The organism is Amycolatopsis sp. NPDC051102 (assembly GCF_040682815.1).
Taxonomy (GTDB): Bacteria; Actinomycetota; Actinomycetes; order Mycobacteriales; family Pseudonocardiaceae; genus Amycolatopsis.
On the sequence record NZ_JBFBBT010000001.1, the window covers coordinates 525,752 to 583,422 of the forward strand.

The 57,671-nt window shown below is 73.7% G+C and carries 26 protein-coding genes (1 of these 26 cut by a window edge); 15 read left to right on the top strand and 11 right to left on the bottom strand.

Features of this window, described 5'->3' with window-relative positions:
- Positions 1 to 126: 126 nt before the first annotated feature.
- Both AB0M93_RS02380 and AB0M93_RS02385 read left to right on the top strand, forming a co-directional pair.
- Positions 127 to 342 (top strand): MbtH family protein, encoded by a 216-nt coding sequence (locus AB0M93_RS02380; protein ID WP_364267457.1) that lies wholly within the window; start codon positions 127 to 129, stop codon positions 340 to 342.
- A 17-nt stretch (positions 343 to 359) separates the two neighbouring features.
- Positions 360 to 617 carry a phosphopantetheine-binding protein gene (locus tag AB0M93_RS02385; RefSeq protein ID WP_364267460.1) on the top strand — a complete coding sequence of 86 codons (258 nt, stop codon included), beginning with the start codon at positions 360 to 362 and terminating at the stop codon, positions 615 to 617.
- A gap of 15 nt (positions 618 to 632) precedes the next feature.
- Here AB0M93_RS02385 and AB0M93_RS02390 read toward each other — a convergent pair whose 3' ends face one another.
- Positions 633 to 1,295, bottom strand: coding sequence for an LmbU family transcriptional regulator (locus AB0M93_RS02390; protein ID WP_364267463.1), 663 nt, complete (start codon positions 1,293 to 1,295; stop codon positions 633 to 635).
- A gap of 356 nt (positions 1,296 to 1,651) precedes the next feature.
- Here AB0M93_RS02390 and AB0M93_RS02395 point away from each other — a divergent pair, with 356 nt between their 5' ends.
- The 8 genes from AB0M93_RS02395 (at position 1,652) to AB0M93_RS02430 (ending at position 33,003) form a co-directional block, all read left to right on the top strand.
- Positions 1,652 to 4,900, top strand: a complete 3,249-nt coding sequence (locus AB0M93_RS02395; protein ID WP_364267466.1) for an amino acid adenylation domain-containing protein — start codon at positions 1,652 to 1,654, stop codon at positions 4,898 to 4,900.
- Positions 4,900 to 6,258: a fatty acid--CoA ligase family protein gene (locus tag AB0M93_RS02400; RefSeq protein ID WP_364267469.1), complete on the top strand. Its 1,359-nt coding sequence runs from the start codon at positions 4,900 to 4,902 to the stop codon at positions 6,256 to 6,258. The genes AB0M93_RS02395 and AB0M93_RS02400 overlap by 1 nt, the downstream gene beginning before the upstream one ends.
- Positions 6,255 to 6,986, top strand: a complete 732-nt coding sequence (locus AB0M93_RS02405; RefSeq protein WP_364267472.1) for an SDR family oxidoreductase — start codon at positions 6,255 to 6,257, stop codon at positions 6,984 to 6,986. The genes AB0M93_RS02400 and AB0M93_RS02405 overlap by 4 nt, the downstream gene beginning before the upstream one ends.
- A gap of 17 nt (positions 6,987 to 7,003) precedes the next feature.
- On the top strand, positions 7,004 to 7,279 hold the full coding sequence (locus AB0M93_RS02410) for a phosphopantetheine-binding protein (protein ID WP_364267475.1): 276 nt from the start codon (positions 7,004 to 7,006) through the stop codon (positions 7,277 to 7,279).
- A complete protein-coding gene (locus tag AB0M93_RS02415) occupies positions 7,276 to 12,543 on the top strand; it encodes a type I polyketide synthase (RefSeq protein ID WP_364267478.1) in 5,268 nt (1,755 codons plus the stop codon). Before AB0M93_RS02410 ends, AB0M93_RS02415 begins: the two co-directional genes overlap by 4 nt.
- Complete coding sequence (locus tag AB0M93_RS02420; protein ID WP_364267481.1) at positions 12,540 to 14,354, top strand: condensation domain-containing protein; 1,815 nt, start codon at positions 12,540 to 12,542, stop codon at positions 14,352 to 14,354. Before AB0M93_RS02415 ends, AB0M93_RS02420 begins: the two co-directional genes overlap by 4 nt.
- Positions 14,347 to 19,689 (top strand): aminotransferase class III-fold pyridoxal phosphate-dependent enzyme, encoded by a 5,343-nt coding sequence (locus tag AB0M93_RS02425; RefSeq protein WP_364267484.1) that lies wholly within the window; start codon positions 14,347 to 14,349, stop codon positions 19,687 to 19,689. Before AB0M93_RS02420 ends, AB0M93_RS02425 begins: the two co-directional genes overlap by 8 nt.
- 72 nt (positions 19,690 to 19,761) lie before the next feature.
- A complete protein-coding gene (locus AB0M93_RS02430; protein WP_364267487.1) occupies positions 19,762 to 33,003 on the top strand; it encodes an amino acid adenylation domain-containing protein in 13,242 nt (4,413 codons plus the stop codon).
- A 58-nt stretch (positions 33,004 to 33,061) separates the two neighbouring features.
- On the opposite strand, the gene AB0M93_RS02435 is transcribed toward AB0M93_RS02430, so the two are convergent.
- Positions 33,062 to 34,297 (bottom strand): MFS transporter, encoded by a 1,236-nt coding sequence (locus tag AB0M93_RS02435; protein ID WP_364267490.1) that lies wholly within the window; start codon positions 34,295 to 34,297, stop codon positions 33,062 to 33,064.
- 637 nt (positions 34,298 to 34,934) lie between these two features.
- On the opposite strand from AB0M93_RS02435, the gene AB0M93_RS02440 reads away from it, so the two are divergent.
- The 4 genes from AB0M93_RS02440 to AB0M93_RS02455 are packed head-to-tail and all read left to right on the top strand — an operon-like array spanning position 34,935 to position 37,938.
- Positions 34,935 to 35,168 (top strand): phosphopantetheine-binding protein, encoded by a 234-nt coding sequence (locus AB0M93_RS02440; protein ID WP_364267493.1) that lies wholly within the window; start codon positions 34,935 to 34,937, stop codon positions 35,166 to 35,168.
- A 20-nt stretch (positions 35,169 to 35,188) separates the two neighbouring features.
- Complete coding sequence (locus tag AB0M93_RS02445) at positions 35,189 to 36,400, top strand: beta-ketoacyl-[acyl-carrier-protein] synthase family protein (RefSeq protein ID WP_364267496.1); 1,212 nt, start codon at positions 35,189 to 35,191, stop codon at positions 36,398 to 36,400.
- Between the two features lie 27 nt (positions 36,401 to 36,427).
- Positions 36,428 to 37,318 carry an alpha/beta hydrolase gene (locus AB0M93_RS02450; protein ID WP_364267498.1) on the top strand — a complete coding sequence of 297 codons (891 nt, stop codon included), beginning with the start codon at positions 36,428 to 36,430 and terminating at the stop codon, positions 37,316 to 37,318.
- A gap of 53 nt (positions 37,319 to 37,371) precedes the next feature.
- On the top strand, positions 37,372 to 37,938 hold the full coding sequence (locus tag AB0M93_RS02455) for a hypothetical protein (RefSeq protein ID WP_364267501.1): 567 nt from the start codon (positions 37,372 to 37,374) through the stop codon (positions 37,936 to 37,938).
- Positions 37,939 to 38,009: 71 nt separating this feature from the next.
- On the opposite strand, the gene AB0M93_RS02460 is transcribed toward AB0M93_RS02455, so the two are convergent.
- From AB0M93_RS02460 to AB0M93_RS02470, 3 genes are read right to left on the bottom strand one after another with little or no spacing between them, the layout of a single operon-like run.
- Positions 38,010 to 39,536 carry a GMC oxidoreductase gene (locus tag AB0M93_RS02460; RefSeq protein ID WP_364267504.1) on the bottom strand — a complete coding sequence of 509 codons (1,527 nt, stop codon included), beginning with the start codon at positions 39,534 to 39,536 and terminating at the stop codon, positions 38,010 to 38,012.
- Complete coding sequence (locus AB0M93_RS02465) at positions 39,533 to 40,528, bottom strand: DUF6114 domain-containing protein (RefSeq protein WP_364267507.1); 996 nt, start codon at positions 40,526 to 40,528, stop codon at positions 39,533 to 39,535. The genes AB0M93_RS02460 and AB0M93_RS02465 overlap by 4 nt, the downstream gene beginning before the upstream one ends.
- Positions 40,515 to 41,123 (bottom strand): DUF6230 family protein, encoded by a 609-nt coding sequence (locus AB0M93_RS02470; RefSeq protein ID WP_364267510.1) that lies wholly within the window; start codon positions 41,121 to 41,123, stop codon positions 40,515 to 40,517. Before AB0M93_RS02470 ends, AB0M93_RS02465 begins: the two co-directional genes overlap by 14 nt.
- Before the next feature lie 356 nt (positions 41,124 to 41,479).
- On the opposite strand from AB0M93_RS02470, the gene AB0M93_RS02475 reads away from it, so the two are divergent.
- Positions 41,480 to 41,953: a response regulator transcription factor gene (locus AB0M93_RS02475; protein WP_364267513.1), complete on the top strand. Its 474-nt coding sequence runs from the start codon at positions 41,480 to 41,482 to the stop codon at positions 41,951 to 41,953.
- Here the strand turns inward: AB0M93_RS02475 and AB0M93_RS02480 are convergent.
- The 6 genes from AB0M93_RS02480 to AB0M93_RS02505 form a co-directional block, all read right to left on the bottom strand.
- Positions 41,937 to 43,763 (bottom strand): acyclic terpene utilization AtuA family protein, encoded by a 1,827-nt coding sequence (locus tag AB0M93_RS02480; RefSeq protein WP_364267516.1) that lies wholly within the window; start codon positions 43,761 to 43,763, stop codon positions 41,937 to 41,939. The genes AB0M93_RS02475 and AB0M93_RS02480 overlap by 17 nt on opposite strands.
- Before the next feature lie 64 nt (positions 43,764 to 43,827).
- Positions 43,828 to 45,339: an alpha/beta fold hydrolase gene (locus AB0M93_RS02485; protein WP_364267519.1), complete on the bottom strand. Its 1,512-nt coding sequence runs from the start codon at positions 45,337 to 45,339 to the stop codon at positions 43,828 to 43,830.
- Positions 45,336 to 46,226, bottom strand: a complete 891-nt coding sequence (locus AB0M93_RS02490) for an alpha/beta fold hydrolase (RefSeq protein WP_364267522.1) — start codon at positions 46,224 to 46,226, stop codon at positions 45,336 to 45,338. The genes AB0M93_RS02485 and AB0M93_RS02490 overlap by 4 nt, the downstream gene beginning before the upstream one ends.
- Complete coding sequence (locus AB0M93_RS02495; protein ID WP_364267525.1) at positions 46,223 to 52,405, bottom strand: beta-ketoacyl synthase N-terminal-like domain-containing protein; 6,183 nt, start codon at positions 52,403 to 52,405, stop codon at positions 46,223 to 46,225. Before AB0M93_RS02495 ends, AB0M93_RS02490 begins: the two co-directional genes overlap by 4 nt.
- A gap of 30 nt (positions 52,406 to 52,435) precedes the next feature.
- Complete coding sequence (locus AB0M93_RS02500) at positions 52,436 to 54,721, bottom strand: SDR family NAD(P)-dependent oxidoreductase (protein WP_364267528.1); 2,286 nt, start codon at positions 54,719 to 54,721, stop codon at positions 52,436 to 52,438.
- Positions 54,718 to 57,671, bottom strand: partial view of a beta-ketoacyl synthase N-terminal-like domain-containing protein gene (locus AB0M93_RS02505; protein WP_364267531.1) — the 3' portion only. It continues 601 nt past the right edge of the window; 2,954 of the gene's 3,555 nt are visible here — the last part of the coding sequence; its start codon lies beyond the right edge, outside the window — the gene reads right to left on this strand; it ends in the stop codon at positions 54,718 to 54,720. Before AB0M93_RS02505 ends, AB0M93_RS02500 begins: the two co-directional genes overlap by 4 nt.

Genomic DNA, 57,671 nt, shown 5'->3' on the forward strand with positions numbered 1-57,671 from the left:
GTGATAAACAAACACACCCCCACGACCCGCGTTCCCTCAGCCTCAAACCCACCAACCCCCGCGCGCGCGGTCCTCGCCCGCAAGAATTCTTGCGCCTGTCTCGCCGGCGGTCGTTAGACTGCGGCCGTGGCGAATCCTTTCGAAGACGAAGAAGGCGTTTACCTCGTCCTGGTCAACGACCAGAACCAGCATTCGCTGTGGCCCGCGTTCAATCCGGTACCGGCCGGCTGGAAAGCGGTGCACGGCGAGGACACGCGGGCGAACTGCCTCGAATACGTCTCCACACAGTGGACGGACATGCGGCCGGCCGGCCTGGTCGAAGCCATGGCCGCCGAACAGTGACGGAGAAGGGCCGGGACATGACGAGCGACAGCGAGTTCCGCAACCCCATGGACGCCCTGGTGGTCCGCAGCGTCCGTGAGCTCACGGGGAAGCCGGGCATCGGTCTCGAGGACGACTTCTTCGACATCGGCGGCAATTCCATCATCGCCATCCGGCTCGGCCGGGTGCTGAGCGAAGAGCTGGGGATCCCGCGCACCGTCCGCATCATCCTGAAGAATCCGGTGCTGGGTGAGCTCAGCGACGCGCTCAGTGCCCTGGCCGCCGAACCGGCGTGAGGCCGCCGGGCCAGGTCAGGAGCCGGCGGCCGCCCGGCGCAGCATCTCCGCCGCCCAGGTCTCGACCGGCTCGCTTTCCTTGCCGGCGGCCCGTTTGAACATCTCCAGGTCTTCCGCCGAAAGCTGCAGGGCGAGCAGCGGCGCTTCGGGTGCGGAGCCGGCGAGAACGGCGTCGGCCGGCGCCGGTTCGATGCTGTCCATTGGCCCACCGCTCCCGGTTTCTGCCTGCGTGATCTCACCCTCGCGGGCGAGTTTGCTGCTGCGGATCTGCCCGCGGAGCCGGTTGCGGCTCCAGTTCGCCTCTTCGGCCTTCCGCAGCCAGTAGTCCTGTTCGGGCCGGTCGAGTGCCACGACTTCGAGGTGGTGGCTGAAGCTCAGGCCCTGCCGGCGGCGGGGCAGCGGGAACCGGCGGGCGACCCAGGTGTAGTTGCGAAGCGTCTGGTAGCTGAGCGACGTCCGCTGCACGGCCTCGCGGTAGCGGTCGTGGAACGTGGATTCGCCGTAGACGAGCCAGTCGGCGATCCACCAGGTCGAGGAGTCCGCGAAGGAGAACAGGTTGCTGCCGACCTTCTCCCACATGCCGAGGCTGTGCTTGGCCGTGAACAGCAAGCCGGACTTGTGGAACTGGACCCCCGGTTCCGGCAGCCGCCCGGCGGTTTCCGCGGCCGGTCGCGGCACGGCCGCCTCCGGGCGTGCCGGGATGGAGCTTGTACGCATCGTTACCCCCAGGTACGCATCGTGCGTGTTGCGCCACCGACTATAACAGCGGGGACTCGGTCCGGAAGGCCCTTTATCGATCTTGGTCCGCCCGCCCGGGCGGCGCCTTCGGCGGCCCTGCAGGGGCCGGTGACCGGGGCGTGAAATCCGGGTCAAGCAACGAAGGGGCACTGCGCTCCACGGCCCGCCGTCGCTGTCTCGCCGGCGGGACAAGCGAGCGGGTCGTGATTTGTGTTCAGTGATCTTCGGCGTGGATTTCGGGTACGGTCGGGCTGTCTGTCCGCGCGTGGACATGGCTGATCGGTGGGAGGGCTTTCGTGTCACGAGCGCGTCAAGCGAATTTGCACGACACGCCGGATTCAGGGGGTGGCGGTATCGCCGCCGACGGCCATTCACGAATTGTTCCCGCCTCGTCCGCCCAGCGCCGGATGTATTTTTCCACGGTGCTGCGGCCCGGCAGTTCCGCCGATACCTGGGGAACCGTTCTCGCCGTCGAAGGAAATCTGGTATTAGACCGGCTGGAACGGGCGCTCACGGTGCTGGGCGAACGGCACGAAACACTGCGCACCACGTTTGCCGAACGTGGTGGGGAAGTGCTCCAGGTGGTGCACCCGGCCGGAACCGTCGCGGCCGGCTTCGCCGTGGCGGCAGGGGATTCACCGGACGAACGCCGGGCGTGGGCGGAAACCGAGGCGAGGAAGCTGATCGGGCGCCCGTTCGACCTCACAGCCGGGCCGCTCTGGCGAGCCGGCGTGCTCCGGGTGTCGGACGCGCTGCACCTGGTGGTCTTCGCGTTCCACCACATCATCATCGACGAGGTCTCCGCGCAGGTGTTCGCCGAGGACCTGCGGCTCGCCTACGCCGACCCGGACGCACCGGGCTTCCCGGCGCCGGCCGCGCAGTACGCCGACTTCTGCCTGCGGGAAAAGGCGATCGGCGTCGACCGCGCCGGCCTGGACCACTGGCGCAACCGGCTGGCCGGTGTCCAGCCGACGCGGTTGCCGGAGGACGCCGGCGAAACCGCGGGCGGGCTCGCCGGCGCCCGGTTGCCGATCGCCCTGCCGGAGCACGTCTCCGCGGAGTTCGAAGCGTTCTGCCGCGACCGCTCGGTCACCCCGTTCACCGGCCTGCTGGCCGTCTACTTCGTCCTGCTGCAGCGCTGGACCGGAACGGCCGACCTGGCGGTCGGGACACCGGTGCTGAACCGGTCGCACTCGGAGTTCTTCCGCACCATCGGGTTCTTCGCCAACACGGTCGTGCTGCGCTGCCGGGTGACGCCGTCGCTGACCTTCGACCGGTTCCTCGACACCGTGGCCGACACGGTGCACGACGCGCTGGAGTACCAGGACGTCCCGTTCGAGGTGGTGGTGGACGAGATCGCGCCGCACCGGGACGCCGACCGCAACCCGCTGTTCCAGGCGGCCATCGGCTACGGCTCGCTCGACCCGGGCGAGGTGTGGGCGCTCGACGGCCTCCGGGTCGCGCCCCTGCCGGACCCCGCGGAGGTGCCGGCGATCCAGTTCGACCTGACCCTGGACATCCAGCGGCTGGCCGGTGGCACCACCTGCACCGTCGAATACGACCGCGGCCGGTTCTCCGCCGGAGCCATGCGGCGGTTCGCCGCTGCCTACGCGGACCTGCTCGCCGCTCTCACCCGCTCGCCCGGCGTCCCGATCGGCAGCGTCCCGCTGCTCGGCGGACCGGCACTGGCCGAAACCCTGGCCCTCGGCGCAGGCAGCGAAGCGCAGGACGAGCCGCCCGCGGACCACGCCTCGGCGTGGGACCTGTTCGCGCGGACCGCCGCGGCGGCCCCCGATCGCGAGGCGGTCACCGCGGACGGCGAGGGGCTCACCTTCGGCGAACTGGCGGCCCGCGCCCGGACGATGGCCGCGGCCCTGCGGGCCCGGGGCGTGCGGACCGGCACGGTGGTGGGCATCGGCCTGCCCCGGCGCGGCGACCTGATCGCCGCGATGCTGGCCACCTGGTGCGCCGGCGGCGCGTTCCTGCTGCTGGACCCGCAGCAGCCGGTGGCCCGCCGGCGTCTGCTCCTCGAGGAGCCGGCCGTGTCCCTGGTGGTCGCCGAGGAACCCTTCGCGGACGTCGAGACGGTCTCGGTGGCCGTGCTCCTGGCGGACACGGCGAAGCCGGTCGACGAGTTCGCCGCCCGCCCCGGCGCCGCTCCGGCGTACGTCGTCTTCACCTCGGGCTCCACCGGGCAGCCGAAGGGCGTGCTCGTCGACCAGGCGAGCGTGGTCGCGCTCGCCACCACCCAGCTCGCGCCGATCTACGCCCGGCTCCCCGAAGGCCGCCAGGCGAACATCGGCGGGTTGAGCTCGGTGACGTTCGACGTGTTCGTCAACCAGTGCCTCGGGATGATCGCCTTCGGGCACCGGCTGCTGCTCATCGGCGAAGAAGAGCGGATGGATCCGGTGCGGCTGCTCGCCCGCGGGGCGGACCCCGCGTCGGCGATCGACCTGCTGGACTGCAACAGCAGCCAGCTGGAGGTGCTGGTCGACGCCGGCCTGCTGGCCGTGCCCCACCCGCCGAAGATCCTGGTGATGGGCGGCGAAAGCGCGTCCGACCGGCTGTGGCGGCGCCTGCACGAGCAGCCCGGGCTGGTCGCGTTCAACATGTACGGCATCACCGAGTGCACGGTCGATTCGGCCGTCGCGGAGCTCGGCGAGCACCCCCGCCAGGTCGCCGGCCGCGCGGCCGGGACGTCACGGCTCTACGTCGTCGACGACCAGCTCCAGCTGCTGCCGCCGCTGTTCGTCGGCGAGATCTGCATCGGCGGCCTCGGGGTGGCCCAGGGGTACGTGGGCCGCCCCGCGCAGACCAGCGAGCGGTTCATCGCCGACCCCTTCTCCCCGGTGCCCGGGCAGCGCATGTACCGCACCGGCGACCGGGGCCGGCTGCGGCCCGACGGGCAGCTGGAGTTCTGGGGCCGCGTCGACGACCAGGTCAAGGTGCGCGGCCTGCGCGTCGAGCCCGGCGAGGTGGAGGCCGCGCTGCTCGGGCACCCCGCCATCGCCCGCGCCGCCGTCTTCGCCACCGACCCCGGCACGCCGGCGGCCCGGCTGGTCGCCTACGTGCTGGCTGCCGAGGGCGGCCGGGCGGAGCTGACGCCGTCCGCGGTCCGGGAGTTCCTGCGGGGCCGGCTCCCGGCCGCGCTGCTGCCGGACCGGGTGACGCTCCTCGACGAGTTCCCGGTCACCCCCAACGGCAAGCTGGACCGCAAGGCGCTGGCGGCGATCGAGGTCCCGAGTGCCGAACCGGATCCGGCCCCGGCCGCGGCACCGCCGGCGGACCCCCGGGCCCGGCAGCTGTGCGAGATCGTGGCCGAAGTCGTCGGCGTGCCGCAGGCGCGCCTCGAGGACAACTTCTTCGACCTGGGCGGGAATTCGCTGCTCGCCATGACCGTCATCGGCCGGGTGCGCACGGCACTGGGCTGCTCGCTGCGGATCCGCGCGTTCTTCGAAGCGCAGTCGATCGGGGACATCGCGGCGCAGCTCGACGCCGGCGACAGCGCACCCCGGCCCGCTCTGCGCCGGCGAGGAGACGCCTGATGGACGGACTGCTTTCGCGGCTGGCGGAACACGGCGACGCCGAGGCGATGGCCGGCCACGGCGGCCAGGTCACCTACCGGGAGCTCGCCGCGCGCACCACCCGCTGGCTCAGCGAGCTCGACCGGCTCGGCGTGGCCGCGGGCGAGGCCGTCGCGGTCGTCGGGAACGCCTCGCCCGAGGTCGTCGCCCTCGTCACCGCCCTCGCCGTCCGCCGCGGTGTCGTGGTTCCCTTCGCGCCCACCGATCCGCCGGCCGAGGAGCGGGCGCGCCGGATCGCGACGGCGCACGTGACCAGGGTCGTCGAGTTCGGCGGCGACGGCGCCGAGTGGACCGCCACGGCCGTCGCGGCACCGGCCGAGCCGCGGCCCGACCTGCTGGTCAAGCTCGCCGAGTCCGGGGAAGCCGGCCTGCTGCTGTTCTCCTCGGGCTCGACGGGGGAGAGCAAGGCGGCCCTGCTTTCGCTGCCGCGGCTGCTCGGCGGGTTCGGGGCGGTCGCGCGACCGCGGCGGACGCTGCAGTTCATGGCCCTGGACCACATCGGCGGCGTCAACACGCTGTTCCGCACCCTCCTCGGTGGCGGCACGGTGATCACCGAGCCGCGGCGCACCCCCAAGCACGCGTGCGAGGCCATCGAACGCCACCGCGTGCAGGTGCTGCCGACCACGCCGACGTTCCTCAACATGCTGCTGCTCTCCGGCGCCCACGCCGACCACGACCTGTCCTCGCTCGAACTGGTCACCTACGGCACCGAGCCGATGCGCGAAGTCACCCTCGCGCACGCGGCGGAGGTGTTCCCGCACGTGCGGTTCAAGCAGACCTACGGCCTGACCGAGACCGGCATCCTGCCCACGCGGTCGGTCTCGTCGGACTCGCTGCGGATGGACGTCGGCGGGCACGGGTTCCGCACCGAGGTGCGCGACGGCGTGCTGTGGATCAAGTCGCCCAGCGCCATGCTCGGCTACCTCAACGCGCCCAGCCCGTTCGACGACGACGGGTGGCTGAACACCGGCGACGCGGTCGTGGTGGCCGAAGACGGCACGCTGCGCGTGCTCGGGCGGCTGTCGGCGCTGATCAACGTCGGTGGCGAAAAGGTGTCGCCGGCCGAGGTCGAAAACGTGCTGCTGCGCGCGGGCAACGTCGCCGACGTCGTCGTGTCCGGCCGCGCGAACGCCGTCACCGGCGCCATCGTGGTGGCCACGGTCGAGCTGGCCGAGCCGGAGGAGCGGAAGGCGCTGAACCGCCGGCTGCGGCAGTTCTGCGGCGAACACCTGCCGCCGCACAAGGTCCCGGCCGTCATCACGGTCTCGGACGGGCCGTTGCACGGCGAGCGGTTCAAGCGGAAGGGAAGCGCACTGTGACCGACGAGCGTCCGGTGGCGGTGGTCAGCGGCGGCAGCCGCGGGCTGGGACTGGCCCTGGTGACCGACTTCCTCGACCGCGGCTACCGGGTGGAGACCTTCAGCCGGCGCGAGTCCGCCGAACTGGCGGTGCTGCGCAAGGAAACCGACGCGCTCACCTGGTCCGAAGTGGACGGAACGGACGCGGCCGCGGTGGAAGGGTTCGCGCGGGCGGCCGTGCGCCGCCACCGCCGCGTCGACGTGCTGGTGAACAACGCCGCGATCGGGCTCGAGGGCCTGCTGACGATGACGTCCCCGGCCGCGATCGACGCCGCGCTGCGGACCAACCTGACGCTCCCGGTGCTGCTCGCCCGGGCCTGCCTCAAACCCATGCTCGCCCGCCGGGACGGCGTGGTGGTCAACATGTCGTCGATCAACGCGTTGCGCGGCCAGACCGGCGTCGCGGTGTACGGCGCGGCGAAGGCCGGGCTCGACGGGCTGACGCGCGGGCTCGCCCGCGAGGTCGGCCCGGCCGGCGTCCGCGTGGTCAGCGTCGCCCCCGGCTACTTCGAGAGCGAGATGACCGCGGGCATCGGCGACGACCAGCGACGGCGGATCGTGCGCCGGACGCCGCTGGGCCGGCTCGGCTCGGTCGAGGACGTGCTCGGCGTCATCCGGTTCCTCACCTCGCCCGCGGCGAGCTTCATCACCGGCCAGACCATCACGGTCGACGGCGGCTACACCTGCTGAACGGGAGTGTGAATCGCATGAACAGGCGCGAGACGGTCATGGCCGCTCTGCTCGAGGTCGTGACCGAGGTGGCCGGGCCGGTCGAGCACCTGGACGAAGACCAGCTGCTCGTCGACCAGCTCGGCCTGGAGTCGCTGCACCTGGCCCGGCTCGTCGCCGTGCTGGAGCTGGAACTCGACACCGACCCGTTCTCCGACGAGGTGCCGATCACCAGCGTCCGCACGGTCGGGGACCTGCTGCAGGCCTACGACCCGGTCGTGCCGCCCCGGCTCGGGGCCGGCGAGCCGGCATGACCCGGCCGGACCCGATCGCCATCGTCGGTCTCGCCGCGCGGTTCCCCGGAGCCGCCGACGCCGGCGAGTTCTGGGACGCGATCCTCGCCGGGCGCGAGGCGATCCGCGACCTCGCCGACGAAGAACTGCTCCGCGACGGCGTGGACCCGGCGTGGCTGGCGGACCCCGACTACGTCAAGGCGGCCGCCTCGATCGACGACGTCGACCTCTTCGACGCGGCCTTCTTCGACATCTCGGGCCGGGAAGCCGCCGTCATGGACCCGCAGCAGCGCGTGTTCCTGGAAACGTGCTGGCACGCCCTGGAGCACGCGGGCCTGCGTCCGGCCGACGGCGACGCGGCCCCGGTCGGGGTCTTCGCCGGCAGCGGCGGGGTGCTCACCGGCTATCTGCCCGAGGTGCTGACCCGCACCGGGATGCCGGCCGACCCGACGGCCTCGCTCGAACAGCTCGGGTCCGACAAGGACTTCCTCGCCACCCGGGTGTCGTACAAGCTGAACCTGACCGGGCCGAGCCTGACCGTGCAGACGGCCTGTTCCACGTCGCTGGTCGCGGTGCACCTCGCCTGCCAGAGCCTGCTGCGCGGCGAATGCGAAGCGGCGCTGGCCGGTGGCGTGAACATCCGGCTGCCCCGGGCCGCCGGGTACTGGCACCGCCGGGGCGGCATCCTGTCGCCGGACGGCCGCTGCCGCCCGTTCGACGTCGCATCGCGCGGGACGATCTTCGGCAGCGGCGTGGGCGCCGTGGTCCTCAAGCCGCTCGCCGCCGCGGTGCGCGACGGCGACACCGTCTACGCCACCATCCTCGGCACCGCGATCAACAACGACGGTGGCGGCAAGGCCAGCTACGGCGCCGCCAGCCTGCCCGGCCAGCTCGGCGCGATGCGCCAGGCGCTCGCCGCCGCCGGCGTCGACCCCGCCACGATCGGCTACGTCGAGGCGCACGGCACCGGCGTGCCGCTCGGCGATCCCACCGAGATCGGCGCGCTCAAACAGGTCTTCGGCCCGGACGCCCCGACCGCCATCGGCTCGGTGAAGGCGCTGATCGGGCACATGGAGGCGGCGTCCGGCATCGCCGGCCTGATCAAGGCCACGCTGGCCCTGCACCACGGCCGGATCCCGCCGAGCCCGTACTTCACGGCCCCGAACCCGCGGCTGAAGCTGGACGGCTCGGGCCTGTTCGTCAACGCCGAGCCGCTGCCGATGCCCGGGACCCCGCGGCGGGCGGCGGTCAACTCGCTGGGGATCGGCGGCACCAACGCGTTCGCCGTGCTGGAACAGCCGCCGGACCGGGCGGCGGCGGACCGCCGTCCGGGCCACGACCTCGTCACGATCAGCGCCAAGACCGCGGACGCCCTGCACACGCTGGCCGGGCGCTGGGCGAGCCGCCTGCGCGAGCCGGACGCGGACCTGACGGACCTCGCTTACACCAGTCACGTCGGGCGGCGCCCGCTGCGGCACCGCCTCAGCGTGGTGGCCGACACCGGGGAGGCGGCGGCCGAGCGCATCGAGTCGTGGCTGCGCACCGGGACCGGGCAAGCCGACGCGGGTGAAGCGGGGAAAACCCGGCCGAGGATCGGGTTCCTCTTCCCCGGCCAGAGCTCCGAGTACGCCGGCATGGCCGTCGAGCTCCACCGGGAGCACCCGGCCTTCCGCGCGGCGCTCGATCGGCACGCGGAGGCCTTCCGCCGGCTCACCGGTGCCGAGCTGCTCGACGTGTTCGCCGACGCGCAGGCGCAGGCGCGGGCCGAACTCCTCCAGCCCGCGGTCTTCCTCCTGCAGGTCGCGCTGGCCGAGTTCTGGGCGTCCTGCGGGGTGCGGCCGGACGCCGTGCTGGGGCACAGCCTCGGCGAGTACGCCGCCGCCTGCGTGGCCGGGGTGTTCAGCGCCGAGGACGGGCTCGAGCTGGTCTGCGAACGCGGGCGCGCCTTCGCGGCCGTGCCCGGCGGCGGCCGGATGACCGCGGTCGCCTGCACCGACGTGGCCGAGCTGGAACGCTTGGTCGCGGCGAAGGGCGGGACGGTGACGGTGGCGGCGTACAACGCACCGGAACGGGTCACCGTCTCGGGCCCGGACGCGGAGCTGAGCGAGCTGGAAACCGAGTTCCGGCACCGGAAGTGGGGCACGATCCCCCTGGAGACGACGCACGCGTTCCACTCGTCGCTGGTCGCCCCGGTCGTGCCGGCCGTGACCGCGGCGGCGGCCCGGATCACCCACCGGCCGCCGTCCGTGCCGATGGCGCTGAACCTGACCGGCACCTGGGCGAGCGGGCTCGACGCGGACTACTGGGGCCGTCAGCTCACCTCGCCGGTCCGGTTCGCGGCCGGGCTCGGCGAGCTGCTGGCCGGCGGGTGCACGGTCTTCCTCGAGGTGGGTTCACGCCGGACGCTCACCACGTCGGGCCGGGCCCAGGCCGGCGACGACGTCGTCTTCCTGCCGGGCCTCGCGCCCCGGAAACCGGAACGGGCCGGCGTCCTCACGCACCTCGCGCGCCTGGAACGGGCCGGGATCCCGATCGACTGGACGGGGTACTACGGGCCGCTGCGGGCGGTCAAGGTGGCCGCTCCGCTCTACCCCTTCGCGCGGACCCGGCACTGGCTCGCCCCGGCGCCGTCCCGTGCCGAAGCCGTGCGGCCGGCCGGCGGGCAGCCGCCGGCCCTGACGCGGATCGCCCTGCCGCAGTCCCCGCAGCGGCGGTACGAGACGACCGTGGCCGCGCACGCTCCGCGCGTGCTCGCCGACCACGAGATCGCCGGCCGGCTCGTCGTGCCCGGGGCCTACCACACGGCCTGCCTGGTGGAGGCGGTCGGCGGCGAGGCCGGTGTGGTCGTCGAAGACCTGGTTTTCCCGCGTGCGCTGGAAGCCGGGGACGAGCCGCGCCGCGTGCAGCTCGTGCTCACCCCGGCCGCGGACGGCCGGTTCGTCGCCCAGTCGCTCGGACTGTCCCGGGTGGACGATCCGCTGGCCGAGGACGCGTGGCAGGTCCACGCGGAGGGCCGGCTCCAGCGGGACGGCGTCGCCGCGCAGCCGGCGGATCCGGCTGCCCACCGCGCCGGCCGGCCGGTTCCGGAGCTCTACGCGCGGTTCGAGGCGGCCGGCTTCCGGTTCGGCCCGGCGTTCCGGTGGATCGACCAGCTGCGCCTGGACGGCGACGACAGCACCGGTGACCTCACCTTCGCGGCCGCGTCGCCGCGCGAGCGGACGATGGCGCTGCTCGATTCCGGCGTTCAGCTGGCCATCGCGGCGCGGATCGCCCGGCAGGCGCCCGAGGACGGCGTGCTGCTGCCGTTCCGCATCGAACGCGCGGTGTTCCACGCGTCGACGGCCCAGGCGGGGGTCGCGCGCGTCCGGCACCGGGTGGCCGAAGCCGCCCGGGCCGTCGCCGACGTCTCGCTGCTCGACCACGACGGCAACCCCCTGCTCGAACTCTTCGGCCTCGAACTGCGGGCGGTCTCCTTCCGGCCGCCGCCGTCCGCCGAGGCGCCGATCCACGTCGAGGAATGGGAGCCGGTCGAGACGGCGGGCGCGCCGGCCCCGGCCGGGACCTGGCTCGTGCTCGCCGACCGCCAGGGCCACTGGCGGCACGCGGTCACGGCGGTGGAGGCGCGGGGCGGCCGGTGCGTGGTCGCCGAGGTGAGCGCCGCCTTCGACCCTGCCGACCCCGAGCACCTCGCGCGGCTCCTGCGCGAAACGGAGCCGGCGCACGTCCTGCACTGCCTCGGCCTGGACCAGGACACGCGCACCGCCTGCGGCAGCGTGCCCGCCCTCGTGCAGGCCGCCGCGAAGGTGGGCCGGCCACCGGCTTCGATGGTGCTGCTGACCCGCGGGGCGGTGGACGTGACCGGCGCCGTCGGCGACCCGTACGGCTCGATGCTGTGGGGCTTGGGCCGCACCGTCGCGCTGGAAGCCCCGCAGCTGGGCGTGCGCCTGCTCGACCTGGACCCCCGTGACCTCGCCGGCGCGCTGCGGATGCTGCCGGACGTGCCGGGGCCGGAGGCCGCGATCCGCGACGGCCGCGTCCACCGGCCCACGCTGCGCCGCGCGTCCGTGCCCGCGGCGACCGGGGGCCGCCTGAGCGGGTGCTACCTGATCACCGGCGGGACCGGGGCGCTCGGCCTGCGCACCGCGGCCTGGCTGGCCCGCCACGGGGTGCGGCACGTCGTGCTCGCCTCGCGCCGGGCCACCGAAGCGCGGATCGAGGACGTGCCCGGGCTGAAGATCACGCTCGCCGACCTCGACGTCACCGACGAAGCGGCGGTCGGCCGGCTGGTCGAGCGCGCGCACCGGGAGTGGGGCGGCTTCACCGGCGTCGTCCACGCCGCCGGCGTGCTCGACGACGCCGTGCTGCCGCAGCTGAGCTGGGACCGGTTCGAGGCGGTGCTCGCGCCCAAGGTGACCGGCGGCTGGCACCTGCACCGCGCCACCCTGCACCTCGACCTCGAACACTTCATCCTCTTCTCGTCCACGGCCGCGCTGCTCGGCGCGCCCGGGCAGGCCCACTACGCGGCGGCCAACGCCTTCCTCGACGGCCTCGCCCGCTATCGGCGGGGTCTCGGCCTGCCCGCCCTCAGCGTCGGCTGGGGGCCGTGGGAGGCGGGCATGGTGGCGCGGCTGAGCGAGCGCCTGCAGGCCCGGCTGTCCGACGGCGGGTTCACCCCGCTGACGGCCGAGCCGGCCTTCGCCGCCCTGGACCGGCTGCTGACCGCGCCTGGTGCCCAGTACGGCGTCTTCTCCGTGGACTGGTCCCGCTACCTGGCCCGGTTCCCCGGCGGGCGGGCCGTCGCCACGGAAGCGGGGAGACCCGCCCCCGACGCGGCGGAGCCGGTCCGGCGGCTGCGGCGGGACTGGCCGGCGGCCACCCCGGACCGCCGCCGCGAGCTGGTGCTCCGGTACCTGCGCGGCATGCTGGCCACCCGGCTCGGGATGGCCGAGACCGCGGTCGACGAGGAGCTCCCGCTGGCGGAGGCCGGGCTCGATTCGCTGGTGGCCGTCGAGGTCCGCGGCCAGATCTTCCGCGACCTGGACATCGACCTGCCGCTCGGCGGCCTCCTCGAAGGCAAGGCGCTGCGGCTGCTCGTCGACGAGCTGGCCGACCGCCTGGTGCTCGACGGGCCGGCCGCTCCGGCCGCGTCCACGGCGGCGGCTGCTTCGGCCGGGCCCGCCTCGCCGGAGGAGGCGGAACGGCTCCTGGCCAACCTCGACTCGCTGACCGAGGACCAGCTGGAGGCGCTCCTGCCCTGGCTGGCCGAGCAGGACGGAACCGCATGACCGACTACGACGTCCGCAAGAAGCTCGAGGCGGCACTGCGGGCCCGCGCCGCCCAGGCCCGCACTTCCCACCCGGTCTCCCACGCCCAGCGCCCGTTGCTGCTGCTGCACCGGATGAACCCGGACAGTGCGTCCTACCACGTCGGGTTCACCGCGCGGTTCACCGGCGGGTTCGACAGCGCCGCGTTCCACGCGGCGGTCCGGTCGCTCACCGGGCGGCACCCGGCCCTGCGCACCACGTTCAGCGGCGTCGACAGCCAGACGGTGCACGGCTGGCTCGAGCCGGAGTTCGCCGAGCTCGACGCACAGGGGTGGAGCGAGCAGCAACTCCTCGACACCGTGCGCGGCGCGTACCGCGAGCCGTTCGACCTCGCGGCCGGCCCGCTGTTCCGCGTGCGGGCGTTCCCGGTGGCGCCGGGCGAGGCGCTCGTCCTGCTGGTCCTGCACCACGTGGTCTGCGACTTCTGGTCGCTCGGCATCGTGCTGGCCGAACTCGAGCAGCTCTACCTCGCCGAGGTGCAGCGGCGCCCGGCGCAGCTGCCCGCCGGCAACGCCCCGTACCACGACTTCGTCACCCACCAGCGTGCGCTGCTCGACGGCGAGCCGGGTGCCCGGGCGCGATCCTATTGGCACCAAAGGCTTTCCGGCCGCCTGGAACCGGCCGAGTGGCCCCGGTTCGACGTCGATCCCGAAGCCGGCGAGGGCGGCTCGATCGTGTTCCCGATCCCCGCCGAGCTCGCCGACGGCGTGTTCGCGCTGGCCAAAGCCGAGAGCGTCACGCCGTACGCGGTGCTGCTGACGGTGTTCCAGGTCCTCGTCAGCCGCTACACCGGCCGGCGGGACGTGCTGGTCGGCTCGCCCTTCGCCGGCCGGACCGATCCGGCGCTGGCCGGGTGCGTCGGCAACTTCGTCAACCCGGTCGTGCTGCGGGCCGACCTGGGCGACGCGGTGTCCTACCGGGAGCAGCTCGGCCGGACCCGCACCGCCGTCGTCGAGGCGCTGGAGCACCAGGACTACCCGTTCGAGCTGCTCGTCAGCGAGCTGGCGCCGCGGCGGGTGGACGACCGCAACCCGATCTTCCAGGCGATGTTCAGCTACCAGAAGCCGAGCCGGTACCCGGCGCTGGCGGGCCTGTACGTCGCCGACGAGGACGCGGCGCCGGTCGGCTGGGCCGGGCTCACCGCGGTGCCGTTCCGGCTGGACCAGCAGGACGACCAGCTCGAGCTCGTGCTGGAGGTCGTCCACGACGGCGACCGGCTCGTCGGCCTGCTCAAGTACCGCCGGTCCGTGTTCTCCGAACGCGCGGCCCGGGAGGTGACCGCGAACTACGTGACGCTGCTGCGGGCCGCGCTCGCCGACCCCGGCCGCGGCATCTCGGACCTGCCGCTGGCGACCGAGGTCGAGCCCGGCGGCCCCCGGCGCAGCGCGCCCGTTCGCGGGAGCGCGGGGGCGGCCCCCAGCGCCCACGTCGGCCGGGTGACCGCCGTCTGGCAGCAGGTGCTCGGCCGCGGCGGCATCGGGCCCGACGACAACTTCTTCGACCTCGGCGGCAATTCCCTGCTGCTGATGAAGGTGCACGAACTGCTCGCCGGCGAGAGCCCGGACCGGCCGCTGCAGGTGCCGGAGCTGTTCCGCTACCCGACGGTGGCCGGCCTGGCCCGGCGCCTGGCCGGGACCGCGGCCGTCGCGGACGCCGGCCGGGGCCGGGTGCCGAGCCGCCGGGTGCAGCTGTCGGACGGCACGGCCCGCAGTGCCCGGCTGCGCGCGCGGGAGCGCCACCGTCCGGAAACCAACGGGGGTAAGGATGTCTGACGGGGTCCGCGCGAACGACGTGGCCGTGATCGGGATGTGCGGCCGGTTCCCCGGCGCGCCGGACCTCGACCGGTTCTGGCGCCGGCTGCGGGCCGGGGACGACCTGCTCACGACGTTCACCGACGCCGAACTCGCGGCGGCCGGCGCGCCGGAGCGGGTGCTGCGCGATCCCGCCTACGTCAAGCGGGCCGCGCACCTGCCGGACGCCTACGACTTCGACCACGAGTTCTTCGGCTACACCCGGCGGGAAGCGGAACTGCTCGATCCCCAGCAGCGGCTCTTGCTCGAGGTGGCGCAGGAGCTGCTCGAAACCGTCGGCTACGCCGGGGGAGCGGGCGACCAGGCCGTCGGCGTCTTCGCGGGCGCGTCGATGAACACCTACCTGACCAATGTCGTGGCCCGTGCCTGCGACCCGCTCGGCCACGCCGGCACCGAGCTCATGATCGCCAACGACAAGGACTACCTGACCACCAGGATCTCCTACAAGCTCGGGCTGACCGGGCCGAGCGTCAACGTCCAGACCGCGTGTTCGACGTCGCTGGTCGCGGTGCACATGGCCGTGCAGAGCCTGCTCGCCGGCGAATGCGACGTCGCGCTGGCGGGTGGGGTTTCGGTGATCGCGGCCGGCTACCCGGGCTACTTCTTCAGCGAGGGCATGATCCTCTCCCCGGACGGCCGGTGCCGCCCGTTCGACGCCGAAGGCGCGGGCACGACGTTCGGCGACGGCGTGGGCGTGGTCGCCCTGAAGCGGCTCGCCGAGGCCATCGAGGACGGCGACCGGGTCCTGGCTGTGGTCAAGGGATCGGCGATCAACAACGACGGCTCCGACAAGATCGGCTACACCGCGCCGAGCATTTCCGGGCAGCGAGCGGTGATCACCGAGGCGCAGGCGGTCGCCGAGGTAGACAGCGCCACCGTCTCCTACGTCGAGGCCCACGGCACCGCGACGACCCTGGGTGACCCGGTCGAGTTCGCGGCGCTGACCGAAGCCTTCACCGAGGGCGGCGCCCGGCCGGGCGGGTGCACCCTCGGCTCGGTCAAGGCGAACGTCGGCCACCTCGCCGCGGCCGCGGGCATCGCGGGCTTCATCAAGGCCGTGCTGGCGCTGCGGCACCGGGAGATCCCGGGCCACCCGACGTTCACCCGGCCGAACCCCCGGATCGACCTGGCGGGCAGCCCCTTCGCCATCAACACCCTGCCGATGGCCTGGCCGGCGGGAGAGACACCGCGGCGAGCCGGCGTCAGCTCGTTCGGCATCGGCGGCACCAACGCGCACGTGGTGCTGGAGGAGGCACCTCCGCGGCCGGCCGCGCCGGAGACGGGCGGCCCGCAGCTGCTGGCGGTGAGCGCGAAGACCGAGCCGGCGCTGCGCGAGCTGGCTGCCCGGCTGGCGCGCGCCTTGGAGGAGCCGGACGCCCCCGCCCTCGCCGACGCTGCCTACACCCTGCGGCGCGGCCGGCGCGGGTACGCCCACCGGTTCGCCGTCGTCGCGGAGGACCACGCCACAGCAGCGGAAAGCCTGCGGGAGCTGGCGGAAAGCCGGCCCGTGGCGGCCGCCGCGGATTCGCTTGCTTTCGACGGCAGCCGGCCCGCGGAGGCCCCCGCCGTGGCCTTCCGGTTCGGCGAGATCTCTGCCGAAGAGTTCCGGATGCTGGTCACGCAGCTGCCCGCCCTCGCCGACATGGCCGAACCCGTACCGGAACTGGCCCTCGCCACCTTGTGGACGGAATCCGGCGTCCACCCGGTGGCAGTCGGAGGCACCGGGGCCGGGGAGGTCCTCGCGGCCTGTTTCGCCGGGGCTCTGGCACCGGCCGAAGCGGTGGCGCTGCTGGACTGGCGGGCCGGGCGACGCGATCGTGCGCCCGAGCTGCACCCGGCCATCCCGCGGCTGCCGGTCCTCTCGGCCGTCACCGGCGGGGAACTGCCGCCGGAGCGGCTGCTCGACCCGCGGCACTGGACCCAGGACGTCTGGACCGGCGACCGGCACGCCTTCGCCGGGACGACCGTGCTCGAGATCGGCGCCGGGGAATCCCCGCTCGCCACCGCGGGCCGGCTGTGGGCCGCGGGCGTCCCCGTGGACTGGCCGGCCTGGTCCGGCGAGGACCACCGCCGCGTCCCGCTGCCGGCGCACCCGCTGCACCGCACCACCCACCGCCTCGCGCCGCCCCCGGCCGCCGATCGGCCGGCGGCGGCCGGCAGCCTGCCGCCCGACCACGAGGAGAACACCGTGGAACCCCTGCTGGCGGAAGTCCGCACCCTCGTCGGCGGCTACTTCGACGTCCCGCCCGCCGACCTCGACGCCGGTGTCCCGTTCACCGACCTCGGGGCCGACTCGATGGCGCTGCTGGGCATGCTGCGGCTGATCGAAGACCGCTACAGCTGCAAAGTGACGCTCCGGCAGGTCTTCGGCGACCTCCAGACCCCGGCCGAGCTGGCCGAGTACCTCCGCACGCACGCCCCGGCCGGAAAGCTCCCGGGCGCGCCGGCCCCCACGCCGGCCCCGGCACCGGTCGCCGCAGCGCCGGCGACGGGCGTCTCCACGGCGGTCCAGGACCTGATCAAGGAACAGCTCCTGGTCATGCAGCGCCAGCTCGAGGTCCTGGCCGGGAGCGAGCCGGCCGCGCCGGCGGCGCCGGAACCGCCGGCGCCCGCGACGAAGTCCGTGGTGCCGCTGTGGCCCGGCTCGCGCCGCGCCGCCGACACCGTGGAGACGGCCCAGCGCACCCGCTACCTGAAGGTGCTGGCCGAGCGGCTCGGCGCCCGGACGAAACGCTCGAAGGACTTCGCGCAGCGGTACCGGCCGATGGTCGCCGACAGCCGGTCGACCGTCGGGTTCCGGCCCGCCACCAAGGAACTGCTGTACCCGATCGTCGCCGAGCGCGGCCGGGGCGCGCGGCTGTGGGACATCGACGGGAACGAGTACGTCGACCTGACCCTGGGCTACGGCGTGCACCTGCTCGGGCACAACCCGCCGGTCGTCACCTCGGCCGTGCGCGAGCGGATGGACGTCGGCTTCAGCCTCGGGCCGCGTACCCAGCTGGTCGAGGACGTCGCCGCCGGCCTGCTCGAACTCACCGGCATGGAACGGGTCGCCTTCCTCAACAGCGGCACCGAAGCGGTCATGACGGCGGTGCGCCTGGCCCGTGCGGCCACCGGCCGCGACAAGATCGCGGTCTTCTCCACCGCCTACCACGGCCACTTCGACGGCGTGCTCGCCGTGCCGTCCCGCGAGAACGGCGTCTTCGGCACGAAACCGCTCGCGCCGGGCATCTCCCCGGGCGCGGTGGAAAACGTCTACGTCCTCGAATTCGGCACGGAGGAGGCGCTCGACTTCCTCACCCGGCACGGCCCGGAACTCGCGGCCGTCCTGACCGAGCCGGTGACGCTGCGGACGCCGGGCGTGCAGAAGCCGGAATTCCTGCGCCGGCTCCGGGAACTCACGCACGCCTCCGGGACGAAGCTGATCTTCGACGAGATGGTCACCGGCTTCCGCTGCCACCCGGCCGGCGTCCAGGGGCTGTACGGGATCGAGGCCGACCTGGCCACCTACGGCAAGATCGTCGGCGGCGGCCTGCCGCTCGGCGTGATCGCCGGCCGCGGCGGGGTCATGGACGCCATCGACGGCGGTGTCTGGAACTTCGGCGACGACTCCGGCCCGACGGTGGAATCCACCTTCTTCGGCGGCACGTTCAACCAGCACCCGCTGACCATGGCGGCGGCCAAGGCGGTCCTGGACCACCTCCGCGCCGAGGGGCCCGGCCTGCAGCGCGACCTCGACCGCAAGACCGAGGTGTTCGCCGAGCAGCTCAACGCCGACTTCCGCGAGCTCGATCTGCCGATCGAGGTCCGCCGGTTCTCCTCGATCTTCAAGTTCGAGCACGAGCAGAACATGGACCCGTTCTACTTCAACCTGCTCGACCGGGGCGTGTTCGTCTGGGAGCTGCGCAACTTCTTCCTGTCCACCGCGCACGAGCAGGCCGACCTCGACCACATCCGCGCCGCGGTGCGCGACTCCGCCGAGGAGCTGCGGGCCAACGGCCTGCTCGGCGAACGGCGGACGAGTTCGCGGCCGGCGCCGCTGCGCAGCACCCTCGCCCAGCGGCAGCTGCGGGACCTCGACGAAGGCGGCGTGCCCGCGTTCGAGATGTCGCTCGGCTTCCGGCTCGACGGGCCGCTCGACCACGACGTCCTGCGCGGTGCCGTGCGCGAACTGGCCGACCGCCACGAAAGCCTCCGGACCACGTTCGGCGCGGACGGGGAGACGCTCGTCGTCCACCCCACCCCGCAGACGGTGCTGACCGAGCACACCTGCGAGACCGAAGCCGGCCTCCGGGACTTCCTCCGGACCTGGGCCGAGCAGCCGCCGGAGACGGCGTTCCGCGCCGCCGTGGTGCGCACGGAACCGCAACGGCACCTTCTGCTCCTCGCGGTGCACCACGCGCTGGTCGACGGCTGGTCCTACAGCGTCCTGCTCGACGACCTCGCCGCGCTGTACAACGCCGGGTGCCGGGGCACGAGCCCCGGGCTGCCGCCCGCCGTCCAGTTCCGGGACTACCTCGGCTGGCACGAGCGGGTCGCCGCCGGTCCCGCGGCCGCGGCCCACCGCGACCACTGGCACGCCCTCCTCAAAGAGGCTCCCACCCCGGAACTGCCGTCCGCGGGACAGCCGGAAAGCTTCCCCTACCGCGCGGTCCGCCACAGCGTCCGCCTCGACCCCGGCTTCGGCGACCGGATGCGCGAGGCGGCCCGCGCCGAGGGCGTCACCGTGTTCGCCTACCTGGTCGCGGCCTGGGGTGCCCTGCTGCACCGGCTGACCGGGCAGGACGACCTCGTCGTGCCGGTCGCGTCCGCCCGCCGTCCACCGGAGCTGGACCAGGTGGTCGGGTACTGCTCGAACCTGGTGCCGCTGCGGCTGCGGGTGCCGTCGGACGTCCTGGTCGCGGACTTCGTGGCCGAGGTCCTGGACCAGCTGGTCACCGGGCTGGAAAGCCAGGACTACCCGTTCGCGGCGCTGCTCGCCGACCTCGCCCCGCCGGGGGCCGGGCTGCGCAGCGAGCTGTTCACGACGTCGATGTCGTTCTACCGCCAGGTGACCGTGCCTGCCCTGGACGGGCTCGTGGTCACCGAAGCCGAGCCGCTGCCGATCCGGCACCTCGGCCACCCGCTGGCGCTGAACGTCGTCGACCGCGCGGACGGCTTCCGGTGCGACTTCGAGTCCGCGGCCGAAGTCGTTCCCGCGGACCTCGCCGAACGCATCCCGCAGTACTACCGGAACCTGCTCGAGGCCATGGTCGACGGCGGCGACCGGCCGCTGGCCGAGCTGGACCACGAGTAGCCGTTCACCGAATCCGAGCAACGATTCCGCCGCGGCCGGTGCGGGCACCGGCCGCGGCAAGGGGGAGCCGACATGTATCCGTTGTCGTTCGCGCAGCGGCGGTTGTGGTTCATCGGCCAGCTGGACGGCCCGAGCGCGGTCTACAACGTGCCGTTGGTGCTGCGGCTGTCCGGGCCGCTGGACCGCGGTGCGCTGGACGCGGCGGTCGCCGACGTGGTGGAGCGCCACGAAAGCCTGCGGACGGTCTTCCCCCTGGTGGACGGGGAACCGGCCCAGCGCGTCGTGCCCGCCGGCGAGGTCGCGCTGCCGGTGTCCTGGGTGGCCGCCTCCGACGGCGAGGTGGCCGGGCTGACGGCCGAGGCCGCGGGGTACGTGTTCGACCTGACGACCGAGATCCCGATCCGGGCGCAGGGGTTCTCGGTGGCGCCGGACGTGCACGTGCTGGTGCTGCTGGTGCACCACATCGCGTGCGACGGCTGGTCGTGGGGGATGCTCGGCCGCGACCTCGCCACGGCCTACGCGGCGCGGCTGTCGGGGACGGCGCCCGGCTGGGCCGAGCTGCCGGTCCAGTACATCGACTACACGTTGTGGCAGCGGGACCTGCTGGGCACCGGCGACGACCCGGACAGCCTGGTGTCGCGGCAGGCCGCGTTCTGGCGTGACGCGCTGGCGGAGCTGCCCGAAGAACTCCCGCTGCCGTTCGACCGGCCGCGGCCGGCGGTCGCCACCCACCGCGGTGCGGGCGTGCCGGTGTTCCTGGACGCGGCGACGCACGCGCGGATCGAGGAACTGGCCCGCCGGAGCGGTGTCACGCCGTTCATGGTGGTGCAGGCCGCGCTCGCCGTCCTGCTGTCGCGGCTGGGGGCCGGGACCGACATCCCGCTCGGGACGCCGGTGGCCGGCCGCGCCGACGAGATGCTGCGCGAACTGGTCGGGTTCTTCGTGAACACCCTGGTGCTGCGGACCGACGTCTCGGGCAACCCGACGTTCCACGAGCTGCTGGCCCGCGTCCGCGAGACCGACCTGGCGGCCTTCGAGCACCAGGACCTCCCGTTCGAGCGGCTGGTCGAGATCCTGGCCCCGCCGCGGTCGCTGGCCCGCCACCCGCTGTTCCAGGTGATGGTGGCCTTCGACGCCGACACCGGGACGTCCTTCGCCATGCCGGGCCTGCGGGTCGACGAAGTGGACGTCACGGGGTGGGACTCGGCGAAGTTCGACCTGAACTTCGAGTTCCGCGAGCGGTACGAGCCGGACGGGCGGCCGGCCGGGATCAGCGGCGTCGTCGAGTACGCCACCGATCTGTTCGACCACGCCACGGTCGAGGCGCTCGCCGCCCGGTTCACCGCGCTGGCCAGGCAGCTGATCGCCGATCCCGGCCGGCGCGTCGGCCTCGTCGACGTGCTGACCGGCCGGGAGCGCGAACTGCTGCTGAGCGCGTGGAACCCGGGCCCGCGGGACGTGCCGGACGCGACCTTGCCCGTTCTGTTCGAGGCGCAGGCCGCGAAGACCCCGGACGCCGGCGCGGTGACCTGCGGGGCCGTCTCGCTCACCTACGCCGAGCTGAACGCGCGGGCGAACCGCCTCGCGCGGCTGCTGGTCGGGCACGGCGCCGGTCCGGAGCGGTTCGTGGCGATCCGGTTGCCGCGGTCGGTGGACATGATTGTCGCGGTGTTAGCGGTCTTGAAATCCGGCGCCGCTTATCTGCCGGTCGATCCCGGGTTGCCGGCGCAGCGGGTCGAGCTGATGCTGGCGGACGTCGCTCCGGTGTACGTCATCACCGAGGACACTTTCGCTGTCTCGTCGGGAGAACCGGCGGGGAACCTCGACGACGGTGACCGGCTTTCGCCGTTGCTGCCGTGGCACCCGGCGTACGTCATCTACACCTCCGGGACGACGGGCAACCCGAAGGGCGTGGTGGTCCCGCACCGCAACGTCGTCAGCCTGATGCGCTCCACAGAGGACACTTACGGCTTCGGGCCGGACGACGTGTGGTCGCTGGTCGCCAGGCTGGCCTTCGACGTCTCGGTCTGGGAAATCTGGGGCGCGCTGCTCTACGGCGGCCGGCTGGTCGTGGTTCCGCAGGACGTGACGCGGTCGCCGGCGGAGCTGCTGGACCTGCTCGCCGCCGAGAAGGTGACAGTGCTCAACCAAACACCGTCCGCCTTCTACGAACTCGTCCGCGCCGAGCCGCGGGACCTCCACCTCCGCGCGATCGTCTTCGCCGGTGAGGCGCTGTCGTTCGAGCGCGTCCAGGAGTGGTACGCCCGGTATCCGGAGAGTGCCGCACGGCTGGTGAACATGTACGGGATCACCGAAACCACTGTGCACGTGACCATCCTGGAACTCGACCCCGCGCTGGTGGCAGGCTCGCCCGCGCGCAGCCTGATCGGCCAGGCGATCCCCGGGCTCGCCCTGTACGTCCTGGACGCGAACCTGCAGCTGGTCCCGCCGGGCGTCGTCGGGGAGCTGTACGTGTCGGGGCCGCAGGTGGCGCGGGGGTACTCGAACCGGCCGGAGCTGACCGCGCAACGCTTCGTGGCGTGCCCGTTCGGCGCGCCGGGCGAGGTGATGTACCGCTCGGGCGACCTCGCGCGCTGGCGGGCCGACGGCAGCCTGGAGTACCTGGGCCGCGCCGACGACCAGGTGAAGATCCGCGGCTTCCGCATCGAGCTCGGCGAAGTGGCGGCCGTGCTGGGCGCTCAGGAGGGCGTGGCGCAGGCCGCCGTCATCGTGCGCGAGGACCGGCCGGGCGACCAGCGGCTGGTCGGCTACGTCGTCCCGGCCCGCGGCGCGTCCGTGGTGCCCGCGCAGGTGCGCGAGGTCATGGGCGAAACGCTGCCGGAGTACATGATCCCGGTGGTCGTCGAGGTCGGCCGGCTGCCGCTGACGGCCAACGGCAAACTCGACCGCCGGGCGCTGCCGGCGCCGGACTACGCGGGGGCGGCGGCCGGCCGGTCGCCGCGGTCACCGCTCGAGGTGCTGCTCTGCGGCGTGCTGGCGGACGTGCTCGGCGTCGACCGGGTCGGGGTCGACGACAGCTTCTTCGCGCTGGGCGGCCATTCCCTGCTCGCGACGCGGCTGGCGAGCCGCGTCCGGTCGGTGCTGGGCCTGGAACTGAGTGTCCGCCAGGTGTTCGAGTTCCCCACGGTCGCCGGCATGGCGCGGTGTCTCGACGGCGGCGGCGGGCAGGTCCGGCCCGCGCTCGTCCGGGCCGGCCGGCCCGAGCGGGTGCCGTTGTCGTTCGCGCAGCGGCGGCTGTGGTTCCTCGGGCAGCTCGAAGGACCGAGCGCGGTCTACAACGTGCCGCTGGTGCTCGGGCTGTCCGGGGCGCTGGACGTCGATGCGCTGAAGGCCGCGCTGGCCGACGTCGTGGAGCGCCACGAAAGCCTGCGGACCACCTTCCCCGTCGTGGACGGCGAGCCCGTCCAGCGGGTGGTGCCGGCGGCCGAAGCCGTGCTGCCGGTGGCGTGGGCCGACGCCGGCGCGGATCGCCTGGCGGAGCTCGTGGCCGGGGCCACGGGGCACGTGTTCGACCTGGCCACCGAGCTTCCGGTGCGCGCACAGGGTTTCTCGGCCGGGGCGGCCGAACACGTGCTGGTGCTGCTGGTGCACCACATCGCGTGCGACGGCTGGTCCATGGGGCTGCTGGCCCGCGATCTGGCGACGGCCTACACCGCGCGCCTGGCCGGGGTGGCGCCGGAGTGGGCCGAGCTGCCGGTCCAGTACGCCGACTACACGCTGTGGCAGCGGGCCCTGCTGGGCTCGGAGAACGATCCGGCCAGCGTGGTGGCCCGCCAGTCCGCGTTCTGGCGTACCGCGCTCTCGGGACTGCCGGAAGAGCTGACGCTGCCGTTCGACCGCCCGCGGCCGACCGTGGCCGGCCACCGCGGTGCGGAGGTCCCGGTCGTCCTGGCCGCCCCGGTGCACACGCGGATCGAGGAGCTGGCGCGCCAGGTGGGCGTGACGCCGTTCATGGTGGTGCAGGCGGCGCTCGCGGTGCTGCTTTCCCGGCTCGGCGCCGGGCCGGACATCCCGCTGGGCACGCCGGTCGCGGGGCGCGTCGACGAGGCCCTGCACGACCTGGCCGGGTTCTTCATCAACACGCTGGTGCTGCGGACGGACGTCTCCGGGAATCCGACGTTCCACGAGCTGCTGGCCCGGGTGCGTGAGACCGACCTGGCGGCGTTCGAGCACCAGGACCTGCCGTTCGAGCGGCTGGTCGAAATCCTCGACCCGCCGCGGTCGCTGGGGCGGCACCCGCTGTTCCAGGTCATGCTCGCCTTCGACACCGCGGACGAGCCCGCGGTCGACCTGCCGGGCCTGCGGGCCGGCGAGCTGGACGTGTCCGGACGGGACTCGGCAAAGTTCGACCTGAACTTCGAGTTCCGCGAGCGGTTCGAGCCGGACGGCCGTCCGGCGGGGATCGCCGGCGTCGTCGAGTACGCCACCGACCTGTTCGACCACGACACCGCCGAGGCACTGGCCGGCCGGCTGGTCCGGCTGGTCGAGCAGCTGGCCGGGGCGCCCGGCGAACCGATCGGTCGCGCCGAGGTGCTGACCGCCCGGGAACGGCGGTTGCTGCTCGAGGAGTGGAACCCCGGCGCCCGGGAGGTGCCGGGGGACACCTTGCCCGCGTTGTTCGAGGCGCAGGCGCGGCGCACGCCCGACGCCGTCGCGGTGACCGACGGCACCGTCTCGCTGACGTACGCCGAGCTGGACGCGCAGGCGAACCGGCTCGCGCGGCTGCTCGTCGAGCACGGGGCCGGGCCGGAGCGGTACGTGGCCGTGCTGCTGCCCCGCTCGGCCGGGATGATCGTCGCGGTGCTGGCCGTCCTCAAGGCGGGCGCCGCCTACCTGCCGGTCAACCCCGCGCTGCCGCGGCAGCGGATCGAGCTGATGCTGGCCGACGTCGCCCCGGTGCTGACCATCACCGAAGACACGTTCGCCGCGGCTGCCGGGAAACCGGCCGGCCCCCTCGACGACGGCGAGCGGGCCGCACCGCTGCTGCCGTGGCACCCGGCGTACGTCATCTACACCTCCGGGACGACGGGCCACCCGAAGGGCGTGGTGATCCCGCACCGCAACGTCGTGAGCCTGATGTCCGGCACGGAAAGCACGTACGGCTTCGGGCCGGACGACGTGTGGGCGATGGTCCACTCGCTCGCCTTCGACGTCTCGGTCTGGGAGATCTGGGGCGCGCTGCTCTACGGCGGCCGGCTCGTGGTGGTCTCCCAGGATGTCACCCGCTCGCCGGCGGACCTGCTGGAGCTGCTGGTCACCGAGAAGGTGACGGTGCTCAACCAGACGCCGTCCGCCTTTTACGAGCTGGCCCGCACCGACGCCCGCGGGCTCAGCCTCCGCCTGATCGTCTTCGCCGGCGAGGCGTTGTCGTTCGAGCGGATCCGCGATTGGTACGCCGGGCACCCGGAAAGCGCGGCGCAGCTGGCGAACATGTACGGCATCACCGAAACCACCGTGCACGTCACCATCCTCGCGCTGGATCCCGCCCTGGTGAACCGATCGCTCACCCGCAGCCTCATCGGCACCGCGATCCCCGGGCTCGCGCTTTACGTCCTGGACGAAGGCCTGCGGCCGGCCCCGCCGGGCGTGGCGGGCGAGCTGTACGTGTCGGGGCCGCAGGTGGCCCGCGGCTACCTGAACCGGCCGGAGCTGACCGCGCAACGCTTTGTGGCGTGCCCGTTCGGCGCACCGGGCGAGGTGATGTACCGCTCGGGCGACCTGGCCCGGTGGCGGGCCGACGGCAGTCTCGAATTCCTGGGCCGCGCGGACGACCAGGTGAAGATCCGCGGCTTCCGGATCGAACTCGGTGAAGTCGAAGCGGTCCTGAGCGCGCGGCCCGAGGTGGCGCGGGCCGCGGTGATCGTGCGCGAGGACCGGCCGGGCGACAAGCGCCTGGTCGGGTACGTGGTGCCGGCGGCCGGGGTCGCGGTGGATCCCGCGCGGGTGCGGGAGTTCCTCGGCGAGTCGCTGCCGGACTACATGGTCCCGGCCGCGCTGGTCGTGGTCGACGGCCTGCCGCTGACGGTCAACGGGAAGCTGGACCGGCGTGCGCTGCCGGCCCCGGACTATTCGGGGGCGGCCGCCGGCCGGGCGCCGCGGTCACCGCTGGAGGCGTCGCTGTGCGACCTGCTCGCAGAGGTCCTCGACGTCGACCGGGTCGGGATCGACGACAGCTTCTTCGACCTCGGCGGCCATTCCCTGCTCGCCACGCGGCTGACCAGCCGGGTGCGGTCGGCGCTGGGCCGGGAGCTGAGCGTGCGCCAGGTGTTCGAGTTCCCCACGGCCGCCGGGCTGGCCGGCTGCCTCGACGGTGCCGCCGGGCAGGCCCGGCCCGCGCTGGCGGCGGCCGACCGGCCCGAGCGGCTGCCGTTGTCGTTCGCGCAGTGGCGGTTGTGGTTCATCGGCCAGCTCGAAGGCCCCGGCCCGGTCTACAACGTGCCGCTGCCGCTGCGGCTCTCCGGGACGCTGGACGTCGCCGCACTGCGGGCGGCGCTGGCCGACGTCGTCGGGCGGCACGCGAGCCTGCGGACGATCTTCCCCGTGGTGGACGGCGAACCGGTGGCGCGGGTCGTGCCCGCGGACGAGGTCCTGCTGCCGGTCGAGTGGGGCGACGCCCCGGCGGACCTGGCGGCCGAGGCCGTGTTCGACCTGACCACCGAGATCCCGGTGCGCGCCCGGGGGTTCTCGACCGGACCGGAGGAGCACGTCCTGCTGCTGCTGGTGCACCACATCGCCTGTGACGGCTGGTCGATGGAGGTGCTGGGCCGCGACCTCGCGACCGCGTACGCGGCGCGGCTGGCGGGAACGGCGCCGGGCTGGGCCGAACTGCCGGTCCAGTACACGGACTACGCGTTGTGGCAGCGGGAGCTGCTGGGCTCGGAGGACGATCCGGCCAGCGTGGTGGCCCGGCAGTCCGCGTTCTGGCGCGAGACCCTGGCGGACCTGCCGGAGGAGCTGGCGCTGCCGTTCGACCGGCCGCGGCCGGCCGTGGCCAGTCACCGCGGCGGGCACGTGCCGGTGCGCATCGGCGCGGACGTGCACGCGCGGATCGACGACTTGGCGCGCCTGGCGGGCGTGACGCCGTTCATGGTGGTGCAGGCGGCGGTGGCGGTGCTGCTGTCCCGGCTGGGGGCGGGGACCGATATCCCGCTGGGTACGCCGGTGGCCGGTCGCGCCGACGAGGCTCTGCACGACCTGGTCGGGTTCTTCGTCAACACCTTGGTATTGCGGACCGACGTGTCGGGCGACCCGACGTTCCGCGAGCTGCTGGTCCGGGTGCGGGAGACCGACTTGGCGGCGTTCGAGCACCAGGACCTGCCCTTCGAACGGCTGACGGAAATCCTCGACCCGCCGCGGTCCCTGGCCCGCCACCCGCTGTTCCAGGTGATGCTGGTCTTCGACACCACGGCCGGGGTTTCCTTCGCCGCGCCGGGCCTGCGGGCCACCGAACTGCAGCTCCCGGGCCGGACTTGGGCGAAGTTCGACCTGAACTTCGGCTTCGGGGAGGTGCGGGACGACGGCGGACGGCCGGGCGGGATCACCGGCGGCATCGAGTACGCCACCGACCTGTTCGACGACGACACGATCCGGACCCTCGCCGGCCGCCTGGTGCGGCTGGTCGAGCACCTGGTCGCCGGCCCCGACCGGCCCATCGGGCAGGCGGAGGTCCTGACCGGCCGGGAGCGCGAGGTGCTGCTCACCGAGTGGAACCCCGGCGTTGTGCCGGTCCCCGAAGCCACGATTCCCGCGTTGTTCGAGGCCCGCGTCCGGGAAACGCCGGGCGCGGTCGCGCTGGTGTCCGGTGCGGAATCGCTGTCGTACGCGGATCTGAACGCGCAGGCGAACCGGCTGGCGCGGGTGCTCGTGGCGCAGGGCGCCGGCCCGGAGCGGTTCGTGGGCGTGCGGCTGCCGCGGTCGGCCGAGCAGATCGTGGCGGTCCTCGCGGTGCTGAAAGCGGGCGCCGCCTACCTCCCGATCGATCCCGCACTGCCCCCGCACCGCATCGGTTTCCTGCTGGACGACGCCGCCCCGGTCGCGATCGTCACCGAGGAGACGTTCGCCGCCGCCGAGGCGCAGGCGGCGGACGACCTCCCCGACCGCGAGCGCGTCTCACCGCTGCTGCCGTCGCATCCGGCGTACGTCATCCACACGTCCGGGACGACCGGCCGTCCGAAGGGCGTGGTCGTCCCGCACCGCAACGTCGCCGGCCTGCTGAGCGCCACCCGGGCTGCGTTCGCGTTCGGGCCGGACGACGTGTGGGCGATGGTCCACTCGCTCGCCTTCGACTTCTCGGTGTGGGAGATCTGGGGCGCGCTGCTCCACGGTGGCCGGCTGGTCGTGGTGCCGCAGGACGTGACGCGGTCGCCGGCGGAGCTGCTGGACCTGCTGGCCGCCGAGCGGGTGACGGTGCTGAACCAGACGCCGTCCGCCTTCGCCGAACTGGTCCGTGCCGAACCGCGCGATCTGTGTCTCCGACACGTCGTCTTCGGCGGTGAGGCGTTGTCGGCCGAGCACGTCCGGGCGTGGTTCGCCCGCTACCCGGGCAGTTCCGCGCGGCTGGTGAACATGTACGGCATCACCGAAACCACCGTGCACGTCACGCACCTGACCCTGGATTCCGATGTGGACGGTCCGCGCATCGGCATCGGCAGCCCCGTCCCGGGGATGGCCGTCTTCGTGCTGGATTCCGCGCTGCGGCTGGTCCCGCCGGGCGTCGCCGGGGAGTTGTACGTGGCCGGCCCGCAGCTGGCGCGGGGGTACCTGAACCGCCCGGGGCTGACGGCGGAACGGTTCGTGGCGTGCCCGTTCGGGGCGCCGGGCGAGGCAATGTACCGCTCGGGCGACCTGGCGCGCTGGCGGGCCGACGGCCGCCTGGAGTACCTGGGCCGCGCGGACGACCAGGTGAAGATCCGCGGCTTCCGGATCGAGCTCGGCGAGGTGCGGGCGGCCCTGGCTGCCGTACCCGGTGTCGCGCAGGCCGTGGTGGTCGTGCGCGAGGACCGGCCCGGGGACAGCCGCCTGGTCGGTTACGTGGTGCCCGCGGCGGGGGTGTCGTTGGTGCCCGCGGAGGTGCGGGGGATCGCCGGCGAGTCGTTGCCGGAGTACATGGTCCCGATGGTCGTCGAGCTCGACCGGCTGCCGCTGACCGCCAACGGGAAGCTCGACCGCCGGGCCCTGCCCGCACCCGAACGCCCGGGGACCGCCGGCCGTCCGCCGCGGACGCCCCTGGAAGCGTCGTTGTGCGGTGTGCTGGCCGAAGTGCTCGGCATCGAGCAGGCCGGCGTCGACGACAGCTTCTTCGACCTCGGCGGGCATTCCCTGCTGGCGACGCGGCTGGCGAGCCGGCTGCGGACGGAACTGGGCCTGGAGCTGAGCGTCCGCCAGGTGTTCGAGACCCCGACCGTCGCCGGCCTCGTCGAACGCCTCGGCCACACCCGGGTCCGGCCGCCGCTGGTCCCGGTGGCGCGGCCGGAGCGGGTGCCGCTGTCGTTCGCGCAGTGGCGGCTGTGGTTCATCGGCCAGCTGGAGGGGCCGAGCGCGGTCTACAACGTGCCGCTGGTGCTCGGGCTGTCCGGAACGCTGGACGTCGGCGCGCTCGAGGCGGCGCTGGGTGACGTCGCCGGCCGCCACGAGAGCTTGCGGACGGTGTTCCCGGTGCTCGACGGGGAACCGGTGCAGCAGGTGGTGCCCGCGGACGACGTCACGCTGCCGCTGGAGTGGGCCGACGCCCCGGCCGACCGGCTGCCCGCCTTGGTGGCCGAAGCGGCCGGGTACGTCTTCGACCTGGCGGCCGAGCTCCCGGTCCGGGTCCGCGGGTTCTCGGCCGGGCCGGCCGAGCACGTGCTCGTGGTGCTCGTCCACCACATCGCGTCCGACGGCTGGTCGCTGTCCGTCCTGGGCCGCGACATCGCCGAGGCGTACGCGGCGCGGCTGGCCGGGGCGGCGCCGGAGTGGGCCGCGTTGCCGGTCCAGTACGCCGATTACGCGTTGTGGCAGCGGGAGTTGCTGGGTTCGGAGGACGATCCGCACAGTCTGCTGGCGCGGCAGTCCGCGTTCTGGCGCGAGACCCTGGCGGACCTGCCGGAGGAGCTGACGTTGCCGTTCGACCGGCCGCGGCCGGCGGTGGCGAGCTACCGTGGCGCGGAAGTCCCCGTGGCCGTGGCCGCGCCGATCGGAGAGCTGGCGCGCCGGACCGGCGTGACGCCGTTCATGGTGGTGCAGGCGGCGCTGGCGGTGCTCCTGGCCCGGCTGGGGGCCGGGACGGACATCCCGCTGGGCACCCCGGTGGCCGGCCGGGCCGACGAGGCCCTGCACGACCTGGCCGGGTTCTTCGTCAACACCTTGGTGCTGCGGACTGATGTTTCGGGCGACCCGACGTTCCGCGAGCTGCTGACGCGGGTGCGGGAGACCGACCTGGCGGCCTTCGAGCACCAGGACCTGCCGTTCGAGCGGTTGATGGAGCTTCTCGACCCGCCGCGGTCGCTGGCCCGGCACCCGCTGTTCCAGGTGATGCTGGCCTTCGACACCACCGACGCCGTCTCGTTCACCATGCCCGGCCTGCGGGTCGGCGAGCTGGACGTGCCCGGCCGGGATTCGGCGAAGTTCGACCTGAACTTCGCGCTCCGCGAATCGGCAGGCTCGGCCGGCGTCACGGGTGTCATCGAGTACGCCACCGACCTGTTCGACCACGACACGGTCCAGGCCCTCGCCGAGCGGTTCACCGCTCTGCTCGGGCAGCTGACCACCGACCCCGACCGGCCGGTGAGCCAGGCCGACGTGCTGACCGGCGGGGAACGCGAGCTGCTGCTCGCCGCCGGGAAGTCCGTGACCGTACCGGCAGTCACCGTGCCGGAGTTGTTCGAGGCGCGGGTCCGGGAGACGCCGGACGCGGTGGCGGTGGTGTCGGGAGTGACTTCGCTGTCGTACGCGGAGGTCAACGCGCGGGCGAACTGCCTCGCGCGGCTGCTGGTCGGGCACGGCGCCGGGCCGGAGCGGTTCGTGGCGATCCGGCTGCCGCGGTCGGTGGACATGATCGTCGCGGTGCTGGCGGTCTTGAAATCCGGCGCCGCTTATCTGCCGGTCGATCCCGGGTTGCCGGCGCAGCGGGTCGAGCTGATGCTGGCCGACGTCGCTCCGGTGTACGTCATCACCGAGGGCACTTTCGCTGCCACGGCCGAGAAGGCCGCGAACGACCTCCTTGACGGTGACCGGCTTTCGCCGTTGCTGCCGTGGCACCCGGCTTACGTCATCTACACCTCCGGCACGACGGGCACTCCCAAGGGGGTGGTGGTCCCGCACCGCAACGTCGTCGCCCTGCTTCGGTCCACAGAGGACTTCTACGGCTTCGGGCCGGACGATGTGTGGGCGATGGTCCATTCCCTCGCCTTCGATTTCTCCGTGTGGGAGATCTGGGGGCCGTTGCTCCACGGTGGACGGCTGGTCGTGGTCCCGCAGGACGTGGCGCGGTCGCCGGCCGACCTGCTGGATCTGCTGGCCGCGGAGCAGGTGACGGTGCTCAACCAGACACCGTCCGCCTTCTCCGAACTCATCCACACCGAGGCCCGCGAGCTTCCGCTGCGCTTGATCATCTTCGGGGGTGAGGCGCTGTCGTTCGAGCGGGTCCAGGAGTGGTACGCACGCCACCCGGAGAGTGCCGCGCGGCTGGTGAACATGTACGGCATCACCGAAACCACCGTGCACGTCACCATGCTGCCGCTGGATTCCGGGCTGGTCGGCGATGCGTCCCGCAGTCTCGTCGGCCCGCCGATCCCGGGGCTCACCGTGTACGTCCTGGACGCGAACCTGCAGCTGGTCCCGCCCGGCGTCGTGGGCGAGCTCTACGTCGCCGGCCCGCAGGTGGCCCGCGGCTACCTGAACCGGCCCGGGCTGACGGCGGAACGGTTCGTGGCGTGCCCGTTCGGCGCGCCGGGCGAGCGGATGTACCGCTCGGGCGACCTGGCCCGCCGCCGGCCGGACGGCAGCCTGGAGTACCTGGGCCGCGCGGACGACCAGGTCAAGATCCGCGGCTTCCGGATCGAGCTCGGCGAGGTCGAGTCGGTGCTGCTGCGGCACCCGGGCGTGGCCCAGGCCGCGGCCGTCGTCCGCGAGGACCGGCCCGGCGACCGGCGGCTGGTGGCCTACGTGGTGCCGGCGGAACCGGTGGAACCGGCCCGGCTGCGCCGGTTCGCGGGGGAGTCGTTGCCGGAGTACATGGTCCCGATGGTCGTCGAGCTCGACCGGCTGCCGCTGACGTCCAGCGGCAAGCTGGACCGCCGGGCCCTGCCGGCCCCGCTCGCCGACCGGCCCGCACCCGCCGACGAACCCCGCAGCCCGCTGGAGAAGACCTTGTGCGGCCTCTTCGCCGAGGTGCTGGGCATCGAGCGCGCCGGGATCGACGACGGCTTCTTCGACCTGGGCGGGCATTCCCTGCTCGTCAGCCGGCTGGTTTCCCGCGTCCGCGCGGAACTGGGGGTGGAGCTGGGCATCCGGACGTTGTTCGAGAACCCGACCGTCGCCGGCTTGGCCGGACGGCTGGACCGGGCCCAGAGCGACTCCTTCGCGACCCTGCTCCCGCTGCGGGCCGAAGGCGACCTCGCCCCGGTGTTCCTGGTCCACCCGATCGGCGGCCTGAGCTGGTGCTACTCGCGGCTGCTGCCGCACATCCCGAAGGGCCACCCGGTCTACGGCCTCCAGTCGAGCGCATATGCCGACCCCCAGCGGCGGCCGGGGTCGGTCCGGGAACTGGCGGACGCGTACCTCGCGCAGGTGCGGCAGGTCCAGGCCACCGGGCCGTACACGCTGATGGGCTGGTCGTTCGGCGGCACGGTCGCCCAGGAAATGGCGGTGGTGCTGGAAGAACTCGCCGAGCCGGTGCCGCTGCTGGTGCTGTTCGACGCCGTCCCGTCGCCGGGTTCGGGCGGGGAAGCCGTGGACGAGCCGGCGGACGTCCTCGACCTCGTCGAGCAGTCGATCCGCGGAGCCGGTGACCTGGCCGAGCTGTCGGCCACCCGGGTCGCCGGGCTCACCGAGATCGCCCGCCACTGCCTGCGCCTGTTCGACGCGCACCGGACGCGGGTGTTCGGCGGCCGGATCGTCAGCATCGAGGCGACGGGTTCCCGGAAGCTCCGCGAAGAAGACGGCCTCGGCTGGGGCGGCTTCGCCACGGGCGAAGTCGAGGTCCACGAAGTCGATTGCCGGCACGAGGAAGTGCTGGACCCCCGGCCGGTCCGGCACTTCGGGCCGGTCCTGCGCGACCTCGTGACCCGAACCGCCGCCGCGGCCGAAGCAGGGTGACGTCAGTGAAGGCCGCGGTCACGGACTCGAAGTTCGTGACCGCGGCCTGCACGGCACGCTAGGCGACCGGAGCGGACTCGGCCGTGCTGCGCCGCAGGCCGCGGACCTGCTTGCTGCACAAGGCGAGCAGCGTCGCGACCACGATGACGGCGGCGCCGCACAGCAGCACCGGTTCGCGGCCCCAGCGTTCGGCGAGCGGCCCGGCGGCCACCTGCCCGATCGGCACGGCGATGATCGAGCCGAGGACGTCGTAGGAGTAGACCCGGGCGAGCCGGTCGGCCGGCACGTGCTCCTGCAGCGAAACGTCCCACGCGACGGCGCCCATCTCGATGGCGCAGCCGGTCAGCAGCATGACGGCCACGAGCAGCACCACGTTCGGCGCTTTCGCCAGCACCAGCAGCGGAATCGCGTTGCAGAGCACGAACGCGACGCCGATCGCCAGCGCGCGCTGCGGCCGCCAGTGCGCGGCCACCACCCCGCCGAGCACCCAGCCCAGGGTTTCCGCGGCCAGCACCAGGCCCCAGCCCGCCCGGCCGAAGGTGTCGTCCGCGATGGCGGGCCCGAGCACGAAGATCCCGCCCGCCGCGGCCGCGTTCACCAGCATGAACTGCAGCACGACGACCCAGACCCAGGTCCGCGACCGGAATTCCTGCCAGCCTTCGGCGAGTTCGGCGAACGGCCGCGACTTCCCGGTCCGTTCCAGGCGGGCGATCCGCAGGCGGCGGTAGGAAAGCGCGGCGAACAGGAACAGCGCGGCGTTCGCGGCGATCGCCCAGCCCGAGCCGAACGCGGCCACCAGCACACCGCCCGCCGCGGCGCCGACGAACCGGCCCGTGTTGGACAGCATCCGGTTCAGCGCGTTGGCCGGCTGGAGCAGCGTGGCCGGCACGGTTTGCGGGACGATCGAGGAGGAAGCGGGCAACGCGATGGCCGACACCGCGCCGTTGGCCATGCTGAGCCCGAGGAGCAACGGGACGGAAGCGAACCCGCCGAGCACGCTGACCGCGATGGCGGCCTGCGTGATCGCCGCCGCGGTTTCGGTGCCCTGCAGGATGACCGACCGCGGCAGCCGGTCGGCGAGCACCCCGCCGAAGAGGACCAGCAACACGTTCGTCAGCGACCGAGCACCGACGACGATCCCGAGGTCGACGGCGGAGCCGGTGAGGTCCAGCACGGCGAACGCGAGCGCGACCGGCGCGACGGCGTTGCCGAATTCGGCGAAGGTGCGCCCGGTGACCAACCGCCGGAAGTCGGCATGGCGCAAGGGAGCGGTCAGTGTATTGGCCCGGGACATGCCGCGAGTATGTCAACGGCCGCGGGAACTGCGCAACTGACCATCGTCTTGTGTGCCGAGTGGTGACACGCACCGGAAAACCGGTCCGTTCGAGCCGGGGGAATCCGCACTGTGGTACCGCTGCGTACGCTAGGATGCGGACCGCCGTCCGGCTCGCGAAGAAGACCGACGCGTCGGTCGCCGGGATCACACCCGGCCCTGCGGACAATACGAAGGAATACTCGCCGGAATCGGATTCCGGGAATCCGGCAGCACGGCCGGCGGCGCGATCGCCACCACGAGACCGGACTCCTGGCCGTCGCGATCATCGGCGCGGGTGCGCTCGCCTACTTGATATTGGCCACAAAGGACATCCGGGACCACTTCGCGCCGAAGCCGGAGCCGATGAAGATCTGGGACGCGTAGTCAGGGAGACCTGTCCGTGTGCCACGAACGGGTCAGTGTCCTCGTGGTCAGAGCCTCGCGGGGTTCATTCGATGGTGTCACGAGGTGGAAGGCCGACCCGGTGCCGCAGTAATTTCTGCTTCCGCGCGGCGTAGAACGCTGCCTTGGTCACGGGCCCCTCGACGGCGGCACGGGCCATTGAGCCACCGCGAGTCGGCGGTCGTGCGGAAACGGAATGGGAGTCGACACCAGAGTGACCGTCACCGAAGAGATCACCACGCTTCTGCACCGCAACTTCGGCATCGAACCGGGGGAGGTGCGGTGCGAAGCGTCGCTGCACGACCTGGGGATGGATTCGCTGGCCCTGGAGGAACTGCGCGTCCTGCTCGAAGAACGCCTGGACATCGACCTGGAAGACGTGCAGCTGACCTCCCGGGAGACCGTGGGGCAGCTGGCGACGGCCGTCGACGCGAAGACCGCGCGGTGACGGCGCGTCCGGCAGCGGCGGTGACCGGACTGGGCCTGGTCACCGCGGCCGGCGTCGGCGCCGACGCCGCGTGGCGGGGTGTCACCGGGTCCGGCGCCGCCCCGGGAGTCCGCCACTTTGCGGAACTGCAGGGGTTGTCCTGCGATTTCATGTACACCATCGACGATCTCGACACCGAGAGCGTGCTGGGAGTGCCGGCCCTGCGGATGATGGACCGGTTCTCCCAGCTCGCCGTGATCGCGGCCCGGGAGGCGGTGGCCGACGCCGGTCTCGACACCTCGGTGTGGGAAACGGACCGGGTCGCGGTCGTCATCGGGTCCGCCCACGGCGGCCTTCCGTTCTACGACCGGCAAAGCGCCGTGCTCGCGGAGAAGGGCGTCCGGCGGGTCTCGCCGAAACTCGCGCCCATGACCACGGTGAACAGCGCCGCCAGCAGCGTGTGCATGGACCTCGGCGCCCGGGGACCGAGCCTGAGCGTCTCCACCGCGTGTTCGTCGGGCACCGTCGCGATCGGGACGGCACTGCAGCTGCTGCGCGCCGGCGCGTGCGACATCGTCATCGCCGGCGGCGCCGAATCCGTGTGCTCCCGGTTGCTGATCGCCAGCGCCTGTCAGATGCGGGCGGTGTCCACGCGCCGGGACGACCCGGCCACGGCGTGCCGCCCGTTCGACGCCGACCGCGACGGGTTCGTGGTGGGGGAGGGCGCCGGTCTCGTCGTTCTGGAGCGCCCCGAGCACGCCGCGGCACGCGGGGCGCGGATCCGGGCGGGCATCGCGGGTTACGGCGCGTCCAGCGACGCGTACGCGGCGGTGGCGCCGGACCCGGAAGGTGCGGGGATCGAACGGGCGCTGCGGACCGCGCTGGCCGACGCGGACATGGGAACGGCCGAGGCGGGCCACGTCAACGCCCACGGCACGTCCACCGTGATGAACGACCTGATCGAGGCCACTGTGCTGCACAGGGTGCTCGGCGACCGGCCGCTGGTGACCTCGACCAAGGCGATGACCGGGCACGCGCTCGGCGCGGCCGGCGGCATCGAAACCGCGCTCACCGTGCTGGCCCTCGAGCGGCAGCTGGTGCCGCCCACGGGCAACTTCCGGACCCGGGACATCCGGATCCCGATCGACGTCGTCGCCAAGGAAGCCCGGCCGGCCGCGTTCGAGTGCGCGGTGAAGACGTCGATGGGCTTCGGCGGCCACAACGCCGCCCTCGTCCTCACGAAGAGCTGCTGAGCCCCCGTCCCGGAGCAGAAGGAGATCATGCGCGAGGAAGTGATCCGCCCGCTGACGCTCGGCGGAACGCGGTTCAGCTACCGGCTCCTCCGGCACCCCGGCCCGCGGACGGAACCGGTGGTCGTGCTCGGTGGCGGGTTCCAGGGCAGCCGGGGCTGGCCGCACATGGAGGACCGGATCACCCCGGTGGCGGACTTCGTGACGGCGGACCTGCCCGGCGTGGGCGCGTCCGATTCCCTGCCGCCCGGCGCCGGAACGGAGTTCGCGGGCGCCGCGGTCGACCGGATCCTCGACGACCTCGGTGCGCCGCGGGTGAACCTGTTCGGCTACTCCTACGGCGCGGAACTGGCCTTCGGCTGCGCGCAGCGCAATCCGCACCGCATCGCGCGCCTGATGCTCGGCGGCGTGGTCTCGCACACCAGCTCCGCCCAGCGGGAGTCGTTGCGGCTGGCGGCCGGTCACCTCGCGAAGGGCGACACCGAGAACTTCGCCGCGGTGGCCGCGCGGATGCAGCTGTGCCTCGACGAGGACCGCCACATCCCACGCCGTTCCCTGGTGTACCGCTACGTCAAGCGCTCGATGCTGCACGTCGCCGTCCACGTGCCCGACGTGCTGGATTACCTGCAGCGGTCGCTGATCAGCAGCCCGTCCTTCGACGGCGGCCTGTCCGGGGTACCGGCCCTGGTGTTCACCGGCGAGCACGACTCCATCACCACCCCGGACCGGCAACGCACCTTCGCGGCCACGATCCGGGGCAGCCGCTTCGCCGCCATCAAGGATTCCGACCACTGGGTCGTCCTGGAACGCGCGGCCGATGTCGCCGACTTGACCGTTCGCTTCTTCACCGATCAGCCCTGGGACGCCGCCCCGTACGTGGCGCATCCGCCGCCGGCGCCGTCAAACGTCACTTTCGGATGATTCTTCGCCGCATTCGAATTGCTGGCTGTCTCGATGTTGCCGACACTCGGGGAATGGAGAACACGGTTTCCGAACCCGAGACGCTGCCCGAGGCCGACGTCCGGTTCCCGATCGTCCTGCGCGGCTACGATCGCCGGCAGGTGGACGAGTACGTGCGGGTCGCGGAGAAGCGCGTGGACCGGCACGAGAAAGCACGGCGGGTCGCGGAGCGCCGGCTGGCCAAAGCCCAGGTACCCGCGCCCCGGGCCGCGGAGCCGGACGACGCGGCCGGGCTGGGCCGGCGGATCGAGAAAATTCTGCAGGTCGCGAAGGCCGAGGCCGCGGCAATCGTGGAGCAGGCCCGCAAGGAGGGCGAAGAACTGCGGGCGGCGGCGGAGAAGGCGGTCGCCGAGGCGGAGGCCGCTCGTGCGGAAACCGACCGCGCCGCCCAGCGGGACGCGCAAACGATCCTGTCCCGCGCGGAAGAGGAAGCCGCGACCATCCGGGCGACCCACCGGGCGGTGCTGGACCAGCTGAGCCAGATCGCCGGCGTGGTCGAAGAGGTGCGCGACCGCTTCGGCACCGAGGCCGCGGCGGAGAGTTCGGCCGACGACGAGGCAGACGAGGTCATCGAGAACTGAGGCCAGGGACCGAAATGTCTCGCCTCGTCAGGCCCAGTACACCACCGTGATCGGACGCTCTCCCGCATGACTCACGGCGTGGCATCACCTCCGTCGGCCAGATCGCCGATGATGTGGTCCAGGCAGCGCTCGACGACGGCCGCGATCGTGAGGACCGGGTTGACCGCGGCCGTGGAGCCGGGCATCAGTGCGGCGTCCAAACAGTACAGTCCGCGGTAGCCGTGCAGGCGTCCGTTGCCGTCCGTGGCTTTGCCCAGCGGTACGCCGCCGAGGGGGTGGGCCGCGTGCGGGCCGATCGGGTCCAGCACCCTGGTGCCGGGGAGCTGGGCGGCGATCTTCCCGACCGTGGTGGCGAACTGGCGGCGTGCGGTGGTGTCGTTGGCGGCGTCCCACACCAGCCGGGTTGCGCCGCTCGCCGGGATACTGTGCCACTGCCCGAAACCGTCGGGCAGGCCCATGCCGAGGACGAGCAGCATCCCGCCGGGCAGGGGGAGCGGCCCGTGCAGCACCGACAGGGTGTCGTCGTGGTCCCGGCCGAAGTACGACGGTGGGCCGGCCGGGGGCGGGCCGCCCCGGGCGGCGGTCGTCACCAGGATGCATGCCTGGTCTCCGTTGGTGCCCCACTGCCGGCCCACGTGCTCGTTCAGCCGGGGAAGCGCGCCGGTGTCGCGGGCGGCGACGAGCAGCCGCGGCGTGTGCACCGCGCCGGCCGCGAGGACGAGCTGATCGCAGACCAGCACCAGCCGCTCGACGACGGCGCCGTCGGTGCCGAGGCGGTCGGTCAGCACGCGGTAGCGGCCCTGCCGGTCCTCGGCGATCCCGGTGACCAGGTGCAGCGGGCGGACGTCGGTCCGGCCGGTCGCCTCCGCGCGGGCCAGGTACGTCCGGTCCACGCTCATCTTCGCTCCGCTGACGCAACCGGAGAGGCTGTACTCGCCGACGGTGACCGCGGGGGCGGCTCGCCCGGCCAGCTCCGCTTCGATCGTCTCGACGTCGAAGTTGCCGACGATCGGCTCGATCGCCAGGCCGGCCGCGGACAGCGCTTGGTGCCAGAGCCGTGCGTCGCGGTACTGCGGATGCGGCAGCAGGGAAGCGGGGAACGCGTTCGCGACCAGCCGGCGGCGGGCCCGGGGGTAGTAGACGGCGTCGAGCTCGGCGTAGTCCAGCTCGGCGGGGAACACGCGCGAGAAGGGGCCGGGGTGCGGCTGTCCGAGCACTCCGCCGTACACCAGCGTGCCACCCCCGACGGCGGCTCCGCACGCCACGACGAGCTCCGGGTGCACCAGCAGCTCCAGCGGCCCGGTGTGGCCTTTCGCCCGCGCGACGGCTCTCGCCACGGCCAGCCGCGCGGCGGTGGCCGTGACGCCCGCTCGCGGCCGCAGCGACGGCCGCGCGGTGTGCCCCCACAGCAGTTCCTTCCCCCACGGCGAAGCGGCCCGCTCGGCCGCGATCGGCCAGCGGCGCCCGCGCTCCAGCACCACGTTGTCCACGCCCGCTTCGGCCAGCCGGAACGCGGCGATGCTGCCACCGACCCCCGAGCCGATGATCACCACCCGCCGTCGTTCCTCCCGGACCGGCTCGGCCGCCCCGCGGCTCACGTGACCGTCACTTTCGCCTGCGGGATGACCAGCCTGGCGTGCGCGAGGTCGGTGTTGACCACGGTGACGTCGGTGAACGTCAGGTACGGCAGCACCAGTGGTGGCGGGTGGGCGGGGGTGAAGTCGACCGGGATGCCGATGAGGCCGAGCAGGCTCAGCGTGCCGGTGAGCCGCAAGGTCAGCAGCTCGACCGGGTCGCCCGTCGCGGTCGAGACGCTCCCGGGCGGTGCGGTGATCGTGCTGGTGTGCCCGTCGAGCAGTTCGCTGGTCTGGCGCAGGCTCGTCATGTCGACGCGGCGGGCGGTGAACCGGAGCACCTCGACCGTGGTGTCGCCCAGCCTGGTGGTGCCGATCCCCAGGTACTGGAGCCCGGCCAGCTGCAGGACCGACGCCGTGAGCACCCAGGCCCGGCCGGACGGGACCACGGTGGCGGCCGCGGTGAGCCGGATGTCGGCCGGACGCGAAACGACCGGAGCCGCCGCCAGGACGCCGAAGACGAGGACCGTGGCGCCCGCGGACCGGAGTGCCGGCGGCGCGGAGCCGCGTTCACCGTCGTCCGGCGGACCGGCCGGTGGTGCCCACGCCAGCGCCAGTGCCCCGCCCACGAGGCCCAGCGCCGTGCCCACCAGGAAGCCGCCGAGGTTGCTGCTGACCAGCGCGCCCAGGGACACCACGATCGCCGTCACCCCCGCGGCCACCCGGTACTGGGGTCTCGTCCACAGCGAGACCGCGCAGACCAGCAGCAGGACGGCGATGAGCAGGCCCGACAGCCCGCCGATCGTCCTGATCGAAAGCACCACGTCGCCCAGCCGGAAGGAGGCGTACGGCGGAAGCCCGATCGCGACGCAGGCGGGCAGCAGGAACATCCCGGCGCCGAAGGGCCGGCGGCGACGCCAGTGGCGGAACCTTCGCCAGGCTGCCCGGGCACGTCGGCCGCCGCTCGCCGGAAGCCGCTCCGGCCGCGGTGGGGGAGGAGGTTCAGAAGCACTCATTCTTGCCACTCCTCAGCGACAGGGACAGGTTCTTCAGCCGCAGGGTCTGCGCGTTGGTGCTCCAGGCGACCTGCCGCACCTGGCCGATCGCGGCGCTGTCGGCCTGCATCCCGAACGTCCCCGGGGTGCCCTTGGCGCCGGCCGGGCCCTTGGTGAGCTGACCGGCGTCGATGCCGATCTGGGTGTCGGTGAGGGTGAGGTCCCCGCTCAGCGAGGCGATGCCGAGAACGATGTCCGTGGCCGTCATGCCGCCCGGGCCGCCGGAAGTGAGCACGAGGGTCGTGTCGCCGACGAGCGGCACGTGGGGCAGGAAGATCGACTGGCAGAAGTTGTCGAGGGTCGCTTTGCGGAACGCCCCGACGGCGACGACGTGGGCGGCGCCGGAACCCCGGTCGACGTCGCCGTACAGGACGAAGCCTTCGCCCACCAGCTTGTCGGCGCTCACCTGGAACGAGCTGCCCGACACCGCGAACGACGCCGCGAGCGCTCCCTGGGAAAGTCCGGTGACGAGCGCGGCCGCGCCGGCCAGCGCCGCCCCGAGCACGCCGGCGAACCGGCCCCACCGGATGCGTCCTCGCGTTTCCGAGCGTTTCATCTCCACGTCCTTTCCTCGGGGGTGGCGTTCGGGTCGTGCTGTCTTTTCGATTTGGCAGCGGACAGGTCGAAGGGTCGTGGCTGCTTTTTGTCATGTTCACCGGCGTCCGGCACGAATGGTCCGGCGAAGATCACTCCTTCTCCGCATTGCGTGCCTGAACCGGGCGAAGATCGCAACCGGTCGATTACTGGGTGCGACGAACGCGCATTCGGTGAAGGTCGGCCACCGGATTCGCCCGATCGGCCCTTGGTGCGGTCCGCCGGTTGTCGGCTACCTTGGGTCGCCACTGTATAAAAAAATTGCAGCGGTACCGGGGGCGGCATAGGTGGGGGCGAGATCGGAAAGAGGGCGGCCTGATGGTCCGGGAAGAGCGGGAACCCTCTTGCGGGCAGGCGGGCGCCGAGGACGTGACCGAGCCGCCGCCGGTGGAGCTCGATGTCGCCTTGCGCCTGGTACGCGACCTGCTGGACTGGCAGATCGAGACCGCCCGCGAAGTCGAAGCGATCATGCTCAGGGTGCTGGACGCGTCCTGGGCGACCGCGCGCGACCAAGGTTCGGCGACGGCGGGCAAATTGGTCGAACTGCTGACGAGCCAGGAGTCCAAGGTACTCCGGCTGATCTTTCTCGGCCGGACCAATCGGCAGATCGCCAAAATGCTCGGGATAACCGAGAAGACGGCCAAGAACTACGTGCAGTCGGTGTTTCGGAAGCTCGGCGTGCACAGCCGGACGGAAGCCGTCCTCGTTGCCGTCCGGAATCAGTGGATCGAGACTGATGCGAGCATCGCCGAACAGCGGTCGGGGGAAGGCGGAGCTAAGCCGGATCACTGACCGTGCCCCGTTCCGGGGTGACGCGCAGCCGCATCGGCAGGATCGAAAGCGGAATGTCGGCGTGGCGGGCACGCAGGAATTCACCCAGCCCCTTGCCGAGCTGGTCGAGGGACAATCCCGCGGAACTGCTCGGGGCGAGGTGCCCGCGCAGCACGAAGCACAGGGCGCGCAGGTTCGGCAGCGCGTACCGCTCGACGGTCACCTCCGCGGGCGCGGCGAGCAGTTCGGTGAGCCGGTCCGCGGTGAGGAAGGACACCAGCCAGGAGTAGGCGGCGTCCTCGCTCACCCAGACGCCCAGGTCGGCGTGGCCGGCCTTGTCGCCGACGCGGGCGTGCAGGACCTCCCCGAGCGGGCGCCGGGCGGTCGGGCCCGGGGCCGCCGGGCCGTCCGGTGCCGCCGGTCCGGCGCACGGCTGCCCGCCGAAGGGTGCCGTGCACGGCGGGGGAGGGACGTCCAGGACCCGGCCATCGCCCAGCCGGACCTGGTGGCGCAGGCTGTCCTGGCGGACGGCGCCCGGCCAGTAGTCGATGCGGGGTTGCGGTGCGTTCACGAGCATCTGGGTGATGTCGATGTACAGGCCCGGCACGCTGTTCAGCCAGTAGGAGTTGAGCTGGGCCAGGAAGTCCTCGACGTCCTTCGCGGTGGCCCCGGCGACGTTGACCTTCACCGGCACGGTGGCCTGCCACTGGTCCGCCGGGTCGTCGACCGGACGGCCGCAGGTGAACCGCCGCAGCTCCACGCGGTTGTCCCGCGCGGCGATTTCCGCCTGCCGCGTGAGCACCCGAACCTTCTCGCCGATCTGCAGGCCGGTCAAGAAGTACCACATCGAGCCGCGGTAACCGCGCTGGTAGTGGACCCCGACGCGGGTGGTCTCCGGCGGTGCGCTGCCCTTGACGCCGCTGAGCCGGACCCGGTCCGGCCCGTCGGGGGTGATCCGCACCGAGTCGACGTGCCAGGTGACGTCCGGGTTCAGGTACCGGGGCCCCTGGATCTCGTAGACCAGCTGGGCGGTGACGGTGTCGACGGTGACGGCGCCGCCCTCGTGCGCCCGTTTGGTGATGACCGAGTCGCCGTTGCCGGCGATCTCGGCGATCGGGAACCCCGGCAGGACGTTGTCCGGCACCGTGGTGAAGCCGGAGAAGTTGCCGCCGGTGGCGTGGGCCCCGCACTCGATGACGTGCCCGGCGGCGACCGCGCCGGCGAGCTCGTCGAGCTGGTCGCGCTCCCACCCGTGCCACCAGGCGGCCGTGCCGCTGACCAGCGAGGCGTCGGCGACGCGCCCGGTGACGACGATGTCGGCGCCGGCGTCCAGCGCGGTCTTGATCCCCCAGCCGCCCAGGTAGGCGTCCGCCGCGAGCAGCTGCCGCGGGCTCTTGCCGATCGGTTCGCCCGTGTCGATGTGGCCCAGCTGCCCGTCGGCGATCAGCCGTCGGGCGTCATCGAGCAGGTCGTCCCCGGTGACGCCGGCGACCTCGAGCCGGAGGCCGCGCTCGCGCACCGCCTCCCGGATCTTCTCGGCCATCGCGGCCGGATCATGGGCGCCGGCGTTGGTCACGACCTTGAGCCCCTTTTCGGCCACCGCTTCCAGTTCCGGCAGCAGCTGCTGCAGGAACAGCGGCGAGAAGAACCGCCGGTGCTTCTCCGGCTCGTCGAAGAAGCGGGCGATGACCATCGACTCGACGAACTCGGTCATGGAGTCGCCGACGACCACGTCGACCGGCTCCCCGTGCACGGCCTCCCGGAAAGCGGCGAACTTGTCCCCCATCCCGCCGGCGAAGCTGGCCATGCGGATCGGACGGCGTGCGGACATCGGATACCTCCTCGAACGGTGGGTCCGGCGGCGGGCTGACGCCGGTGCTGCGGGACGAGCCCGCTCAGGTCAGGACGTACCGGCCGGGGGCCGGGTCCGTGGCCGGGTGGCGGGCGTTGCCCAGTGGCGGGGGCGGACGCTGGGGGCCCGCCCGCTGGGCCAGCCAGCGGGCCCAGGCCCGCCACCAGGTGTCGTGGTACTCGGTGGCGCCGGCCAGCCAGCCGGACGCCGGCGCACCGTCCGGGCCGCCCGTCCAGTAGCTCGCCCCGGAGCCCGGCGGGGCCACGACGGCCGCGTTGTGACCGCCCGAGGCCAGGTGGAAGCGGACGTCGCCGGGCAGCAGCCGCACGGTCCGGTAGGCCGACGTCCACGGCACCAGGTGGTCGTCGCGCGCGGCGACCAGGAAGACGTCCTGGGTGATCCGGCCCAGCCGCAGCCGCCGCCCGGCCAGCTCGGCCGTTCCCGCGGCGAAACCGTTGTCCAGGCACAGGTTCCGCAGCAGGTACTGCTGGGCGCGGTGCGGGACGTTCAGGGTGTCGCAGTTCCAGTACAGGAGGTCGTAGGCCGGCGGCCGTTCGCCCAGCAGCCAGCCGGCCTTCAGCCGCGACCAGATCAGGTCGTCGGAACGGAGCAGGCGGAAGAACAGCTCGAGGTTCCGGCCGCTCATCACCCCCTGGGCCGCGGTGAGGGCTTCCACCAGCCGGACACCGGGACCCCGCAGGAGCAGGCCGATGCCGCCCGCCCGGGTGAGCGCGGTGATGTCGGTGAAGTCGGCCAGGGTGTTCAGGGCGGTGACGGTCCGCAGCCGCGGGCGGTGGTCGTCGTCCAGCCAGGCGGCGAGCATCAGCCCGATCAGGCCGCCGAGGCAGCCGCCGAAGAGGTTGACCTCCTCGGCGCCCGTGATGTCCCGGACGACGGCCATGGCGGGGAGCAGCGAGTCCCGGAGGTAGTCGTCGAAACCGATGTGCCGCAGGGACGCGTCCGGGTTCCGGTAGCTGATGGTGAACACGGTGTGCCCGTGCTCCACGGCCCACTGCACGATGCTGCGCCCGGGGCTCAGGTCGGCGATGTAGAACTTGTTGACCCAGGGCGGGCAGCCCAGGAGCGGGACGGCGTGCACGGTGGCCGTGCGCGGCTCGTACTGGATCAGTTCCATCAGGTGGTTGCGGAAGACGACCCGGCCGGGGGTGGTCGCCAGGTTGCGCCCGGCTTCGAACGCGTGCCGGTCCACCAGCGCGGGCAGGCCGCGGTTGTGCCGGACGTCGGACAGCAGGTGCCGGGTCCCCTGCAGGAGACTGCGGCCCCGCGTCCGCGCCGCCTTCCGCAGGGCGGCCGGGTTGACCGGCAACAGGTTGGGCGGGGCGAGCGCGTCGGCGGCCAGGCGGGCCAGGAACCGGGCGGCCGTCCGGTCGGCGGCGGGCAGGGGGAGGGCGGCGGCCGTCCGGTCGGCGATCCGCACGCCCGCGAAGTAGGTGTCGCGCAGGGCACGCAGTGCGGGCACCGACGTCCACGCCGGGTCGAGGAACCGCGGGTCCCGGGCCTCGGCGCGCAGCAGCGCGGCGGTGTCGGCCGTCACGGCCGCTCACCGTCCACAACGGACGGTGAGGCGGGTTCGTCGCGGACGAACGGGCCGAGGATGTCGACGAACCCGACGTGGCTGTCGAGGTAGCCGACGTGCCCCGCGCTCATGAGCACGGCCAGCCGCCCGCGCCGGAGCTTCCCGGCCGCGCGCACGGCCTGCCAGACCGGGAACACCTCGTCGGTCAGCCCCCAGATCAGCAGGGTCGGCATCGCCAGCTCGCCCAGCCGGTCGTCGATCCGGTAACGACGGCGCTGCCCCGTCGGGCCCACGGCCAGCCGGGCCATCCGGAAGGACGTCGAGAGCAGCGTCCGCGCCTGGGTCAGGCGGATCTGGTCGCGCCACTCGCGGACGGTGACCCGCCAGGGCCGCCGGAGCTGCAACCCGCTCACCAGGGCGCGCGGGATGCCGCTGCCGGGGAGGACGAGCGCGGCGGTCAGCAGGTCGACGACCCAGTCCGGGGGCAGCGAGCCGGCGATGAGCAGCGGGCTCACGGCGCGGCCGAGGCCGGCGGAGTCCGAGAGCGCCAGCCGGGTCACGCGCCCGGGGTGCTGCAGCGCGAACGTCGCCGCGATGAGGCCGCCGGCGGAGTGGCCGAGGACGATCGCCCGGTCCACGGACAGCGCGTCGAGGAACGCGCCGAGGAAGGCGACCTGATCGTCGAGGCTGGGCTCCTCCTGCGGGCTGGTGCCGCCGTAGCCGGGCAGCGAAAGGGCCAGGACCCGGTGGGTGGTCCGGAACTCCGTGACGATCCGCTGCCAGCTCCGGAAGGTGGTGACGTTGCCGTGCACCAGGAGGAGCACCGGCCCGGTCCCCTCGTCGAAGTAAGCCGTCGACAGGCCTTGCACCAGCACCCGGTGTTCGCTCGGGGAATCGTCCTTCACCGTGCCTCCTCGTCCGTCCGGCGGCCGCGCCCGCTCGTCCTCGCCGGCACCAGCCGCTGCGTCATTCCGTGCACTTCGCCCACGCACTGCCGTCCGACGTACAGCCGGGCATCGGCGGTCGCGGGTTCCCGTGCGGTGACCTCCAGGTCGAGCACCACCCGGCCGCCGCCCGGGCGCACCTCGCCGTGGTGGGTCCAGGTCAACGCGCGCCCGGCGGCCGGCGTCTCGAAGCGCTTGCCGTGGAGCGGCCCGGCCGCGCCGTCGAGCCGGAAGACCTGGAGGAGCTGAGCCACCGCCTCGAGCGCGAGACCGGGCGGCAGGACCGGGTCCCCGAAGACGTGGGCCCGGCACCACCAATCGCCGGCATCGACGTCCGTTTCGGCCCGGATCCGGCCGAGCCCGGCGGCACCGCCGTCCGGCAGGACGTCGGTGACCCGGTCGATCATCAGCAGCATGGGCCCGGGCAGCCGCGGCCGGCCGCCGAACAGGCGTGGCGGGCCGGTCCGCAGGTCGAGCGCCGGGCCACCGGCGTCCGGCGGCGCTTGCTCCGGAGCGGTCGACGGCCACGCCGTGCTTCCGGCCGGCAGCAAGCCGATCGTGGTTTCAAGGGTCAGCAACGGTTCGTCGCCGACGTGGCAGGCGACTGTGAAGGCGCAGACGGTGACGCCTTCGCGCTCGGTGACTCCGGTCAGGCGCGCGACGGTCCGGACCACGCCGTCGGCCGGGCACAGCTCGCGGTGCACGGTGAGGGAGCCGCCGAGGTTCCGCAGCCGCGCACCGGGGCCGGCGGCCCGGGCGAGGTCCAGGTGCCCGACGAGCCAGGAGCACGGCTGCACCGCGACCTCGGTCAGGACGGCCACCGGAGCGGTGGCGCCTCCGTCCCAGAACCAGGCCCGCTCCGGCACCGCGTATTCGGCGACGACGGTGCCGCCGTCGCCGGTGGACGAAGGGGAGATGTCCGGGATCCGGGAGACGAACAGGTAGGGCGGCCCGGGCAGGCGAACCGACGGCGAGCCGTCCGGCCGTGGGGGCGGCCCCCACGCCGCGGCCAGCAGATCGGCGTAACCGGCCCGGTGCCCGTCGCCGTCGCCCGGCTCGCCCACCAGGCCGCCGAGGCGCTCGGGCGGAACGGGTTCGCCGTCCGGCTGGGTCGACGGCGCGGCGAACACGCGCCAGTGGTCGAGCGGCCAGTCGGGGGTGAGCCGCAGGCCGAGCCGCCGCGCGTGGAACGCCTTGACGCCGTCGACCGTGCACAGGGCGTCGGCGAAGAGGACCGGCTGCGGGCCGGCCACGATTTCGGACACGAACAGCTCGTAGACCAGCAGCCGGCTGCGCGGGGTCGCCTGGCCCCGGCACCGCACCCGGACGGTCTCGCCGGGCACCGGCTCGAACCGCCAGCCGTCGCGGTCGAGGGTGTGGCCGCAGGCCGCGAGGTGGAACGCCATCGCCTGCAGGCAGGCTTCGAACATCAGCGTCCCCGGCATGCACGGGTCGCCGGTGAAGTGCCCGGGGAAGAACCACTCCTGCGGGCTGAGGGTGAATTCGGCCCGCAGGTACCCGCGCTTCCACGGGCCGCCGGCCGGGTCGAAGACGGGGACCCGGTGCAGCAGCTGCAGGCGGCCGTCCCCGGTGCGAGGAGTGCGGAGGTGGGCCCGGGTGCGTGCCCAGCCCTCGCCGAAGCAGCGGTCGGGCCGGCCTTCGGCGAAGGCCCGGACGTCGGCGAAACCGAAGGAGGTTTTGGTCGTCGCCGCGGGCGGGGACCACCGGCCGTCCGGCGGCTCCGCCTCGCCGGGGTGCCAGAGCACACCGCCGGAGGCGGCCAGCTCCTCGTCGGTGAAGTAGCCGGCCTGCCCGTTCTCCACCGTGAGCCGGAGTTCCCCGCCGGCCTCGCACCGGCTGTGGAAGAAGAACAGGTGCACCCCGCCGTGCTCGCCGTGGCCGTCGACGGAGATGTCGTACCGGGCGGTCGTCCCGGCGGCGGGCGGGCTGCCGTGGAAGGTCAGGTCCATGCCCAGCAGGCGGTACACGCGGTCTTCGCCGACGTGGAGGTCGGCGCCGAGCCAGGTGAGCAGCAGCAGGTCCGCCTGCCCGGCTTCGACCAGCAGTCCGGCGGGCATCCGCCCGCAGCCGTCCAGGTACCAGGCGTCGTGGCGGATGTCGGTCTCGGTCCGGATGGTGCCCTTCCCCAGGGAGCAGGGCTCGCCCTCGATGCCCAGGACGCGGTCGGCCAGCAGCATCGGGGGCTCGGGCATGCGCGTGTGCCGTGCCCGCTTCTCGACGGCGGCGAACCGGTCGCCCAGCACGGCCGCGACCCGGCCGGCGCCCAGGCTTTCCAGCTGGGCCCGGTCGAGGGCGAGCGCGCCCGGGCGACCCGGTGTGTGTCCGTTCGACGCTCCGGCCGGTGCGCGCGCCGGAAGCCGGTTCTCGCGGGCAGGCACCTTTCGCCCGCCCTTGCGCCCGGCCGGTGGCAGCCCGGTGAAGGGCGGCCGGCCCAGCGCCGCCGTGACGAGGGGCGGGTGGGCGGGGGTGACCAGCGCCCGGGGCCGATCTGCGGCCGGCGACACGGGCGTCGACCGGCCCAGCACCGCGCCCGGGTCCCCGACGGTCCCGGCGGCGGCGAGCTCGGCGACGGCCTGGGCGAGGGCCGCGAGGGAGTCCTCGCCCGGTCCGGCGCCGTCCAGGGCGACGGCCACGTGGTCGCGGTCGCCGAGGGTGGCCGAAATCCAGCCGGCGCACAGGTTGCGCGGGCCGTGCTCGACGAACACGCGGACGCCGTCGTCCCATGCTTTGCCGACTGTGGCGGCGAAGTCGATCCGGTCGAGGGTCAGCGTCGTGAGCACGTCGGCCACCGAGTCGGACGTCGGGACGTAGGTGTCTCCGGTCGTGCTGGTGTAGAAGCGCAGGCCCGGTTCGACGTGGACCGGACGGCGGTAGAGCCGCAGCAGCTCGGGTCGGGCCTCGTCCAGGACGCGGGCGTGGGCGGCGATGTCGTACCCGAGGGGGAGCGCGGTCACGGCGTCGCCCAGGCGCCGCACGACGCGGTCGCAGGCGTCCGCCGCGCCGCCGATGACGCACTGGCCGGGCGTGTTCACCACCAGCAGGAAAGCGGCCGGTTCGTCCTCGAGCGCGGCCCGGATCCGGTCGGCGGGGGCGGCGACCACGAGGTTCACCCAGCGCTCGTCGGGCAGGCCCAGGCGGCGCCAGGCCCGGCGGGCGATCCGCTGCGTGCCGACGAGCCCGTGGGTGAAGCACCCGGCCGCGGCGAGCTCGGTGACGAGCGCCGGGATCTCGTCCCACACCCGCAGCGCCACCAGCGCGCCGGCCTCTCCGGAGGAGTAGCCGAGCACCGCGTCGGGCCGGATTCCGAGCGCGTCCCGGGTCAGGCGGGTGTGCAGGCCGGCGAGCAGGGTCGCGGCCAGGTTCCGGCGCACGGGGTCGGTGGAGCGGCCGTCGAACACGGGCTCGGCGAGCCGCGCGAGTTCGCCGCCCTGCCGCCGGATTTCGTCGACGAGACCGGGGAAGGCGAGCATGAGCGAGCGGCCCATCCGCGGGTAACAGGCCGAGCCGTTGGGGTAGACGAATGCGACTTCGCCGCCGGCCGGCCGTTCCCGGAACGCGGTCGCGGGCGGCCGTTCGCCCTGGCCGGTGAGCCACCGGTGGGCCGCCTCCTGCCGGGCGCCCGGGTCGTCGCCGGGCCGGTCGACCAGCGCGAGCCGGCAGGGCCCGGCGCCGCCGGGCGTTCCGGCCCGCACCGCCTCGGCGAGCTCGCGCCGGTTCCCGCCGGTGAACAGCCGGACCGCGTAGCCGCCGGCCCGCCAGGCCACCGGCGTCACCCCGCGGACCCGGACCGTGGTGGCGCCGGCGCCGATCGGGGCCACGGTGACGTCAGCGACCGGCTCGGCCAGCAGGGGGTCGGCCGGGTGGCCGGGGCGGGGGATCGCCCGATGCCGTACCGCGAGCGCCGCGGCGGCGACCGCGACGAGCCCCTGAGCGGCGTGCGCGCTGCCGAACCGGTCCACCGGATCGAAGCCGGGCACCTGCCCGTCGTCCGGGTGGGGGCCGACTCGGAGACCGGGCTCGGCGCCGGTGACGTCGGCCTCGCCGACGAGCGCCAGGATGTCCGCGCCGTCCCGTTCGGCGTCGGCGCGGCGGCGCAGGAGCAGCACCACCGCGGCGTCGCCCGGTGGGCAGCCGCGGCCGAGGGCGCGCAGGGCCGCCTCGTGCACCGGTTCGCACGACAGGTCCACCGCGCCGACCACCACGGCGTCCGCTTCGCCCGCGCGCAGCGCCCGGCACCCGAGCTCCAGGGCGACCGGCCCGGACGCTTCCTCCGCGAACACCGAGAAGCTCGGGCCGGCCAGGTCGAACTGGGAGTTCAGGCGGTTGGTGACGATGTTGGGCATCGCGCCGACCACCCCGGCCGCGGTGAGCGGCGGCCCGAACGCGGCTCGCGCGGCCGGGTCGACGGCGACCTCGTCGGCGGCCCCGCTCCCGGCCAGCCAGGACGGCACCCGCCAGCGTGCCGCGTGCCGCGCCCCTTCGGCGTCGCACCCCATCCCGACCAGGACCATCGTGCGGTCCCGCGGCAGGTCCCGCCCGGCCAGCGCCTCCCGGGCCGCGGCCAGCACCAGCAGCTGCTGCGCGAGCGCGTGTTCCAGGTCGGACGGCGGGAACCGGAGGCCGGCCAGCGGTGTCTCGACGGTCTCCCGCCGCGGCGACGGCGGCCGTTCGCCGAACAGCCCGTCGGCGAAGTCCCGGACGCTCTCCCCGGTGCCGACCCGGGCGCCGATGGCCACGATGGCCACTTCGTCCTCGACGGGCGGGTACGGCCCGGGGTAGGACTCCGCGGTCGGGGGCAGGGCGTCGAGCACGAGGTGGGCGTTGGTGCCGCCGAACCCGAAGGTGCTGAGGCCCGCGCGCCGCGGGCCGGCCCACGGCTCGTGTTCGGTGAGCGGCCGCAGTGCCGTGCCGGTCAGCGCTTCGGCGGGGTCGTCGGCGCCCAGGGTGGCCGGGCGGACGCCGGCGTGCATCGCGCCGAGGAGCTTCAGCAGGCCCGCCAGCCCCGCAACCGTCACCAGGTGCCCGAGGTTCGACTTGACCGAACCCACCGGCAGGTCATCCGCCCCGGCGAAGACCTTCGCCGCGGTGCGGGCTTCGACGGCGTCGCCGAGGCTTGTCCCCGTGGCGTGGCACTCCAGCAGCGTCACCGAGCCCGGATCGAGCCCGGCGGCCCGGTAGGCGCCGAGGATCGCGCGTTCCTGGCCTTCCGGGCACGGCGCGAGCAGGCCTTCCCCGCGGCCTCCGTTGGCCAGCCCGATGCCCCGGAGCACCGCGAAGACCGGCGTGCCGGCGCGGACGGCGTCGGTCAGCCGCATCAGCGCCACGCACGCGGCACCCTCCGCCGGCACCAGCCCGTCGGCGGTGCGGGCGAACGGGCGGCTGCGTCCGGTGCGGCTGAGCGCGCCGAGGGCGCCGAACCCGGCGTGCACGAACAGGTCGTCCGCGCGGTTGACGGCGGCGGCCAGCATGACGTCGGCGGCGCCGTCGTGCAGCCGGTCCACGGCGATCTTGAGCGCGTACAGCGACGAGGCGCAGGCGGCGTCCAAGCCCAGCGAACCGGCGCCGAGGCCGAGGGCGCGGGCCGTCAGGTGGGCGGTGAGCCCGCAGGAGAACCGGTTGCGCGGGTCCGGAACGTCGTGGCCCGCCACCGCTCGCCGCAGCTGTGCGGGCAGGGCGTCGGTCCACACTCGCTCGGCGAACCGGCTCATCCCGGGCGTCGGGTAGCCGAGGACGCCGAGGACGAGGCCGGCCCGGGGCGGCGGCTCGGTCAGGCCGGCTTCGCGCAGCGCCTCCCGGCCGCAGTGCAGGGTCCAGTGGACCAGCGGATCGAGGGAGGAGAGGTCCGCCGGGGCGACGGCGAACCCGGCCGGGTCCCACACCGTGTCGAAGCCGCGGACGTAGCCGCCGACCCGGACGGCTTCGCCGGTGCCGGTGGTGCCAGTCGTGCCAGTCGTGCCGGGAAAAGGTTCTCCGGGGAGCGGGTGGCCGAGGCGCCAGTAGCCGTCCGGCACCGGCCCCAGGCTCACCCGCTTGGCCATGACGTTGTGCCACAAGGCTTCCGGCGTCAGCGCGCCGGGGAGGACACAGCCGCGGCCCACGACGGCGATGGGTTCGAACATGAAGGGCTCCCAGGCGTCGAAGCGGAAGGTTCAGGGACGGCGGATCAGGCTGACGCCCAGCAGCTCCAGGTGCGTCCGGCCGCCGGGATCCAGCAGCGCGACGTCGCAGACGGCGTGGTCGGGGCCGGTGTGGCGGCCCCGGACGGCGCAGCGGAGCGGCCCGGTCAGCGCTCCGCGCACCAGCAACCGGACCGCCTTCACCGCCATCGGCAGGGTGGCCACGCCCAGCACCCGCTCGGCCCACAGCACCCCGAGCTGGAACGCGGCGTCCACGGCGGCGGGGTCGGTGCCGGGGTACCGGCCGGGCCAGCCGCGCTCCCGCACGCCCGTGACCGTCCCGTCCGCCCCTTCCGCCGACAGGCTTTCGACCGACTTGAGCGTGCGGAACAGCGGGCCGTGGAAGAGGGCGGCACTGGCGTACGGGTCGGCGTTCCCGGGTGGCTGCGCGGGAAGGGGTGACCAGTCGGCGTACCGTTCGCCGGCCACCGCGGTCGTGCGCGCGGCCTGGCACGGCCGGCCGTCCTCGTCGGTGATCTTGAGCTCCGCGCCGCCCGTCCCGTCTTCCACCGCGCGGAGGGTGAGCCGGCGTACCCGGCCGGGCGTCACGGTCAGCGGCCGGAACACCCGGACGTCGGCGAGCGCGAGGTCCCGGCGGGCCGGCTCGAGTTCCCGGGCGGCGGCGAGGAACCGGTCCAGCGTCAGCGCCACCGGCACCACGGCGGTGCCGCCGATGGTGTGGTCGCGCAGCGCCGGTTGCTCGGCGAAACCGAAGCGGAGGGCGGTTTTCCGGCGTCGCCCGGGACCCGGCAGGATCCGGCCGCCGTCGGCCGCGACGAGCAGGCGCCGCCCGAGCGTCCCCGCGGCCAGCGTGGCGACGACGGCCCGGCCGCCCGCCTCGACCGGTACCAGGCCGACCCCGCTGTCCCGGAAGTGCCCGGCCAGCTCCGCCGTGACCATCCCGGCCCGCCACGGACCCCACCCGACCGCCGTCACCGGACAGCCGGGGCGGCGCGCCGACTCGGCCGCCGCCACCTGGAAGAGCACCTCGTTGGCCATCGCGTAGTCGCCTTGGCCCACGTTGCCGAACTGCGCGGCCACCGAGGAGAACAAGTACACAAAGGACAGTGGGTCCTCGGCGGTGGCGGCCAGCAACGCGCGCAGCCCCCGCACCTTGACGTCGAAGACCCGGTCGAACATCTCGTCCGTCTTCGCCGCCACGGGCTTGTCGGCCAGCACGCCGGCACCGTGCACGAGACCGGTCACGGGCCCCCACTCCCGGCGGACCCGGGACAACGCCGCACCGAGGGCGGCCGGGTCGCCGACGTCCACCGCCAGGTAACGGACTTCGCTGCCCGCCTCGGTCAGAGCGGCCATCGTGCGGCGCACCTCGCGCGCGGCGACGATCCGGCGCGCCAGCGCGCCGACCTCGGCCGGCGCGGGCACCGGTCCGCCGGCGCGCAGCCGGTCGGCCACGATCGCGTGCTTCACGGCCGTTTCGTCGCCGGCTTCCCGCACCGGCGGTGGCTCGCCGGTCAGCGGCGTCCGTCCGATGAGGACGATCCGGGGCCGGTGGGCGTCGGCGATCGCGCGCACGGCCTCGGCCGTGATGCCCCGCGCGCCGCCCGCCGCGACGACGACCGATTCGCGGTCCACGACCGGCGTCCGGCCGGACCCGGTCCGCCACCGCGCCACCGGTGCCGGCGTTCGCTCGGCTTCCACCACCAGCGTCGTGCGCCGCCCGTCGGCGTGCAGGCCGACGTCCGGCAACGCTCCGCCGTGGCACAGTTCGTCGGCGAGCGCGTCGGCGATCGGGCCCGGGTCGCGGCCGCCGCGCTCGCAGTCGATCGCCTTGACCGTGGCTTCCGGCCACTCCTTGGCGACCGTCCTGGCCAGCGCCGCCGGACCGCCGAGCCAGGCCCGGTCGCCCTGCCGGCCGCCGAGGCCGAAGTCCCCGCCGGTGTCCTGGACGAAGGCGAACAGCCCGCCGCTTCGGGTGAACCGGGCGGCCACCGCCCGAGCGGCCGCGAAGGCCTCGTGGTTGACCGCGATCGCCTCCGCCAGGCCGGCCACTTCGCGCAGCCCGCCGAGGAACACGACGCCGTCGGCGTCGGGCGGCACTTCGCGGGTGACGGCCGCGTCGACGCCTCGGGCGGCGAGCCGTTCGACGAGCGCGGCCGCGACGCCGCCGCCGTCGTCGGTGACGACCAGCCGTCCGTCGCCCAGGCCCGACGGCGTCAGGTCCGACAGCTCGGCCGGCGCCTCGCGGACGGCGTAGCGCAGGAGCCGGCCGGCGGTCTCGACGGCGACCGTGCTCACCCGCCGACCTCCGCCGTCAGCCGCTCGGCGATCTCGCCGATCGTCTGCAGCCGGCCGACCTCGGCCGGGTCGAGCGTGGGCAGGCCCTCGATGCGGTCGCGCAGGGCCGACAGCACCTCGACCCGCTTGATCGAGTCGACGCCCAGGTCGGCCTGCAGGTGCATCTCCGGGTTGAGGATGTCGACCGGGTAGCCCGTCTTGTCCGCGACGACCTGGAGGGTCAGCCCGATGAGCCGCTCACTCGCCGGTCCGTCGCCGGCGGGCGCGTCGGGCTGCGGAGCCGGTTCCGTGCGTTTCGCCGGTGGCGCAGGCATCGGTGGTTCGTCGACGACCGGGGCGGCTTCGCCGAACCCGAAGTCCTCGACGGCCGGGAAGCCGCCGTCGAGCCCCGGCGGCGGCTCCATGGGCAGGGCGGCCGCTTTCGCCGCGGCCGGAAGGCCGTTCGGAGCCGACCCGTTCGCCGGGAAGTCCCGGTCCGCCGGCGGCGGGCCGTCCTCGTGGTGCAGCGACCGGCCCACCGCCGCGAGGTAGGCCAGCTGGCTCTCGGCCGTCGTGCGCTGGTAGGAGGCCTGCGTCGCGGCGGCCAGCCGGTGGAGCTCCCGCACGGTGTCCCACCACGCGGCCCGGTCGTCGGCGTGGTCTTCGGTCGGCCCGTTCGCTGGCTGTGGCATGACAGGGGATCCCTCCGGTGGGTGCGTGGTGTCCTGGTTCGGCGCCGTGTCGGCGGCGGGGTAGGGCTTGCCGTAGTTGGTGCCGGAAATCCGCACGGTGGCGGCGGATTTCGGGGGCGTGGGCGGGGGTTCCGGCGCGTGGCCCTGCCACAGCGGCGCGAAGTTCACCGGCACGCCCCGGGCGACCAGCTTCGCGAGGCCGTCCTGCAGGGTGGTGAGGCCGTGCTTGCCCCGCTGGTCCAGGGCGATCGCCGTGTGCTCGCGAGGCCCGAGGTTCGCCCGCACGAGCCCGGTCAGCACCGAGCCGGGGCCGACCTCCACGAAGGTCCGGACGCCGGCGTCGTACATCGCCGACACCTGGTCGGCGAACCGCACCGCCGACACCGGCTGCTGGGCGAGCCGGCCGGCGATCTCCCCGGACTCGGCCGGGTACGTGGCGGCGTCGGAGTTCGCGTAGACCGGAACCCGCGGCGCGGCGAAGGTCAGGCGGCGGACGTGGGCGCCCCACGGCCGGACCGCGTCCCGGACGAGCGGGCTGTGGAAGGCCGCGGACACGTTCAGCGGGTGCGCGCGGACGCCGTTTTCGGCCAGCCGGCGTTCCAGCGCGGCGAGGGACCGGCGGCCACCGGACACCACCACCTGCTCGGGCGCGTTGTGGTTGGCCGGCCAGAGGTCGCGCAGGCCCAGGGCGCCGATCGCGCGGTCGACGACCGCGGCCGGGGCCGTCACGGCGAGCATGCCGCCGGGTTGCCGGGCGGCGTCCCGCATCAGCTCCCCGCGCCGCCGTGCCAGGCGAACCAGGGACGTGTCGTCCATGACCCCGGCGGCGTGCAGCGCGGTCAGTTCCCCGAGGCTGTGGCCCGCCACGCAGTCCGGCCGGATCCCGGCGGCGTCCAGGACGGCCAGCAACGCCGTGCTGTGCGCCGCCACCGCGGGCTGCGCCCATTCGGTGGCCGTCAGCTGCGCGGCCTGCGCGGCCCGTTCCTCGTCGTCGAAGGCCGCCGCGGGGAACACGACCCGGTGCAGCGGCCGCTCGCCCAGTTCGAGGTCCGCGAGCCGGTCCCACCGCAGACGGGCCTGGGGCACGTGCAGGGCCAGGTCCGCGCCCATCCCGACGTACTGGCTCCCCTGCCCGGGGAAGAGGAAGGCGAGCCGGCCGGTGTCCGCCGGGCCGGCGCCGTAGTGCGTTCCGTCCGGGGTGCCGAACGAGCTTTCCGGGGCGCTCCGGACGCGACCGGCGGCCTGCGCCACCTTGCGCCTCAGCTCGTCGACGTCGGTCGCCACGATCGCGAGCCGCCGGCCGGGAACGCTGTGCGGGGTAACCTTTTCCTGGGATTCGCGGGCGATCACGGCGAGCGGCCGTCCGTCTTCGGCCACGCCGCGGCAGGCGTCCAGCAGCTCCTCCGTCGAGCCGGCCGTCAGGACGACCAGCTCCGAGGGGGCGGTGCGCGTCCGGTACGCCCGCCGTCCGCCGCGGGACGGCACGTATTCCTCGGCGGTGACGTGGAAGTTGGTGCCGCCGAAGCCGAAGCTCGACACCGACGCCCGCCGCGGGTGGGCCGAGCCGCGGATCCAGGGCCGCGTCTCGGTGTTGACCCGGAACGGGCTGCCGGTCAGCCCCAGCGCGGGGTTCGGGCGGGTGACCTTGATCGTCGGCGGAAGCACCTGGTGGTGCAGGGCGAGCACGGCCTTGAGCAACCCGGCGGCGCCGGCGGTGGCCTTGGTGTGGCCGAACTGGGACTTCAGCGAGCCCAGCGCGCACCAGGGATCCGGTGCGGTCGCACCGAACACCTCGCGCAGCGCCGCCGTCTCGGCGGCGTCCCCGGCCCGGGTCCCGGTGCCGTGCGCTTCCACCAGCTCGACGGTGCCGGGCTCGTACCCGGCCGCCGCGTACGCCCGCCGGAGCGCCCGGACCTGCCCCTCGGGCAGCGGCGTGTAGACAGCCGTGCCGCGTCCGTCCGAAGAGGTGCCCACCCCGCGGATGACGGCGTAGACGGCGTCACCGTCACGCTCGGCGTCCGCAAGCCGCTTGAGGGCGAACAACACGACGCCCTCGCCGAGGACCATGCCGTCGGAGTCGGCCGAGAACGGACGGCAGTCGCCGGTGGGGGACAAGGCAGGCGTCTTGCTGAAGCAGGTGTACCAGACGATGTCGTTGAGGGTGTCGACGCCGCCGGTGACGACCATGTCGGCCTGCCGCAGCCGAAGCTCGTTGACGGCCGAGGACACCGCGGCCAGCGACCCGGCACAGGCCGCGTCGGTGACGAAGTTGGTGCCGT

Bases quoted from the DNA above. Each gene is read 5' to 3' on its own strand.
- AB0M93_RS02410 (WP_364267475.1), top strand. From the start codon at position 7,004: ATGAACAGGCGCGAGACGGTCATGGCCGCTCTGCTCGAGGTCGTGACC.
- AB0M93_RS02385 (WP_364267460.1), top strand. From the start codon at position 360: ATGACGAGCGACAGCGAGTTCCGCAACCCCATGGACGCCCTGGTGGTC.
- AB0M93_RS02470 (WP_364267510.1), bottom strand. From the start codon at position 41,123: ATGAAACGCTCGGAAACGCGAGGACGCATCCGGTGGGGCCGGTTCGCC.
- AB0M93_RS02400 (WP_364267469.1), top strand. From the start codon at position 4,900: ATGGACGGACTGCTTTCGCGGCTGGCGGAACACGGCGACGCCGAGGCG.
- AB0M93_RS02480 (WP_364267516.1), bottom strand. From the start codon at position 43,763: ATGTCCGCACGCCGTCCGATCCGCATGGCCAGCTTCGCCGGCGGGATG.
- AB0M93_RS02450 (WP_364267498.1), top strand. From the start codon at position 36,428: ATGCGCGAGGAAGTGATCCGCCCGCTGACGCTCGGCGGAACGCGGTTC.
- AB0M93_RS02415 (WP_364267478.1), top strand. From the start codon at position 7,276: ATGACCCGGCCGGACCCGATCGCCATCGTCGGTCTCGCCGCGCGGTTC.
- AB0M93_RS02455 (WP_364267501.1), top strand. From the start codon at position 37,372: ATGGAGAACACGGTTTCCGAACCCGAGACGCTGCCCGAGGCCGACGTC.
- AB0M93_RS02430 (WP_364267487.1), top strand. From the start codon at position 19,762: ATGTATCCGTTGTCGTTCGCGCAGCGGCGGTTGTGGTTCATCGGCCAG.
- AB0M93_RS02425 (WP_364267484.1), top strand. From the start codon at position 14,347: ATGTCTGACGGGGTCCGCGCGAACGACGTGGCCGTGATCGGGATGTGC.
- AB0M93_RS02420 (WP_364267481.1), top strand. From the start codon at position 12,540: ATGACCGACTACGACGTCCGCAAGAAGCTCGAGGCGGCACTGCGGGCC.
- AB0M93_RS02465 (WP_364267507.1), bottom strand. From the start codon at position 40,528: ATGAGTGCTTCTGAACCTCCTCCCCCACCGCGGCCGGAGCGGCTTCCG.
- AB0M93_RS02495 (WP_364267525.1), bottom strand. From the start codon at position 52,405: ATGTTCGAACCCATCGCCGTCGTGGGCCGCGGCTGTGTCCTCCCCGGC.
- AB0M93_RS02435 (WP_364267490.1), bottom strand. From the start codon at position 34,297: ATGTCCCGGGCCAATACACTGACCGCTCCCTTGCGCCATGCCGACTTC.
- AB0M93_RS02475 (WP_364267513.1), top strand. From the start codon at position 41,480: ATGGTCCGGGAAGAGCGGGAACCCTCTTGCGGGCAGGCGGGCGCCGAG.